This window comes from Syntrophobotulus glycolicus DSM 8271, assembly GCF_000190635.1.
GTDB classification, from domain to species: domain Bacteria; phylum Bacillota; class Desulfitobacteriia; order Desulfitobacteriales; family Syntrophobotulaceae; genus Syntrophobotulus; species Syntrophobotulus glycolicus.
Map to the genome: position 1 here is coordinate 1,784,621 of NC_015172.1, position 57,671 is coordinate 1,842,291.

At 44.9% G+C, this 57,671-nt stretch carries 53 protein-coding genes, 1 tRNA gene and 1 riboswitch (2 of these 55 running past the window's edge); of the genes, 13 read left to right on the top strand and 41 right to left on the bottom strand.

Features of this window, described 5'->3' with window-relative positions:
• Positions 1-302: the 5' end (the start) of a methionine gamma-lyase family protein gene (locus SGLY_RS08760; protein WP_041445272.1), read on the bottom strand. The gene continues 961 nt to the left of window position 1, outside the view; the window shows 302 of its 1,263 coding nt (coding positions 1-302); it begins with the start codon at positions 300-302; its stop codon lies off the left edge, out of view.
• Positions 303-477: 175 nt separating this feature from the next.
• Positions 478-1,371, bottom strand: a complete 894-nt coding sequence (locus SGLY_RS08765; RefSeq protein WP_013624928.1) for an AAA family ATPase — start codon at positions 1,369-1,371, stop codon at positions 478-480.
• A gap of 98 nt (positions 1,372-1,469) precedes the next feature.
• Here SGLY_RS08765 and SGLY_RS08770 point away from each other — a divergent pair, with 98 nt between their 5' ends.
• Positions 1,470-2,678 carry a DUF401 family protein gene (locus SGLY_RS08770; protein WP_013624929.1) on the top strand — a complete coding sequence of 403 codons (1,209 nt, stop codon included), beginning with the start codon at positions 1,470-1,472 and terminating at the stop codon, positions 2,676-2,678.
• A gap of 114 nt (positions 2,679-2,792) precedes the next feature.
• Here the strand turns inward: SGLY_RS08770 and hfq are convergent, their stop codons facing one another.
• The 22 genes from hfq to trxB all read right to left on the bottom strand — a co-directional run bounded on the left by hfq (position 2,793) and on the right by trxB (position 29,306).
• Entirely contained in the window at positions 2,793-3,044 is a 252-nt protein-coding gene (gene hfq, locus SGLY_RS08775) for an RNA chaperone Hfq (protein WP_013624930.1), read from the bottom strand.
• Positions 3,045-3,079: 35 nt separating this feature from the next.
• Positions 3,080-4,027 carry a tRNA (adenosine(37)-N6)-dimethylallyltransferase MiaA gene (gene miaA, locus SGLY_RS08780; RefSeq protein WP_013624931.1) on the bottom strand — a complete coding sequence of 316 codons (948 nt, stop codon included), beginning with the start codon at positions 4,025-4,027 and terminating at the stop codon, positions 3,080-3,082.
• 14 nt (positions 4,028-4,041) lie between these two features.
• Positions 4,042-4,863 carry a class I SAM-dependent methyltransferase gene (locus tag SGLY_RS08785; protein ID WP_013624932.1) on the bottom strand — a complete coding sequence of 274 codons (822 nt, stop codon included), beginning with the start codon at positions 4,861-4,863 and terminating at the stop codon, positions 4,042-4,044.
• Positions 4,864-6,855, bottom strand: a complete 1,992-nt coding sequence (gene mutL / locus SGLY_RS08790) for a DNA mismatch repair endonuclease MutL (RefSeq protein WP_013624933.1) — start codon at positions 6,853-6,855, stop codon at positions 4,864-4,866. It lies immediately after the preceding gene.
• Positions 6,839-8,194 carry a histone deacetylase family protein gene (locus SGLY_RS08795; protein WP_013624934.1) on the bottom strand — a complete coding sequence of 452 codons (1,356 nt, stop codon included), beginning with the start codon at positions 8,192-8,194 and terminating at the stop codon, positions 6,839-6,841. Before SGLY_RS08795 ends, mutL begins: the two co-directional genes overlap by 17 nt.
• A complete protein-coding gene (locus SGLY_RS08800) occupies positions 8,187-9,872 on the bottom strand; it encodes a hydantoinase/oxoprolinase family protein (protein WP_013624935.1) in 1,686 nt (561 codons plus the stop codon). Before SGLY_RS08800 ends, SGLY_RS08795 begins: the two co-directional genes overlap by 8 nt.
• Before the next feature lie 35 nt (positions 9,873-9,907).
• Positions 9,908-12,469 carry a DNA mismatch repair protein MutS gene (gene mutS / locus SGLY_RS08805; RefSeq protein ID WP_013624936.1) on the bottom strand — a complete coding sequence of 854 codons (2,562 nt, stop codon included), beginning with the start codon at positions 12,467-12,469 and terminating at the stop codon, positions 9,908-9,910.
• Positions 12,470-12,685: 216 nt separating this feature from the next.
• The gene (locus SGLY_RS18265; protein WP_013624937.1) at positions 12,686-13,333 is read right to left on the bottom strand and encodes a CBO0543 family protein; all 648 of its coding nucleotides are present in this window, start codon (positions 13,331-13,333) and stop codon (positions 12,686-12,688) included.
• Positions 13,334-13,471: 138 nt separating this feature from the next.
• The gene (locus tag SGLY_RS08815; RefSeq protein ID WP_013624938.1) at positions 13,472-13,918 is read right to left on the bottom strand and encodes a YlbF/YmcA family competence regulator; all 447 of its coding nucleotides are present in this window, start codon (positions 13,916-13,918) and stop codon (positions 13,472-13,474) included.
• 91 nt (positions 13,919-14,009) lie between these two features.
• Complete coding sequence (miaB, locus tag SGLY_RS08820; RefSeq protein ID WP_013624939.1) at positions 14,010-15,338, bottom strand: tRNA (N6-isopentenyl adenosine(37)-C2)-methylthiotransferase MiaB; 1,329 nt, start codon at positions 15,336-15,338, stop codon at positions 14,010-14,012.
• 123 nt (positions 15,339-15,461) lie between these two features.
• Positions 15,462-16,298, bottom strand: coding sequence for a DegV family protein (locus tag SGLY_RS08825; RefSeq protein ID WP_013624940.1), 837 nt, complete (start codon positions 16,296-16,298; stop codon positions 15,462-15,464).
• 61 nt (positions 16,299-16,359) lie between these two features.
• Positions 16,360-17,439 carry a P-loop NTPase gene (locus SGLY_RS08830; protein WP_013624941.1) on the bottom strand — a complete coding sequence of 360 codons (1,080 nt, stop codon included), beginning with the start codon at positions 17,437-17,439 and terminating at the stop codon, positions 16,360-16,362.
• Positions 17,440-17,566: 127 nt separating this feature from the next.
• Positions 17,567-19,294: a pyruvate kinase gene (gene pyk / locus SGLY_RS08835; protein ID WP_013624942.1), complete on the bottom strand. Its 1,728-nt coding sequence runs from the start codon at positions 19,292-19,294 to the stop codon at positions 17,567-17,569.
• A gap of 28 nt (positions 19,295-19,322) precedes the next feature.
• Complete coding sequence (gap, locus tag SGLY_RS08840; protein WP_013624943.1) at positions 19,323-20,336, bottom strand: type I glyceraldehyde-3-phosphate dehydrogenase; 1,014 nt, start codon at positions 20,334-20,336, stop codon at positions 19,323-19,325.
• A gap of 126 nt (positions 20,337-20,462) precedes the next feature.
• A complete protein-coding gene (locus tag SGLY_RS08845) occupies positions 20,463-21,689 on the bottom strand; it encodes a bifunctional cobalt-precorrin-7 (C(5))-methyltransferase/cobalt-precorrin-6B (C(15))-methyltransferase (RefSeq protein ID WP_013624944.1) in 1,227 nt (408 codons plus the stop codon).
• 50 nt (positions 21,690-21,739) lie between these two features.
• Entirely contained in the window at positions 21,740-22,492 is a 753-nt protein-coding gene (larB, locus tag SGLY_RS08850) for a nickel pincer cofactor biosynthesis protein LarB (RefSeq protein WP_013624945.1), read from the bottom strand.
• On the bottom strand, positions 22,489-23,496 hold the full coding sequence (locus SGLY_RS08855) for a M20/M25/M40 family metallo-hydrolase (protein WP_013624946.1): 1,008 nt from the start codon (positions 23,494-23,496) through the stop codon (positions 22,489-22,491). Before SGLY_RS08855 ends, larB begins: the two co-directional genes overlap by 4 nt.
• The gene (locus SGLY_RS08860; RefSeq protein ID WP_013624947.1) at positions 23,475-24,521 is read right to left on the bottom strand and encodes a M42 family metallopeptidase; all 1,047 of its coding nucleotides are present in this window, start codon (positions 24,519-24,521) and stop codon (positions 23,475-23,477) included. The genes SGLY_RS08855 and SGLY_RS08860 overlap by 22 nt, the downstream gene beginning before the upstream one ends.
• Positions 24,512-25,570, bottom strand: a complete 1,059-nt coding sequence (locus SGLY_RS08865) for a M20/M25/M40 family metallo-hydrolase (RefSeq protein WP_013624948.1) — start codon at positions 25,568-25,570, stop codon at positions 24,512-24,514. Before SGLY_RS08865 ends, SGLY_RS08860 begins: the two co-directional genes overlap by 10 nt.
• A gap of 70 nt (positions 25,571-25,640) precedes the next feature.
• Positions 25,641-27,587, bottom strand: coding sequence for a penicillin-binding protein (locus SGLY_RS08870; protein WP_013624949.1), 1,947 nt, complete (start codon positions 27,585-27,587; stop codon positions 25,641-25,643).
• A gap of 220 nt (positions 27,588-27,807) precedes the next feature.
• The gene (locus SGLY_RS08875) at positions 27,808-28,377 is read right to left on the bottom strand and encodes a rhomboid family intramembrane serine protease (RefSeq protein ID WP_013624951.1); all 570 of its coding nucleotides are present in this window, start codon (positions 28,375-28,377) and stop codon (positions 27,808-27,810) included.
• An 11-nt stretch (positions 28,378-28,388) separates the two neighbouring features.
• Complete coding sequence (gene trxB / locus SGLY_RS08880) at positions 28,389-29,306, bottom strand: thioredoxin-disulfide reductase (RefSeq protein ID WP_013624952.1); 918 nt, start codon at positions 29,304-29,306, stop codon at positions 28,389-28,391.
• A gap of 148 nt (positions 29,307-29,454) precedes the next feature.
• Here trxB and SGLY_RS08885 point away from each other — a divergent pair, with 148 nt between their 5' ends.
• Positions 29,455-32,169, top strand: coding sequence for a UPF0182 family membrane protein (locus SGLY_RS08885; protein WP_013624953.1), 2,715 nt, complete (start codon positions 29,455-29,457; stop codon positions 32,167-32,169).
• Between the two features lie 76 nt (positions 32,170-32,245).
• On the opposite strand, the gene SGLY_RS08890 is transcribed toward SGLY_RS08885, so the two are convergent.
• The 4 genes from SGLY_RS08890 to SGLY_RS08905 form a co-directional block, all read right to left on the bottom strand.
• Positions 32,246-32,824 (bottom strand): ANTAR domain-containing response regulator, encoded by a 579-nt coding sequence (locus tag SGLY_RS08890; RefSeq protein WP_013624954.1) that lies wholly within the window; start codon positions 32,822-32,824, stop codon positions 32,246-32,248.
• A 246-nt stretch (positions 32,825-33,070) separates the two neighbouring features.
• On the bottom strand, positions 33,071-33,625 hold the full coding sequence (locus tag SGLY_RS08895) for a hypothetical protein (protein WP_013624955.1): 555 nt from the start codon (positions 33,623-33,625) through the stop codon (positions 33,071-33,073).
• A 114-nt stretch (positions 33,626-33,739) separates the two neighbouring features.
• The gene (locus tag SGLY_RS08900; RefSeq protein ID WP_013624956.1) at positions 33,740-34,465 is read right to left on the bottom strand and encodes an ATP-binding protein; all 726 of its coding nucleotides are present in this window, start codon (positions 34,463-34,465) and stop codon (positions 33,740-33,742) included.
• A 65-nt stretch (positions 34,466-34,530) separates the two neighbouring features.
• Positions 34,531-35,283, bottom strand: a complete 753-nt coding sequence (locus SGLY_RS08905) for a DnaD domain-containing protein (RefSeq protein WP_148228109.1) — start codon at positions 35,281-35,283, stop codon at positions 34,531-34,533.
• 176 nt (positions 35,284-35,459) lie between these two features.
• Between SGLY_RS08905 and SGLY_RS08910 the strand changes: the two genes are divergently transcribed.
• On the top strand, positions 35,460-36,050 hold the full coding sequence (locus tag SGLY_RS08910; protein ID WP_013624958.1) for an HD domain-containing protein: 591 nt from the start codon (positions 35,460-35,462) through the stop codon (positions 36,048-36,050).
• Between the two features lies 1 nt (position 36,051).
• Here the strand turns inward: SGLY_RS08910 and SGLY_RS08915 are convergent, their stop codons facing one another.
• From SGLY_RS08915 to SGLY_RS08925, 3 genes are all read right to left on the bottom strand, one after another.
• Positions 36,052-37,716 (bottom strand): MBL fold metallo-hydrolase, encoded by a 1,665-nt coding sequence (locus SGLY_RS08915; protein WP_013624959.1) that lies wholly within the window; start codon positions 37,714-37,716, stop codon positions 36,052-36,054.
• 98 nt (positions 37,717-37,814) lie between these two features.
• Positions 37,815-38,453: a response regulator gene (locus SGLY_RS08920; protein ID WP_013624960.1), complete on the bottom strand. Its 639-nt coding sequence runs from the start codon at positions 38,451-38,453 to the stop codon at positions 37,815-37,817.
• Positions 38,446-39,588 carry a sensor histidine kinase gene (locus tag SGLY_RS08925; RefSeq protein ID WP_013624961.1) on the bottom strand — a complete coding sequence of 381 codons (1,143 nt, stop codon included), beginning with the start codon at positions 39,586-39,588 and terminating at the stop codon, positions 38,446-38,448. Before SGLY_RS08925 ends, SGLY_RS08920 begins: the two co-directional genes overlap by 8 nt.
• A gap of 132 nt (positions 39,589-39,720) precedes the next feature.
• On the opposite strand from SGLY_RS08925, the gene SGLY_RS08930 reads away from it, so the two are divergent.
• The 7 genes from SGLY_RS08930 to SGLY_RS08960 all read left to right on the top strand — a co-directional run bounded on the left by SGLY_RS08930 (position 39,721) and on the right by SGLY_RS08960 (position 45,037).
• A tRNA-Pro gene (locus tag SGLY_RS08930) sits at positions 39,721-39,797 on the top strand.
• 91 nt (positions 39,798-39,888) lie between these two features.
• Positions 39,889-40,413: a GNAT family N-acetyltransferase gene (locus SGLY_RS08935; RefSeq protein ID WP_013624962.1), complete on the top strand. Its 525-nt coding sequence runs from the start codon at positions 39,889-39,891 to the stop codon at positions 40,411-40,413.
• A 105-nt stretch (positions 40,414-40,518) separates the two neighbouring features.
• A riboswitch (FMN riboswitch) is annotated at positions 40,519-40,633 on the top strand.
• Between the two features lie 94 nt (positions 40,634-40,727).
• Complete coding sequence (ribD, locus tag SGLY_RS08940) at positions 40,728-41,834, top strand: bifunctional diaminohydroxyphosphoribosylaminopyrimidine deaminase/5-amino-6-(5-phosphoribosylamino)uracil reductase RibD (RefSeq protein WP_041445283.1); 1,107 nt, start codon at positions 40,728-40,730, stop codon at positions 41,832-41,834.
• 19 nt (positions 41,835-41,853) lie between these two features.
• Complete coding sequence (locus tag SGLY_RS08945; protein ID WP_013624964.1) at positions 41,854-42,510, top strand: riboflavin synthase; 657 nt, start codon at positions 41,854-41,856, stop codon at positions 42,508-42,510.
• Positions 42,511-42,524: 14 nt separating this feature from the next.
• The gene (locus tag SGLY_RS08950; protein ID WP_013624965.1) at positions 42,525-43,742 is read left to right on the top strand and encodes a bifunctional 3,4-dihydroxy-2-butanone-4-phosphate synthase/GTP cyclohydrolase II; all 1,218 of its coding nucleotides are present in this window, start codon (positions 42,525-42,527) and stop codon (positions 43,740-43,742) included.
• Positions 43,743-43,790: 48 nt separating this feature from the next.
• Positions 43,791-44,255: a 6,7-dimethyl-8-ribityllumazine synthase gene (gene ribH / locus SGLY_RS08955; protein ID WP_013624966.1), complete on the top strand. Its 465-nt coding sequence runs from the start codon at positions 43,791-43,793 to the stop codon at positions 44,253-44,255.
• A gap of 8 nt (positions 44,256-44,263) precedes the next feature.
• A complete protein-coding gene (locus tag SGLY_RS08960) occupies positions 44,264-45,037 on the top strand; it encodes an alpha/beta fold hydrolase (protein ID WP_041444757.1) in 774 nt (257 codons plus the stop codon).
• Positions 45,038-45,140: 103 nt separating this feature from the next.
• On the opposite strand, the gene SGLY_RS08965 is transcribed toward SGLY_RS08960, so the two are convergent.
• The 7 genes from SGLY_RS08965 to SGLY_RS08995 form a co-directional block, all read right to left on the bottom strand.
• Positions 45,141-45,335 (bottom strand): spore coat protein, encoded by a 195-nt coding sequence (locus SGLY_RS08965; protein ID WP_013624968.1) that lies wholly within the window; start codon positions 45,333-45,335, stop codon positions 45,141-45,143.
• Between the two features lie 18 nt (positions 45,336-45,353).
• A complete protein-coding gene (locus tag SGLY_RS08970; RefSeq protein WP_013624969.1) occupies positions 45,354-45,563 on the bottom strand; it encodes a hypothetical protein in 210 nt (69 codons plus the stop codon).
• 123 nt (positions 45,564-45,686) lie between these two features.
• The gene (locus SGLY_RS08975) at positions 45,687-47,465 is read right to left on the bottom strand and encodes a UbiD family decarboxylase (RefSeq protein ID WP_041444759.1); all 1,779 of its coding nucleotides are present in this window, start codon (positions 47,463-47,465) and stop codon (positions 45,687-45,689) included.
• Positions 47,466-47,604: 139 nt separating this feature from the next.
• Positions 47,605-48,153: a nitroreductase family protein gene (locus SGLY_RS08980; protein ID WP_013624971.1), complete on the bottom strand. Its 549-nt coding sequence runs from the start codon at positions 48,151-48,153 to the stop codon at positions 47,605-47,607.
• Positions 48,154-48,259: 106 nt separating this feature from the next.
• The gene (locus SGLY_RS08985) at positions 48,260-49,045 is read right to left on the bottom strand and encodes a hypothetical protein (RefSeq protein WP_013624972.1); all 786 of its coding nucleotides are present in this window, start codon (positions 49,043-49,045) and stop codon (positions 48,260-48,262) included.
• Positions 49,039-49,734 carry an ABC transporter ATP-binding protein gene (locus SGLY_RS08990; protein WP_013624973.1) on the bottom strand — a complete coding sequence of 232 codons (696 nt, stop codon included), beginning with the start codon at positions 49,732-49,734 and terminating at the stop codon, positions 49,039-49,041. Before SGLY_RS08990 ends, SGLY_RS08985 begins: the two co-directional genes overlap by 7 nt.
• 2 nt (positions 49,735-49,736) lie before the next feature.
• Positions 49,737-50,096 (bottom strand): GntR family transcriptional regulator, encoded by a 360-nt coding sequence (locus SGLY_RS08995; protein WP_013624974.1) that lies wholly within the window; start codon positions 50,094-50,096, stop codon positions 49,737-49,739.
• A gap of 180 nt (positions 50,097-50,276) precedes the next feature.
• Between SGLY_RS08995 and SGLY_RS09000 the strand changes: the two genes are divergently transcribed.
• From SGLY_RS09000 to secF, 3 genes are all read left to right on the top strand, one after another.
• Entirely contained in the window at positions 50,277-50,696 is a 420-nt protein-coding gene (locus SGLY_RS09000; RefSeq protein WP_013624975.1) for a hypothetical protein, read from the top strand.
• 140 nt (positions 50,697-50,836) lie between these two features.
• Complete coding sequence (secD, locus tag SGLY_RS09005) at positions 50,837-52,096, top strand: protein translocase subunit SecD (RefSeq protein ID WP_013624976.1); 1,260 nt, start codon at positions 50,837-50,839, stop codon at positions 52,094-52,096.
• The gene (gene secF, locus SGLY_RS09010; RefSeq protein WP_013624977.1) at positions 52,093-53,019 is read left to right on the top strand and encodes a protein translocase subunit SecF; all 927 of its coding nucleotides are present in this window, start codon (positions 52,093-52,095) and stop codon (positions 53,017-53,019) included. The genes secD and secF overlap by 4 nt, the downstream gene beginning before the upstream one ends.
• Positions 53,020-53,207: 188 nt before the next feature.
• On the opposite strand, the gene SGLY_RS09015 is transcribed toward secF, so the two are convergent.
• The 3 genes in view from SGLY_RS09015 to SGLY_RS09025 are tightly spaced (each overlapping or abutting the next) and all read right to left on the bottom strand, a layout consistent with a single transcriptional unit that may run on beyond the window.
• Positions 53,208-54,944, bottom strand: a complete 1,737-nt coding sequence (locus SGLY_RS09015) for an ABC transporter ATP-binding protein (RefSeq protein ID WP_013624978.1) — start codon at positions 54,942-54,944, stop codon at positions 53,208-53,210.
• Positions 54,938-56,692 (bottom strand): ABC transporter ATP-binding protein, encoded by a 1,755-nt coding sequence (locus tag SGLY_RS09020; protein WP_013624979.1) that lies wholly within the window; start codon positions 56,690-56,692, stop codon positions 54,938-54,940. Before SGLY_RS09020 ends, SGLY_RS09015 begins: the two co-directional genes overlap by 7 nt.
• Positions 56,677-57,671 carry the 3' portion of an ABC transporter substrate-binding protein gene (locus SGLY_RS09025; protein ID WP_013624980.1) on the bottom strand. The gene runs 622 nt beyond the window's last position, so only the last 995 of its 1,617 coding nucleotides appear in the window; its start codon lies beyond the right edge, outside the window; it ends in the stop codon at positions 56,677-56,679. Before SGLY_RS09025 ends, SGLY_RS09020 begins: the two co-directional genes overlap by 16 nt.

Consider the following 57,671-nt stretch of genomic DNA (forward strand, 5'->3'; position numbering starts at 1 on the left):
CCAAAGAGAGCGGAAGAAATCGCATGAGTACCGGAAACAAACTGGTGACGGATCATCGCCTTTTCCGTTCCCATAATATCAGCCACGATATTGTCCAGGTTTTCCCGACCGCTGTCCCCAAGCCCGTAACCGGTTGTACCGGAAAGATGATATGTAGATATTCCGGATTTTTGAAAAGCGGCCAGGACCTTCTGATGATTATTCTGGGACACCAAATCCAGTCCTTTGGTATGATTGCTGAGATAATTCTGGGCCTGATGCAGGGCAAGTTCGATTTTTGACGGAAGATGATTTAAGTTGATCAAGTATTAACCCCCAAATGGTCATGTTGAAAAAATAACCGCATTCCCCGAAAACAGGATTCGACTTAAATCATTATACTAAAAACCTTTCCATATTGCGAAAAAATCATTACAATTTTCAAATTTAATGACAAATAATGAGGAAAAATTTGCTCCTCTCAGGTAGGGGGGCTGATCAGTCCCGGAAATCTTCTTCTTTAATCTGAATCAAATCTTCTCTGGAAGGTTTGGCTTTTTGATACAGCCTGACAGCTTGTTTCCGAATGGTCTTTTCAATAATATTTCTGACCATACGGGCATTCCCGGAATAAGGATGCAAAGAATTTGTGTATTGCACCTTTTTTTTAAAAGTAATCTTCGCTTCGGGGGATAATTCATACTGCCGTTTGCTCAGCATGGATTCACCAATAGCATAGAGTTCTTCTGCCGAATAATCCGGGAAAAAAATATGGATGGGGAAGCGTGAGCGAAGACCAGGGTTGCTTTCAATAAAGAAATCCATCTCATTTTTATAGCCGGCAAGAATGATGACCAGATTATTCTTCTGGTCTTCCATGGCTTTGACCATAGCATCGATCGCTTCCTTGCCAAAGTCCTTTTCCCCTCCCCTGGCTAAAGAATAAGCTTCATCCACAAATAAAATCCCACCTAAAGCTTTTTTAATCTGTTCCCTCGTTTTTTGGGCGGTGTGTCCTATGTATTCCCCCACCAGATCAGCGCGTTCGCATTCCAAAATATGCCCTTTGTTTAATACCCCTATTTCTTTAAACAGCTTACCGACGATTCTGGCCACAGTAGTTTTTCCTGTTCCGGGGTTACCACTGAAAATCATATGAAGGACTGTCGGTTCAGAAGTCAGATTAAGTTTTTCCCGGCATTTTTGAATCTCGATAAAAGCTTGAAGCTCATAGATCAGATTTTTGACTGTACCTAAGCCAATTAAATCATCCAGCTCTGTCAAGATTTCTTTTACTTTCTCGTTTTCCGGCTGGGCATTTGCCGGCCGGATCCGGCTCTGGCCTTTCATCACAGGAGGCAGGTTGTCTCTGAACGTAATTTTTACCGCCATTTAAGCACCCCCATCCTTTTATCTATATGCATAATATTAAAGAAGGTGTATGATTAGAAATATTAGTCTGAGAATATAAAGCAGGAGAGGAAAAAGAAATGACAACCTTGAAATTACTGCTTGTTTTTGTCTTGATGATGATCCTTCTTTGGCGGAAGAAGCCTCTGGCCCAAGTAGTTATTGCTTCTTCCGTGCTTTTGGCTTTACTCTGCGGAACCGGCCCGGCTGTTTTTTTTCAGATGGTCTGGAAAGCAACTTATAGTCAGACCACATTAGAATTGATCGCTGTTTTGGCCAGTATTATGATTTTGGAACGACTGCTCAGAAAACAGGGATATTTGGATCGTATGCTGAAAGCGCTTTCGGGTCTTTTTCGGGACCGGAGAATTGTCATGGCGATGATTCCAGCCTTTATCGGTCTGATGCCCAGTGCCGGAGGAGCCTTATTTTCAGCCCCTTTGGTCGAGGAAGCTGCAGGCAAATCCGTGCCGGCAGAGGAAAAAGCTTTTGTTAATTTCTATTACAGGCACATCTGGGAGTATTTCCTCCCGATTTACCCCGGTGTGCTCCTGGCCTCTTCAATCACTCAGATCCCTCTTTCCAAACTGATTCCCGCTTTGGCACCTTTCGGCATCCTGATCATCTTAATCGGCTTACCCTTTCTGTTTTCGATCAAACCTTCAGAAATACCGGCGTCCTCTTCAAGCGATAAAGAAGAACGCGGTAAACTCATTAAAGATGTGATCTTCAGTACCCTTCCCGTTATTGGGGTCGTTGCCCTGGTTTTGGCCTCGGTGAATGCAATTTTGGCTGTACTCCTGGTTGTCGGCTTTTTGGTTTTCAAGCACCGCTATACGCCCGGCCAATTGATTGCCGTAGTTCGGGAAGCCGTCGTCATCAAGACCTTAGTCATCATTTGGGGGATTATGCTGTTTAAAGAGGTTATGACCGCAACCGGATCAATCAATGATTTGCCGGTACTGATTGGCCAGCTGCCTATTCCTCAAATTGCCGTTTTGGGCATGGTCAGTTTTCTAATTGCTTATCTGACCGGTCAAACCGGTTTTTATGTCGGCATCGCTTTCCCTATTGTCGTTGGGGCTGCAGGCGGGCAGGTCAGCCTTCCCCTGGCGGTCTTTGTTTTTGTTGCCGGATCGGCTGGTACCATGCTTAGTCCCATGCATCTCTGTCTCTCTCTGACCATCGATTATTTTAAAACAAATCTGACCAAAGTCTGGCCGAAGCTTATTGTTTTAGAGACCATTTTAGTCGGTGTGGCTCTGATCAATTACTTGATTCCGCGTTAAAGCCAAACTGTTTCCTAAATAGAGAAAAGAACGCAACGAAATTTTCATTCGCTGCGTTCTCTTTTTCTTTCACCAGGAATCGCGGCCATTCATTACGGCCGAGGGGTCTAGGGTCTATTCTGCCGAAGTGCCCCCGGCAGCATTCATATTCATATTTATAGAGCGCAAAGGCATTATGGTCGAAATGGCATGCTTATAAACCATCTGCTGTTTGCCTTCAAAATCCAGTACTACGGTAAAATTATCAAAACCCTTGACTAACCCTTTAAGTTGAAATCCGTTTACCAGATAGAGGGTAACCGGAATATTGTCCTTGCGGATCTGATTGAGAAAGGTATCCTGTAAATTAATTGGTGATTTATTCATAATTTTACCTCCATCACCTTTTCTTACTATGGAACTTATTCTACACGAGATAATGCTTCCCTGCAAGTATGGAAAACATCAGAAATTATTTCACTTTTCGAGTATTTGTACGTATCATACCATTTTATTCGCGGATCGCGGCGGAACCAGGTGAATTGTCTTTTGGCAAAGTGCCTGGTGTCTCTTTGGAACAAGCGGAGCATCTCCTCGTATTTGGTCAGACCCCTCAAATACTGTATCACGTGCCGGTAGCCAATACTCTGCAGGGATTTTGTTTGATAAGGGTATTTTCTCAGCAGTCCCTCGACTTCCTGGATCAATCCTGCTTCAAGCATGCTTTCACAACGGAGATTAATCCTGTCATAAATGACCTGGCGGGGAGCATCCAGCCCCAGATAAATGACGGTCTGGTCAAGTGCAGGGTATTTGGTTTCCAGGTAATCTCTCTGTTCCGAGAGAGGCTTGCCGGTTATTTCGGATACCTCCAAAGCCCGCACAACCCTGGCCGTATCATTCGGGTGCAATCTCCTTGCTGTCGAAGGGTCTATTTCCGCCAATTTCCCATGCAGGGCCAAACTGCCATGATTTCTGACGAAGGTAAGCCACTTCGTTTTGATCTTGTCCGAACCTTCTAACGGAAAGGAATAGTCGTCAGTCAAAGAACGAATGTAAAGGCCGGTCCCGCCGACAATAATCGGCATTTTCCTCCTGGCTTGGATATCGGCAAGGATGACCCGGGCCAGAGATTGAAAAACCGCGGTTGTGAAGGGTTTATCCGGTTCCAGGATATTGATTAAGTGATGCCGGATTTCCCCAAGTTCTCCAAGCGAAGGTTTGGCAGAACCAATATCCAACTCTTGATAGACTTGGATCGAATCGCCGTTGATGATCTCACCATTTAATTTGCGGGCCAATTCCATGCCCAGGTCGCTTTTGCCGACTGCCGTCGGTCCGACGATAATGATCAGGGGCCCTTTGAGCATGTTCATTCCTCATTTTATTTAAGATTGATTTCACCATAGTGAAAAGAGCTGTATTTACCAGAGGGTACTATTGTAAAGCCTAATCTGTCAAATTCCCCGCTACCCTTGCGTTCCTTAAGCAGCACTTTTCTTCTGGCTACCCGGCATGCCTGCTCAACCGCTTCCAGCCTCAGTCCGGTCGAATCTGACCAGAGCTTCAGAGGCTTTATGGAGGCTGAGGAATCAACCGTACTGTTAAACATAGGATCAAAATAGACGATATCATAGGAACGATCTTTTAAGCTCCTCAAATAGTCCAAATGGTCACTATGGAAAAGCATGATCTTCTCTGTTCCCCTGATTAGCTCAGACCAAGCTCTTTCTTTCAGGGCATTTTTTAGTTTAGGCGGGCGCAAGCTGCTCATTTCCGTTATTCCCTCCCTGACTAAAGCATAGATCAGCGGAGAGGATTCCAAGGCGGTTACCTGACCACTTTGTCCTGCTGCCCAGGAGGCAAGCAAAGTATCTGAGCCTAATCCCATTGTCGCATCCAGAAAACAATCGCCTTTCCTTATTTCGGCAGCTTCCAGAAAACGGTCGGCTTCTCCTTTGAGAAGGTTGATCATCCTCAGTAAAGCCATGCTGGGATGGAAGAAAAAAGAGGTCCCACCCTCCTCCAGGGAAATTCTTTTTTTGTAAATTTTCAGCACAGGGCCGGAAAGGGTCTGATTTTTCTCCGCCAAAATCAGCCGGAGATCAGAATGCTCTTTCAGCCAGCGGACAATCTCGGGTTCCCCGTCAGCGGGAATTGTCGATTGATAGTAAATCAATTGCTGTCCATGATCAGCGGAGAGCATTTAAGCATAATTCCTTTTGAATTTTTTGGTCAGCTCTTCCTGGGTAATTTCGATGATGACCGGTCGACCGTGCGGACAGGTGTAGGGATTTTCCGCCCGGCTTAGATTAAAAAGCAGAGCCTGCATATCAGGAATACTTAAATAGTCATTCCCTTTGATCGAATTCCGGCACGCGGCTGTAAAGATCCATTTTTCAATAATGTTTTCCAGGGATACAGTGGTTCTGTCTTTCATCAGCTCATCAATAAAAGATAGAAAGATTTCTTCAGGCTTATCCAGGTTTTTAATCAGAGGCACCCCTCTCAAAAGATAGGTCCGGTCCCCGAATTGCTCAAGAATAAACCCGCTTTTTCTAAAAAGTTCAAAATTACTCAGCACAATTTGCTCTTCGTGTACGGAGAGGGTTAACGTGATGGGTAAAAGCAGCAGTTGGGAATCCGGGGTGTCTTTTTGAAAGGAACGGTAAAGCTTTTCAACCGTGATTCGTTCATGGGCGGCATGCTGATCGATGATATACAGTGATTGATCATCAGTTGCCAAAATATAAGTGCCCATGATTTGACCCAGCGCTCTCAAATTTCCTAAAGGATTTACGCTGTTTAAATCATTGAAATGATCAGTATGATTAATCTTATCCTTTATATCACTGGGATCATTCGCAATATGATTGATATTCGTATCAATAGCATTTGTATTAATCTCAGTGAGATCATTGATATTCTTTCCGGTAATCGCCTCCTGATGATTTATCCCTCTAGGATTCGACTCAATTTCATTTTGCTTTGACTGTCTGAACAAGTCAGACAGAGTTTCCACCGTTTCCATCGGTTGCTCCGTATGCCTGGAAGACGTATTTGATTTAGAACGAAAATCAAAATCTTTGTTCCGGGCATATACGGTCTGGCTTTCCTTCAAACTATCGGAGATCTCATTCAAAAACAGTGAAGTTTCTTTTGCTTGCCCAAAAGCGGGTGGGTGGAGATCTATGCGTTCTATTTTTCTTCCGTCCAGAACGGCTTTATTGAGCTGAGCGGTAAGAAAGGTCATGAGTTCGTTTTCTTGCTTGAATTTAATTTCCATTTTTGAGGGGTGAACATTCACATCATATAAAGAAGGGCTAAGCTCAATGTTCAAAACAACAATCGGATAAGTATTATGGGGAATCAGGGTATGAAAAGAATTTTTAACCGCTTGGCGCAGCTGTTTGGACCGGATGATCCGCCCATTAATCATCAATACCTGATAGTTGCCGTTATTCCTGGTGAGATCAGGCATGCTCAGATACCCGGAAACGGCATAATGTTCATTGCAAAAAGAGACCGGAACAAGCTTTTGGGCAATCTGACTGCCCATCACAGAAGCAATGACGTGCCGCAGGGAACCATCCCCCGGAGACATAAACACGGTATGCTTGGCATGTTTAAGGATAAAACGAACAGCGGGCTTGGTTAACGCCAGTTTGGAGACCATATCCGAAATCAGTCCGAATTCTGTCCCCTGGGACTTCAGAAATTTATATCTGGCCGGGGTAGTATAAAACAAGTCTCTGATGGTGACTGTTGTTCCTTTCGGACAGCCTGTTTCCTCAAAATTCTTAACTTCGCTGTTTTCTATAGATAATCTCGCACCCAAAGCGGAATCAGCAGTTCTTGAGACTATTTCCATACGGGAAACTGAGGCAATGCTGGGTAAAGCTTCTCCGCGGAAGCCGAGAGTAGCCAGGGTGTCTAAATCTTCAATATGACTTATTTTGCTTGTCGCGTGAGGAAGGACAGCAGTTTGCAATTCTTCAGGAGCTATCCCCGATCCATCGTCCCTGACCCTGATCAGGGCTGTGCCATTGCCTTCAACGGTAATTTCAATATGTTCAGCTCCGGCGTCAAGAGAATTTTCCACCAATTCCTTAACTACGGACAAAGGGCGTTCAACGACTTCTCCGGCCGCTATTTGGTTGATGCAGAGCTGATTCAGAATTTTAATCCTTTTTTGCATGCAGGTTCACTTCCTTACCTGAATTCCAGAAGCGTATCTCATTGTCTTCCTGATCCTGAAAAAGAATATTCCGGACAGCCGGCAGGTTATCCTTTTTCAGCAAATGCTCCAATACATCATATCCCGCCTGCCGGCACTGTGGACAGACCCCAAAGGGCAGTCTGATCAGATGCCCTGTTTCGGCAGTCATATGATTGAGGGAAATCATGAAAACCGTGCCGCCGCAGTGTCCGCATTTGCGGATATAATCCTTTCTGAATTCCTGGAAACAGTTCGTATCATAATAGATATGATTCTCCAGGCAGATCCATTTTCCGCCCGGCAAAAAATCCCCGCTTGCATAAGTCCAGTTCGGGGCGGCAGATTCCTGCTCTTGTCTGAGGTCTGACAAATAAGATTTGAACGTCTCTCCCCCAATGATCTTCCGTCTGCTTTTCTGGGGTTCGACTACTCCGGAATAATCTTCACCCGCCAGAGCCAAAAAGATAGCCAGGTTAACATAGGGCAAGGCTCCCTGAATGGAATACCCCCCTTCCAGTACCGCCAGGTCTGGCTTGAGGAGCTCTGTGATTTTCGCATAGCCTTGTGCCGTAACATTCATTGAGGCTAACGGATCAGTAAAATGATTATCCTGACCGGCAGAATTAATGATAAAGTCAGGCTTAAACTCCTCCAGGCGCGGTAATATCCAATTTTCCACAGTATAAAGCATGCCCTCGTCACCAACTCCGGGAGGCAAAGGAATATTCAGCTGGGTACCCCAGGCATTTGGCCCGCCTTTTTCCGCGGCAAAGCCTGAACCAGGATAAAGGGTGCGGCCATCCTGATGGATGGATATACATAGAACGTTGGGATCATCGCGAAAGATATCCTGGGTTCCGTCCCCGTGGTGGACATCAGTATCGATGATCGCGACTTTTTTGATCCCGTGATAGGTCCGCAGGTAGTTCACAACGATGGCCTCGTTATTTAGAGTGCAAAAACCCCGGTTGCCCCATACCGTAGAAAAAGAATGATGACCGGGCGGCCGGACTAAGGCAAACCCGTTCTTCAGCTCCCGGTTCATCATAGCCCGGGCCAGGACAATAGAGCTGCCGACAGCGATGAGGTGAGGTTCAAGCTCTCGATGTTTATCCGGATCGGGGTATAAAGCCTGGGTGCGGAGGACATCATGAAGACTGCCCAGCTCCGGCGAATATTGCTTAACCTGGGGAAGGTCGAGCACACCTTCCTCAAACAGCTGTTCCTGAGTATAAAGCAGCCTTTCCTCCCTTTCCGGGTGAGTTGGCCCCAGGGACCAGTCAAAAGCCGGGAAAAAGATGATTCCTGTTTTAGACATTGCTTACCCTCCCTCGGACTCCGGGATGAACATGCACTGCTCCTCTGACGATCTGGCCAATGGTCCGCTGGTTTTCTACCAAGGGAAAATAGTCAAGCGGCTCTGATTCTAAATTTTCCGCATCGATACCCATTTGCGCAGCTTGTTGGGAAGCGAGTTGATTTAAGAAATCTTCTATTTCCTTATGGGGCTTGAGGGAACCGCTCCAATTCCCCTGTTCCCCCGTTTCTTCTATTCCGTACCGGCCGAGGGACGTGTCCAAATTCAGAGTCCAGGAAAAAGTAGATTTGGCCATTGCCGCGCCAAGAGCATTGGAGACATCGGAACAAGGAACCGGCGATGTCTCCATCTTCAGTCTTTGAGCCAGGTAATCAGCAAGCCCGAAACTCCCTCCCCCGCTCAGGTGAACCCTAAAGTTCATATTGTGGTGAGGGTGCAGCACTTCCCATACCTTATAGGCCGGTTCTTCCCGCCATTCCTTCAGGAGCTGCTCAATGGCTTCTGCAATTGTTTCAACGACTTCCCCTATAATCTTTTCAGCCATTTTCTTGGCCAGCCGGGAGATCAGAATAGGGTCTTCCCGGTCAGAGGCAGGCAAAAGCCCGGCCATGGCGATGACAGCCTGCTCGTAGTTGCCGAATTTTGTGAGACGGAGACAGCGCAAGGCATCTGTGGGGGTCGGTTCTGGTCCTCCAATGCACCTGGCCGGTCCATGACGGAAAGGCTCAATACGAATTTTCCCCTTCCGCACTGTGATGGCCGAGTCTCCTCCGATAGGCAGGGACCTGACCGCCAGGGATCTGATTGATGTGAAATAGGGGCCTATTTGGGCCCCTTTGGCACTGCGTAAAGGGGCGTCGGATAAGACCAGGCCGATATCTGTTGTCGTTCCCCCAATATCCACAACCACATAGCTTTGCTCCGGGTTGTCCTGCTGGGCCATCGCACCAAGGATACTGGCGGCCGGCCCCGAATAGATCGAGTCGACCGGTCTGATTTTCTCAATCGGCAGGACTCCGCCATCTGCTTTCAGGACCCTGATTACAGAGGTGTACCCCCTGCATTCCAGGGCGAATTTTAATTGTGAAGCAAAATCATCAAAGATAGTTTGGGATGCCAAATGAAGGTAAGCAGTCAAACTGCGGCGATAAAAATTTGGCTGTCCCCACTGGCTGCCGGTCATGATTTCCACATGAGGCAGCTCCTTTTTCAGGTACTCAGCTAACTGAAGCTCATGAATATGATTACGATGAGAGAATTTACCGGCGATGGCAACCAGCGGCTGTTTTTCCTGTCTCAATTGTTCAACCAGTCCGGCCCATTCCCCCCGGTCCGGCGGCCGGACTTCCCGCCCGCGAAAATCAAGCTCACCCGTCAGGACATGAAATTCCACAGGCCAGGGTAAAGCACTGAGCTTCATGCCGGTACCGGGAAAAAGAACCAGGTGGACTCCGGGGGTGCGTTTTTGGAGAACAGCATTTGTGACCAGGGTTGTACTGACTGTAATTTCGTTGATTTCAGAACAGTCTGTTTCCAAAGTATCAATGGCATTGAGAAGTGTTTGCAGCAAATCATCCGGTTCGGTCATTACTTTACAACATCTTAAAAGAGAACAATCCTCTAAAAGTACGGCATCCGTAAAGGTACCTCCCACATCAATTCCAATTTTACGGCCCATCAATCAGACTTCCTTCCATACGGCGAGTATTGAAACTACAAAACTTTCGACGACCGGATTCTGCTGACCAAATCATAGAGATAATCCATAGCCTGTTTGGGGGTCATCCGATCAAGGTCAATTTCTTCAACCTCTTTAAGGAGCGGGTGGACCTCCTCCTGATCAAATAAGCTGGGCTGGAGAACCTCCACTCTTGTGGCTTTATCGGGATATGTTTCACCGGAAAGACTTTCCAGCTCGCGTAAAATGCTCTCGGCCCTTTTCAGGAGATCCAAGGGCAATCCGGCAATTTTGGCGACATGCAGGCCATAGCTCCGGTCTGCTTTGCCGGGCAGGATTTTATGCAGAAATAGAATGTCCGATCCCTTTTCCCGGACAGCGACGTGCAGGTTGAATACTGCGGGAAACATGGTTTCAAGAGCGGTCAATTCGTGGTAATGCGTGGCGAATAGCGTCAGGGGCTGGGCTGTCGGGTTGCCTGCGAGATATTCAACAATCGCCCAGGCCAGACTTAAGCCATCATAGGTTGCCGTTCCGCGCCCCACTTCATCCAGGATGATCAGGCTGCGGGATGCTGCATTTTGCAGAATAAAGGCAACCTCATTCATTTCAACCATGAAGGTACTCTGACCGGAGGCCAGGTTATCGGAGGCACCGACTCTGGTATAGATACAATCCCGCAAAGCGATTGCGGCTTTCTGAGCGGGAACAAAAGACCCGACCTGGCTCAGCAGAACAATGAGCGCTACCTGTCTCATATAGGTTGATTTGCCTCCCATATTGGGGCCTGTAATTAAGGCCAGGCTTTTTGAGGAGGTTAACAGAGTGTCATTGGGAACAAATAAATCGTTGCAAACCTGTTCAACAACAGGATGTCTGCCTTCAACAATATGAATCGTCCCTTCGTTGTTGATTTCCGGACGGACATAATGATGGCGGACAGCAGCTTCAGCCAAAGATAAAAAAACATCTATCTCGCCGATGGCCTGAGCGGCATTAAGAATTGGCGGAGTGTGGGATAAAACCTCGTCTTTCAGTTCCGTATATACGGCGTATTCCAGATCAAAAAGCTTCTCCTGAGCGTTGAGAACCTGTTGCTCGTATTCTTTAAGCTCCGGTGTAATATAGCGTTCGCAATTGGCCAGGGTCTGTTTTCGGATATAATCTTCCGGGACCAAATGGGAATTGGCATTGGTGATTTCGATGTAATAGCCAAAAACTTTATTATAACCTATTTTTAAAGACTTAATCTTCGTTTTTTCTCTTTCCTGATTTTCCAGGCGGGCGATCCAATCTCTGCCGCCTGAGGCAACGGCCCGGAGACGGTCGATTTCCGGAATGTAACCGTTGTTGATGATATTGCCCTCATGCAATGTCACCGGAGCATCAGGATTAATGGCTTTTAGGAGTTTGGCGGAAAGATCATCCAGGCCGGAGATTGGTTCGAGATATTTTGTTAATGTCAGGACTTGATGTTGATGAATAATCTTTCGTACTTCCGGAAGACAAGCCAGGGTAGCGGCCAAAGCCAGCATATCTCTGGGGCTGGCTTTCCCATAGGAAAGCCTGGCTGTCAGTCTTTCCAGGTCATAGACATGACTTAAGCATTTGAACAGCTCCTGCCGGGCAAACGTATTTTTGGTCAGCTCTTCAACCGTATCCAGGCGAGCCTCAATTTGCTCCTTATTCAAGAGGGGCTGCTGGATCCAATGCCTGAGCATTCTTGCCCCAAAAGCAGTTTTGGTAAGATTCAGTACGTCAAAAATCGTACCCCTTTCATCACCAAAACGGGAGCTTTCAACCAATTCAAGGTTCTTTCTGGTCCAGCGGTCAAGTACCATGACTTCCGATTGCCGGCAGCTTTTTAATTCGATCACATTTTGCAGGCTGGAATCAGGAATATTCTTTTTAATATAGTTCCATAAAGCACCGGCTGCTCTGGCTGATACCGGCATCTGTTCCAGCAAGCCGGTATAATTGTGAAACCGTTCCCGGAAACCGGCCAGGGATGAAAAAATTGTCTTATCTGCAGCATTGCTATAATAGCCGTCTAAAGCCTTGCTCATGGAGACAGCAAATTCTTTGGGCAAGATAATCTCAGCGGGATTGATCCGATTCAGCTCATTTAATAAGGTTTGTTGACTGGGTGTCTGAAACAAGCGAAAATCCCCTGTCGTCAGATCTAAATAGGCCAGTCCCCAATCTTTTTCTTTGTAAATAGCCGCCAGGTAATTATTCTTATGCTCTGCGGCAACGGTATCCACAGTTCCTGGTGAAACGATGCGCACGATATCGCGCTTTACAATGCCCTTGCTCTGTTGCGGATCTTCTGTCTGTTCGCAAATAGCCACTTTAAAACCGGCGGCAATCAGCTTCTGAATATAATTTTCCGCTGAATGGTGAGGAACGCCGCACATGGGAATCCTGCTGCCACTTCCTCCCTCACGGGAGGTTAGGGCTATTTCCAGAACAGGCGCGGCTGTTAAGGCATCATCTGCAAACATTTCATAAAAATCCCCAAGCCTGAAAAATAAAATGCAGTCCGGAACCTTGGCCTTAATGCTTTCGTATTGTTTAAGCATAGGAGTTGTTGCCATTTTTTTCTCCAAATGTTTATTTTCCATCTAAAATAATAATAGCTTAAAAATGCTGAAAATTGTATAGTTATTGTCGAAAATAGTTTTCCAAATCCAAAACGAAAAGGGCAACACCTTTCAAGCTTACGGAAAGAGCCCCATGAAACCGGCCTGCTCATGGGGCTGTATTTATCTTTCTGCTAAACCTTATCTTCATCTGCCTGCCATGATATCTTTTTAATATTTTGCTGGTACTTGAAATAAAAAGAGAACTCCTACACAGAAGATGAAAGCGAGAAACCAGGCAATATACGGTTTCTTTTGGTGAATAACCAGTAATGGGAACAAAATACAATCAAACACTACCGAACAAATAAAATTCCAGCCGTGGAAATGCTGCATGAAATTATATTTAAGCCCAAGGTATTCCAGCCCTGAGAAAAGAAGGACCCAAAATGAAACAAACCTTATTTTCTTAAATAGGCCTGAGCGGGGATAATTGGGCAGGAAAAGCAGAACTGTACAGGGATAAATAATCAGAGCCACAATTAATGTTGTGATGGTACCGGGCATCATTTTGGCTGTGTATTGCCAAAGCGGCTTAACGGAAAACAGATAAAGATAAATAAAATCACCGGAAATAAAGAACAAGATTGTAGGATAATAAGTTTTCCAATTTCTCCAGGCACCCCAGCGGTAACAAGCGATCAGAAAAATGAATGCCAGTACTACAATCATAAGATTTCCCTCAAATCCCCCAAAACAGGTCTTTTTATCACAAATATTTATATAATTAATTCTATATTTGGGTCTATTTTCCTGCATGGGAGATAAAAAATAATATAAGATATTTATGCAACGGAACAAATTATTTTGTATAGACATTCTGCCCGCCAGTTTCTATTATAGAAACAAAAAACGCTGACAAGAAAATTTCTTGCCAGCAGTCAAAGGACCTTATCTCTCTTTTCAGGAGCTCAATTGTATTTTTCAGGTTATCTTAAATCTATTCAAGGGCCTTTTTCACATATTATTGTTTTGGGAAATAAACTTATCACATTCGGTATTCCCATCCTTATCTTTACATGTAGCATGAGCGGGACAAGTGATACAGGCATCTTCTTCAGGATCAGCGGTATCAAATTGCAAGGCTCCCGTTAAAATATTGTTGATTTCCTGCAAGAGGGCGGTAAATTTGTTATGGGCCGCCATGTAGTTGAGTAAAACAGGATGATTTTCCACCTTGGCTTCAATAAATTCAATTGAACGCTGATCTTGTTCGGACAGCTCTTTTCCCTCTTCCAGATCTTTTTGTACTCGTTGGTAAACTTTCTGCCAACGTTCATTCAGGTTATTGGCAACCTTATCCTCGCGGATTTTTTTCTCTGCTTCCCGTACTTCAATGGCCTCCGGACTGTTATGAATTGCTTCAGCCAGCTCGGATGCTTTTAAATATAATTCTGAGTTCATTTGCTGTAACACCTCCAAAATTAATTAATTTGCCAAGGTAACCGGTTTCTCCTGATCACAAGCAGGTCAATATATATTCTGAATATATATTTTATACCAACTCTCCCCATAAAGTCCATGAGTTTACGGATTGTATCCTAACTAGGACCAAGGTTCCGGCCAGATCGAGGTGGCCGGGGAAGACGACCACTTCATTCCCTCTTGTCCGGCCTGTCAGCATTTCAGGGTTATTCTTGCTGGGGCCTTCAACCAACACTTCGTATTCCTTCCCGGTCATTTGCTCGCGCCAGCTCAGGCTCCGGGCATTTTGAATGCTCATTAAGCGCTGAAGCCTTCGCTTCTTAACATCAAGCGGGATCTGCTCCTCATATGAGGCAGCGGCTGTACCGGATCGTTTGGAATACATAAAAGTGAAGGCCTGGGAAAAATGCACCTTTTGAACCAGATCGATGGTTTGTTCGAAATCCTCCTCGGTCTCCCCGGGAAATCCGACAATGATATCCGTTGTAAGCCTGACTTCCGGGATCATTCCCAAAATTGCTTTTATGCGCTCCAGATAATATTCCCTGGTATAATTCCGGTTCATTGCCCGCAAAATAGTGTTGCTTCCGGCCTGGAAAGGCAGATGAATGTGTTCACATATCTTTTGACCTTCCGCAATGGTTTTGATTAAAAGATCACTAAGATCTTTAGGGTGAGAAGTAATAAAACGAATTCTGTCCAGATTCGGCAATTGATCAACTTCCTGCAAAAGGTTGGAGAAATCATAAGCAAAGCCGTCTCTGAGTCCGTAGGAATTCACGTTTTGACCGAGTAAAGTGACCTCTTTGCAGCCGCCTTGGACCAAGACCCCGATTTCTTCGCAGATGTCTTCTTTCGGTCTGCTCCGTTCCTCTCCTCGGACAAAAGGAACAATACAATAAGCGCAGTAATTATTACAACCGTACATGATATTGACATTTGCCTTTAATTTTCCGTATTCAGCGGTGGAGATTTCCCGGTCTCCGTTCTTCTGGGCCTCCTGAGAAACACAGATGATTTTGCTGTTTTCGGAAGCTGATTTCAACAATTGGGCAAAATTACCGATATCATTTGTCCCGGTCCAGATATCGACATGAGCCGCTCTTTTGCTGAGCTTTTCCGCCGTACCCGGTTGTTGGACCATACACCCGCATACCGCAATTTTAAGAGAAGGCTTTTTTTCTTTATAGTTTTTCAGCTGACCTATTTTACCGATAATTTTGTTTTCCGCACTTTCCCGGACACAACAGGTATTAATAATAATCAGATCTGCCTGTTCAAGCTCTGTCGTTTTTTCATAACCCTGCTGCCGGGCAACAGAAGAGAATGTTTCGGCGTCTCTTTCCGACATCTGGCAGCCATAGGATAAAGTGAGATATTTTTTTTTATTCCCTTGCATGGCCAATGATCATCCTCATTTTATGTTGTCATTATCTAATATGCCATAAATTTTCTAATGTATAACACAATCCGGGAAAGCAATGATTGACGGTGCTCTTAATTTCCCTTCCTCTGTACAAACCTATTTTGCCAGGTAACACAGGGCAATGGTGCCGGGGCCGGTATGGCTGCCGACCACACAGCCAATATCGCCGATAAGGAGATCCTGGACCTGAATAGCGGCGCGAATTTCTTCCGCCAAAAATTCTGCTTCTTCGGGACAAGCCGAGTGGGCAATAGCCATAATCTGGTTCTCCGGCTCATCAGCATCATTTTTCATTGTTTCAATGATTTTATGCAGGGCGCTTTTTCTGGTTCTGACTTTGTCAAATACTTCAATCTTGCCGTTTTGCAAATGCAGCAACGGTTTAACATTTAAAAGCCCTCCGACAAAGCCCGCGGCCTTGCTGAGCCGTCCCCCCTTAACCAGATATTCCAGATGGTCGGGAGTAAATAAATAACGCATCTTGTCCCGGACTTGAATAATTTCCGGTTCTGCTTCCTCCCAGCTCTTGTCTTTGACGATTTGCGCCGTATAGATGGCCAGCAGCCCAAACCCGATTGTTGCCCCTAAGCTATCAACAACATGGACCTTATCCGGCTGAGAAGACATTTCCTTGACCATACATGCTGTCTGATAGGTCGAGCTTAATCCCGAAGAGAGATGAATAGCTACAACCTCGTTGCCTTCTTTTAGAACTTGTTCATAGACCTCTAGAATGTCCTGGGGATTGGGCTGCGATGTTTTAGGAACCTCGCTGTAGTGTTTAAAGTCTTGATAAAAACGATCAGGAAAAATATCTATCCCTTCAGCAAATGATTTTCCATCAATAATGACTGGCATGGGAATAATGATAAAATCATCTTTAACCTTCTCGGGGATATCGGAAGAACTGTCGACAACAACCTTCAGCGCCATTTTTTTCCTCCCTGATCTTATGGATATTATACAATCAATTTCAAATTATTTAAAGTAATTATTAAATAAAATTCTTTTTAATTTTATTAATAAACGATCTTATTCCTGTCGGTTTTTCCAGTGTGACCTTATTTCCCAATAATCGATTGGCGATCTGGAAAGCCTGCTGGGAATATTCGGCCGTCGGGTTGGTCAACAGGATAGGTTCCTGGCTCTTTAGAGACTTGGTCACTCTTTTGTCTTCAATGATCCAACCTAAAAGCTCAGGCTTGAGCTTCAGAAACTTTGAAGAAGCCTGATGAAAGATTTCATAGCATTTCATCGCTTCATGTTCAGAATCACATCTGTTAAAAATCAGGTTGGGTTGAATTTCTTGATTCCTGTAGGCCAAGGCTTTCGTGAGTGAATAGGTATCCATCATGGCATGAGGCTCTGTTGTTGTGATCAGGAGTAAATTATCGGCAGATTCTAAAAACTTTAATACAAGTTCCGATATTCCCGCCCCGGTATCAATGATTAAAATATCACATTGATTTTCCAGGCTCACAAAGCCGGAAAAAATCCGGTTAAATTGTAAGGCATTTAAGTTCGTTAAGGATGAGATGCCGCTTGAACCGGGCAGTACTTTAATCCCTCCCGGCCCTTGGGTGAGGATGTCCATGAGAGTACAATCCCCATTGATGACATTTGTGAGATTTTTCGCATTATTGAGTTTGAGCAGAACTTCCACATTCGCCATCCCGACATCCGCATCGAGAACGACTGTTCTCAGTCCCAGCTTGGCAAAAGCTAAAGCCAGGTTAATGGAAAAGGAAGTTTTACCTACTCCTCCTTTCCCGCTGCCAACGGCAATCACCCTTGACTTTCTTTCCCGCTGAATGAGTTTGGGTATCGTGACACTCCAGCTCTGCTGGGCCGGAGTTCGGGATACTGTTTCAGAACAATAATTCTCTAATGCGGGATTTAACCACTTAATTTGCGTACCGATAGGAATGAGGAGCAAGTACCCCTTATGCAGTGCAATGGCCAGTTCAATCCTGTCAGGAAATATCCCCACTATTTCAGATTCATAGATGTCATTATACAATGCAGAATTTGTAGTAAAAGAAAGCCTCTGACCGATCTTAAATTCCAGCTGCATACTATTCCTCCCGGTAGGTAAACTGTTTAACTCAAATTAGGTTTTTCTACATTATAATCCAGTTACCTTCTTAAAATAAAGACAATTAAAAAAAAGAACCCTAAAATAAGGGCTCGGAAAATCATGTTCAGATGATATTGACGATCCCTTCATAGACAACACCGGCATAAGCGTCAACAGTAATCGACTGGCCTTCGCGGATCTTTGACAGGGCGTTCTCAGCACCTACAATGGCCGGGATCCCATACTGCAAAGCCGCGATGGCGGCGTAAGAAGTCAATCCGCCTTCTTCCACGACCAGGGCTCCCGCTTTGGCTAAAAAGGGATTGACCTCAGAATCGGTATAAGAAGCAATCAGAATATCGCCCTGATTAAACTGTTCAATATCCTGTTGTGTACGGGCCGTACCTGAAAGCAATCTTTTGCCGATACCGGTCCCTCTGGCTAAAACATTTCCGACAACCTGAACTTTGATCATATTTGTGGTGCCTGTTTTTCCAACCGGTACTCCGGCTGTCAGGACAACAATATCGCCTGCTTTGACCAAGTCACGGGTTAAAGCGCCTGTTACGGCAATCGTCAGCAGCTCATCAGTTTCATGACTGATTGGAACAAGCATGGTGTGCACTCCCCAATTTAAGGCAAGACTCCTGGCTGTTGCTTCAAAAGGAGTAGCCGCAATAATCAGAGCCTTGGGCCTGAAACGGGAAATCATCCGGGGGGTAATGCCGGAATGGGTCGGAGTAATGATTGCTGTGGCATTTAAATCTGTTGCAATGGTATTGCTGGCATGCCCTATTCCTTCGGCGATATTTTGGATTTTAAATGTGGTATTGTTGCTTTTGAAAAGAATTTGCTCCGTTTGTTTAGCGATCTTATCCATCGTCTTTACCGCTTCTAAAGGATAACTTCCGGCTGCCGTTTCCCCCGAAAGCATGATCCCATCGGCACCGTCCAGAATCGCATTGGCCACATCGCTAGCTTCCGCTCTGGTTGGTCTTGGCTGTCTGATCATAGAATCCAGCATCTGGGTAGCGACGACAACCGGTTTGCCGATCTCATTACAAAGGGCAATAATATTTTTTTGGTGAATGGGAACTTCTTCTACGGGGATCTCTACACCTAAATCTCCTCTGGCGATCATGATGCCGTCAGAGACCTCAAGGATTTCTTCAAGGTTATTTAAGCCTTCCCTGTTTTCGATTTTAGCAATAATCCTTACGTTTGCCCCTGCTTCCTCTACGATTCTCCGGACTTCCAGGATATCGGTGGCTTTCCTGGCAAAGGAAGCGGCAATGAAGTCGATTTCATTTGCCAAACCAAAGATAATATCTTCGACATCTTTAGACGTGAGAGCAGGCAGCTGCACGTTTACTCCGGGAGCGTTAACCCCTTTTTGGGATTTCAAAAAACCGCCATTGCAGACTCTGGTTTCGATTTTTTCTTCCGCAATATGGATAACTTCCAAATCAATCAGGCCGTCATCAACCAGGATATGTGTTCCGGTTTTTACTTCCTGCCAGAGGCTGGCATAGCTGATCGATACCCTTTCAGAAGAACCCAACTCCCGGGAAGTATCCAGGATAAATTTGGCTCCCTTGACCAGCTCAATACCTTTTTCAGGAACGATTCCGGTTCTGATTTCCGGTCCTTTGGTATCCAGGAGGATCGCAAGACTAACGCCTGCTTTGGCTGCTTCTTCCTTGAGAACCTTGATTCTCCGACCGTGCTCTTCATGTGTACCATGCGAGAAGTTCAGCCTGGCCACGTTCATCCCGGCGGATAAGAGTTTTTGGACCATTTCCGGTGATTCACTGGCAGGACCTATTGTGCATATAATCTTTGTTCTCCGCATAAGTTCAACCTGCTTTCAATATTGCTCACTATTCAATGCCCCTGGAAATGATATAGTTGATTAAATCAACCACTCTGTTGGAATAGCCCCATTCATTATCATACCAGGCCAGGACTTTCAGCATCTTGTCCCCCAGAAGCATGGTCGAAAGGCCGTCTACGATAGAGCTGTTCGGGTTGCCGTTATAGTCATGGGAGACCAATGGAAGCTCATTGTAATCGAGAATACCTTTGAGTTTACCGTTAGCGGCTTCCTTAAACCTGGCATTCACTTCTTCTTTGGTTGTTGCCTGAGAAAGATTGCAGACAAAATCAACAAGGGAAACATTGGGGGTCGGCACCCGCACCGCAAGACCGGTAAGCTTTCCTTCCAGTTCGGGTATGACTAACGTGACCGCCTTTGCCGCGCCTGTAGTAGTCGGAATCATGGATTGAAAAGCCGCTCTTGCCCTGCGCAGATCAGAGTGCGGCAAGTCCAAAATTCTCTGGTCATTGGTGACAGAATGTGTCGTTGTCATCATTCCCTGTTCAATTCCGAATTCTTCATGTAAAACTTTGATGACAGGAGCCAGGCAATTTGTGGTGCAGGAGGCGTTGGAAATAATATGATGCTCCTGAGGGTTATATTGATCTTCATTGACCCCCATAACAATCGTGATGTCTTCTTTTTTGGCGGGAGCGGAAATAATAACTTTCTTTGCCCCTGCTTTCAGATGCAGGGCTGCTCCTTCCCGGGAAGTAAAGCGACCGGTGGACTCAATCACAATATCTACGCCCAGTTCTTTCCAAGGCAGGCTTTCAGGAGCTTTTTCGGCTAATATTTTGACCTTGTTTTTTTCTACTTTCATGATGTCATCTTCGACTTCGACAGGATATGGCAAAATGCCGTGGATAGAATCATATTTAAATAAGTGGGCTAATGTTCCTGGGTCTCCAAGGTCATTAATTGCTACGACTTCAATTTCACCTTTTGATTCCAAAGCTGCTCGCAGGGTTAGTCTGCCAATTCTGCCAAATCCATTAATACCAATACGTACTGTCATAATATCCTCCCGAAAATAATATATTCTTCGCTGTCTTCATTATTATTCTGTACAAAGAAAGAGAATCCTCCCTATAATTCCTGGATTTTAAGATTATAGGTATCTTACAGTGCATTTTTAGGTTTTTTACAAAGTGTATCCTGTCGTTTTCTTTTTAGCGGATAAAATAAATACCGGATTCAGAGACTGAGGGAGATGAAAGCCGTTTATCACCTGCCACCGGGCGGCTTGCAAAGAAATAACCTCGATGTCTTCATAGTCCAATGTATAAAGCAATTCTAAGCTCTTGGAGACCTTTTCCAAACTGATCGCCGCGATGACCAGTCTTCCTCCCTCCACTAAAGGCAGCTCTTCCAGAACTTCCTTGAGACGGCCTTTGGTTCCATTAATAATGCAAACATTGACCACCGGGATTTTGGAGAATACTTCGGGGGCTGTCCCGGAAACCAGTTTGAGGTTTGATACGGCAAATTTGCGCATGTTGGCATTGATCAGCTGCTGAGCCTCGGCATTATTCTCAATGGCAAAAACCTTGCCCTGATTGGCGATCGCAGCCGCTTCGATACTGATGCTCCCGGTCCCGGACCCGACATCCAAAACATAATCACATAAGGAAATTTGGGCTTTGGCCAGAATTTGAACCCTGATTTCCGCTTTGGTCATCGGAGCTTCCCCCCGGATAAATTCCTTATCGGGTATCCCGATTCTAAGGCCCATAGGCTGACCGGCATTGTCAGGCGGGTTAGGATGGACAATCAAAGTACAGTCCCGGATCAACTTGGGATACCTGATCAATTTAACGGCATTCATCGTAGCAAAAAATTCTTTGGCGGTACCTAAAGAATTTCCCAGAGAAATATCCGGGTTCATTCCTCTGTCAATAAATAATTGAGCAACGTCCTGAGCAGTGTACTCTTCGCTGATTAAAACAGCTATCGGATCAAACAAGGTTCGCGGAATCGCCGAGATATTTTTACTTTCGAGATCAATATAGACGGCATTGTTCCATGGTATCCCTGCCCGGGCGAACATCATTTGCAGTGTGCTGATTCCCGGATAGACGGTCATTTCTTGATCGGGAAATTCTTCTTTCACCAGTGGAATGAGGCCAAAAAACCCCGGGTCTCCCGAGACAAGCAAACCAATTTCCCGATAATTGCCGATGTTGTTTTTCAGCAGTTCGATGGTTTGAACCGGGCTGCCGGAAAAAATATATTTTGCTTTGGGTTTATGACTGAATACATTGCGGTACTTGGCATTTCCCAGAAGCAGATCACAAGTTTCAACAACTTCTTCAATGATTGGCGGCAGCCAGTGTTTTTCTCCCGGCCCCATTCCTATTATATGTAACATGAAATTGTTTATCCTCCTCTGCTGATGATAACCAAATTGATTCGTTTTTCTTAGCACTGTGGATGATTAATCAAGGAAGCTAAAAAACCGGCTCCAAAGCCATTGTCAATATTCACTACCCCAATACCGGCCGAACAGCTGTTCAGCATGGTCAGAAGAGCAGACAAACCTCCGAAGTTTGCTCCATAACCGACGCTTGTCGGAACAGCAATCACAGGCTTATTCACCAGACCTCCGATGACACTGGGCAAAGCTCCTTCCATACCGGCCACCGCGATAATCACTCTGGCACTGTTCAATTTGTCTGTCTGGGCCAATAAGCGGTGCAGACCGGCAACTCCGGTATCGTAAACCCTCGTAACATCGTTGCCCATGGTCTCAGCAGTGACTGCCGCCTCTTCCGCTACCGGGATATCTGAGGTCCCGGCGGAAATCACCAGAATATGTCCTGTTGATTTTTGCGGACCTTTTTTGATGACAATAGTTTGGGCCAATTCATTATACTCCGCTGTACTGATCTCTGCACAAACAGCCAGGTAGACCTCATGATTTGCTCTTGTGGCCAGAATATTCCCTCGCGAATGTTCATTTAATTTGCGGGCAATAGCCACCACCTGAGCAGTTGTCTTGCCCTGACAGTAGATGACTTCCGAAAAACCGCAGCGGTCCTGACGCTGGATATCTACCTTCGCAAAATCAAGATCAGAATAGTACATTTCCTTTATTTGATTGATCCCGGTTTCTACTGAAAGCAAACCGCTGTTGATTTGTTCCAGCAATACGCGCAATATTTCTTCGTTCATGTTTTTCTTTCACTCGCCTCAGATGTATTCAGCAGGGCATAAAGGAGATCAGCCGCAGCCTGAATGTCATTTTTATCAGCGATTTCTCCCGGAGTATGAATGTGTCTGATGGGAATGCTGATTCCGCCGGTCAGGATGCCTCCATGAGCCAGGTGAATCGGTCCGGAATCGGTGCCCCCCTTATCGAGGATTTCCCACTGAAAGGGAATCTGCTTTTCCCGGGCAATTCCCGCGATCCATTCCCTGATTTCCGGGGAAATGATGATTGAACGGTCCATGACTTTGATCCCGCAGCCCTTGCCTAACGCAATCGTGCAGTTCTTATTTTCCGGAAAATCATCGGCTATTGTGGCATCCAAAACAATAGCCAGATCCGGCTGCAGGACATTGGCGGCGATCTTCGCCCCTCTGGTTCCAACCTCCTCCTGGACCGTAAACACAACATATAAATCATCCCTGGACTGAATCTGTTTGAGAACCTCGACAGCCGCAAAACATCCCGCCCGGTTGTCCAGGGACTTGGCAATCACCCTGTCCTTGCTTTCATTGTATGGTCCGAACAAGACAGCCATTTCTCCAATCAGGTCTTGAGAGCAAGCCTCGATGGCCGGGGAATCGATATAATATTTCTCGAGTTTTTTTTCTCCGTAAATATCGGTTTCCTTAGAAATCATACCATAAACGTCGTTTTCAAACCTGACTCTGGTATGAACCAAATCCCTGGATCTTAGTCCCCCGACAGCCGAATACCGGAGAAAACCTTTTGGATCCACATTGGTAATTATGAGCCCGATTTCATCCATATGGACGGCAACCAGTACCTTTTTCCCCGGACCTTTTTTGTGGACAATCAGATTCCCCAGCCGGTCACAGATGATTTCGTCACAGTGATCTTTGACCAGGGAGATGAGTAACCGGCGAATGCTTTCCTCACGACCGGAAGGGCCGAAGGACTGGGTCAATTTGTTTAACACTGAGTAATCTAAAGTGATTTTTTCGCGCATTCAGATTCCTCCCAGTTATTGTTTTTGATGTTCTGAAGAAATTGATGGATTAAAGCATAACAATTTTCGTAGTCATTTTTATTGATCATTGAGTTAGCCGCATGGATATACCGGCAGGGAATGCTGACGGCCATTGTTCTGATCCCTTCACCGGCCAGATGGATATTGCCCGAGTCGTTGCCGGCTTGTGTTCCCTGCCGGATCTGATAAGGGATAGCATGGTGCTCTGCCGTCTTGATCAAATGGTGAAATAATCCCCGGTCATAAATCGTTGTCTGGTCCATGATGGATAAAGCCGGACCTTTGCCCAGGCTGACAACCCAATCCTCTTCTTCTATACTTAAGAAATCTGCCGCTCCCGTGCTTTCAAGCAACAGGGCCAGATCAGCCTTTACCCAGTTGCTGATCACTTTGGACCCGCGCAAGCCGATCTCTTCCTGAACGGTAAAAACAGCCATAATCGTGCAGTCATAACGATCTTGTAAGATTCGGGCAATAATTGAGCAACCTGCCCTGTCATCCAGAGATTTTGCTGAAATGCTGTCCTCATGATCGAAATAATCAGAGGCAAAGCAGGCATAATCTCCCAGGCTGACGGCTTTTTCAGCATCTTCTTTTGATCCGGCTCCAATGTCGATATAGAGCTGTTCTGAAGTGAAGACCTTTCTGCGTTCATCCATTTTTTGGAGATGAATCGCCTTAATCCCGATCACTCCGTATGTTTTGCGGTTGATCAGAACCGGTTTGGAGATTAAGATCCGTTCATCTATTCCTCCGATCGGTTCGAATTTCAAATAGCCATCGGCAGTGATGTCGGTGATCATAAAACCGACTTCATCCATATGAGCGGACAATAAAATCGTGGGGGCAGATGTTGATGTACCGTTTTTGACAGCAATCAAATTGCCCATTTTATCGACAGACAAGGAATCAACAACATCTTTCAGATAGTCTTGGAGATAATTGCGGACTGCTGTTTCATCACCGGACACCCCGGAAAGAGAACATAATTCTTTTAAAAGCATAAGATTTCCTCCAGGTCTTCAGGTAGATTGGCAATCAGTTGGGCCAGCAAAATTCCGCAGGAAACGATATCCGATAAGGAAATCGTCTCAATGGAGGAGTGCATGTAACGCAGAGGAACGCTCAGCAGCGCAGTCGGTATTCCTGCTCCGGTCAGCTGGATGACCCGGGCATCCGTGCCTGTTGCCCGGGGTGTCGGATCAAGCTGAACCGGAATTCTATGATCCTTGGCGCAGGTCCGTACATAGCGCAGTAAACCGCTGTGGATATTCGGGCCCAGAGCAATGACCGGCCCTTTACCCAGTGCAACTTTGACCTTATCCTTGCTGTCTGTTGTTTGGGCATGAGTAACATCCAGGATAAAGGCGATATCCGGTTCGATTTGATGGGAACTTACGGCGGCGCCCCGCAATCCGACTTCCTCTTGAACTGTAGCTACGGCATAAACATCATGTGCATGTCTTAGCCTGGTTAATTCCCGTAAGCAAACAGCCATCGCCGTGATGCCTGCCCGGTTATCAAAGGCCTTCCCGCTGGCCAGGCCGTTTAGAAGCCGTAAATTCCTGCCTTCTATCGAAACGATGTCTCCGGGCCGGATCAGTTCCCGGACTTTAGCTGCAGGCAAGCCAAGATCAATCCCCATTCTGGAGCTGGGCACAGCAATATTTCTTTCTGTTTCCCGCAGAAGGGATCTCGGTTCATAACAGATGATTCCTTTGAGATCCCTTCTGCCATGAACGATCACCGTCTGATTCAGCAAGGTTTTATGATCGATTCCGCCAACCGGCGTAAAGGTTAAGATTCCCCTCTCATCCATCCCGGTAATCATCAAGCCTATTTCATCAAAATGAGCCGCCAGCATGATTTTTCCCCGGCCGGCCCCGCCTTTTTTCAGAAAGGTCGTATTCCCCATAGGGTCCCGGGCAGCTTCTGCCGCCAGAGAGGCAAATACGGATTGCAAAGCAGAAAGGCTTTTTTGCTCAAAACCGGATATTGCGCTGCAATCGGCAAGCTTAAATAATATCTCTTCAGCAAAGTTTTCATGATTCATCGGTGTATCCCTTCTCTTACCGTATTGATCAAGTGTGATGCTTTAATAGTATAGTGTTTAACGCCATAGATTATGTTTGGCCACTAAAAACGACTTCCACACAATCACCTTTATTCACGATCTTCCCCGGTTCCGGAAATTGCTTTGTAACGGTTCCGCTTCCCTGGAATTTATAGCGGAGCTCTAATTTGCCCAGTTCTTCTCCGACTTTCCTGATTGTCAAGCCAGTCAGATCCGGTATCATGACTTCCCCGTTTACAGGCTCTCTTTCAGGTGTAACGGTTTTAGGCTGGGGCCTTGTCGCTTCTCCTTCAAGGAAATTATTCACATCACTGGGGGTATCCGAGGAAACTGGTATTCCATAGTATTGCAAAGCACCCTCAAGAATTTTTTTGACATGCGGTCCTGCCATAACCCCGCCCTGGACAAAATCGCCTTTCGGGGTATCTAAAATGGCAAGCACTGCAATCTTCGGATTATCTGCAGGGGCATAAGCAACAAAGGAAGCAATTTTATCTGTTTCGGAATAAGCTAAAGTTACGGGATCGATTTTTTGGGCCGTACCCGTTTTACCGGCGACTTTAATCCCTTCGATCTTGGTGGATGCTCCTGTGCCGTTTTCAACGACATTGACCAGAATATCATTCATTTCCCGGCAGGTTTTTGGAGATAAAATTTTCCGGACAGTTTTCGGTTCGTTTTGTTTGAGGATTTTTCCCTCAGTTGAAAGAACCCGGTCAATTACATAGGGTTGATATAAAGTACCGCCGTTGGCAACGGAAGAAATCGCTGTCAACAATTGAACCGGGGTAACCAGATTTGCCTGGCCAAAAGCCATGGTGGAAAGCTCCAGATCCTTGACTCTGCTCTGATCAATCAATAAACCTTGTTCTTCCCCGCTTAAATCCACTTTCGTTTTCGTACCGAACCCAAAAGATTTCAAATAGGTATAGAAGGTCTCTTTGCCTATTTTCTGTCCGGCCAAGGCAAGAACCACATTAGAAGATAATCTCATCCCATCCGAAAATGTAATCAGACCGTGAGGTTTGCGGTCTGAATCCCAATTGGTAATGGTACGGGATCCTACATTCAGGTATCCGGGATCGTCAAACTTCTCTTCAGGGGAGATAATATTCTCTTCCAGACCAATTGATCCTGTAATAATTTTAAAGGTGGAACCCGGCTCATAGATCATACTGACACCAAGGTTTTTTCTGTCTTCATTTTTAGTGTTTCGATAATCGTTGGGATCAAAGGTCGGCCTTGAACCCATACCAAGAATTTTACCGGTCATGGGGTCCATGGCAAGTATTGTCGTCCGTTTAGGGCTGTACTCTCCCACGATGCCGTCCAGTTCCTGCTCAAGAAGATATTGAATCGTGGAATCTATGGTCAGGACAATATTGTTTCCTCTGTTTTCATCGTCTAAAACATTGAGAAGGTCTTGATCGGCTGTCTTTTCCACACCCTCAATCCCATGACCGGTGGCATCGACAATGCCTAATACTGATGAAGCCGTATTTCCCATCGGATAGACCCTTTTATAGGAATCAGAAAAATTGATCCCCGGAAAACCCAATTGTTTAATTTTCTGGGCATGATCTAAATCAATATTTTTTGTTAAAACGATGTAATAGCTGTCTTTATGCAGCAATGCCAGAATTTCATCACTTGATTTTCCAAGCAGCGGCGCCAGCTGGGCGGCAATCGTATCCTTGGTCAGGCCGTCTTTCCGTTTAGGCAGAAGCTCATTCATGTTTTTGGTGTCGGCATAGACATCTTTTGTTTCTATGCTTTTGGCCAAAATATTATGCTGAAAATCATATATTGTTCCTCTTTCAATAATCGGTTCCTGAAGATTTGATTTCATATCCAGACCTTTGGCTCTCAACTCATCCGCATGGATCACCTGCAGTAAAAAGAGTTTACCGATGATCAGCAAAAAGACAGTGAAGACAAAAATATAGATGAGCGTTTCTCTGGTAAATTTTGTTTTATTGTTCGTTTTTTTCACCAAACAAATAACCTTTCCCTATTGATGTGAAAAATCTTTCCAAATACAATTATAGCGAGTTTCTTTCCCAAATTAAATAGTATTCGTACGGCTTGCCTGATAAATATAAGCCCACGTCAATCCTAACTATCGATGGCAGATAATAAAACCACCTTGCTAAGATCTCTCGTGAGCTCATTCATATTCTCTCCTATATTGGTTAAACAATTCGATGAAATAAATGTCATCTCTGTTGACGATAAATGATTCCGATAATCAAGCCGGTCAGCATTCCCCCGATATGGGCGTAATTATCAATTCCCGTGGTGATTAAACCAAAAAGGATATTGAATCCGATCACAAAAAGAAGATTGGCAATTAATCCGCTGCGCCACATTCCGGCATTTTTCCAGCCGTAAGAAACCAAGGCTCCCAGCAAGCCAAAGATTGCCCCTGAGGCTCCGGCTGAGATTGCTTCACTGAATAAATAGCTGGCGGTTGCTCCGCCGATGCCGCTCAGCAAATAAAGCAGTGCAAACTTCAAGTGACCGAAGACGGCCTCCGATATTTGGCCGACAGCAATTAAGGCATAGGAATTCAATAATAGATGGACAATGCCAATGTGAATAAAAATAGAAGTCAATAAACGCCAATATTGACCTAAATCGATTAATTGGTTCACCTTGGCGCCGAAAATCACCAGCACGACTTGGTTTGTTGTGCCGCCCGCCAGAGTCATCACAAGAAAGACGAGGATGTTCATAATCAGGAAAGTATTGGTTACAATACTCTTAGTACGATTTTTATTGATCATCTTGCTGTTCCCTATTTAAATTTGCGAGAAATATATTTTTCTGCCTCAACGGCGGCCAGGGCTCCGTCTCCGACAGCGGTTGCGACCTGGCGCAAAGGAGTATTTCTGATATCGCCCGCTGCAAATACGCCATCGACATTGCTGCGCAGGAATTCATCAGTCATCATATAACCTGTGTCATTGGTTGTAAAGTACTTCCTGGCAAACTGAGAATTTGGTTGAGAGCCGATGTAAATAAATACGCCGTCCACATTGATCTCTTGGAGTTCTTCATTTTTGAGGTTACGGACCACAATCTTTTCTACTTTATCCGTCCCTTCGATTGATTGAATCACCGAGTCCAGGATAAAAGATATTTTGGGATTATTTCGGGCATGCTCAAGTGCCGTATGGGCAGCGTTAAATTCATCTCTGCGGTGAATAATTGTGACTTTGGAAGCAAATTTAGTCAGGTAGACCCCTTCTTCCAGAGCGGCATTGCCTCCTCCGACTACCGCTACCTGCTTTTCTTTATAAAACGCCCCATCGCAGGTTGCGCAATAGGAGACCCCCCGACCATGAAATTTTTCCTCCCCCGGCACACCAAGAAAACGCGGTTTTGATCCCGCACAAATGATGATCGCCTTTGCTTCATAGACCTGCTTATCTGTAATCACCTTTTTGGTGTCTCCTGTGAAATCAAAGCCGGTCGCCGCTTCGAAAAGGAATTCCGCTCCTTGATTAAGGGCCTGACGATGGAACGTATTCATCAGCTCATAGCCGGAGATTCCATCGGGAAACCCGGGATAGTTGTCTATTTTTTCCGTTAAGGCGGCCTGTCCACCGGGCATCATCGATTCAAGAACGGCTGTCTTCAAACCGCCCCTTGCCCCATAAATTGCTGCTGTCAAGCCTGCCGGCCCGCTCCCTACAATGAGAAGGTCATACATCAGTATCTCTCCTTTAGCATAAGATCTCTTATTATTTTTTAGTCTGAAAGGGTTTTCTCCATCTAAAAAGAATAATATTATCATAATTCTTTAGAGATATATTTTACATTAATCTATTTAATGTGCAAATACAAGGAGGATCATAAATTTGAAAGTAGTTTTACGAATATTTATCCTACTGGCCCTGTTTTTGGGAATACTTAAAGCGGCGAGCGGCTTTTACGAGGACTGGCTGTGGTTCTCCGATTTAGGATATGCCGATTTATTTTGGACTCCCGTGTTAAGCAAAGCAGTGATTCAGATCATCAATGGGACAATTCTTTTCATTCTTTTATCGATCACGCTTCTTTCAAGCAGGCATGCCATACTGACTTACTATAACGAAAATTTGCGGAAACGCCTGCGTCTGGTCGAAGATATGGGCACTCCATCCTTCTATTTGAATTCAAAACAAATCACTGTTTTTCTCTTAGTTTTAGCCGCAATCATCAGTTTTATTATCAGCTTTATTGTTGGTTTTACCGGCTGGCTGGATGTCCTGGCCTTTATCAATTCCTCGGACTTTTATTTAACCGATCCCATTTTTGGCAAAGACTTCAGTTTTTTTGTTTTCAGACTGCCTTTCCTGGTAACCATCTATAACGCGTTCTTTCCGCCTTTAGTGCTCCTGACCATAGCAACCGCTTCTTTCTACTTTTTGACCAAAGTGTTCAGGATTCATTCCTTCAAATTTTGGAAAAGAAATTCTGTATCGGTAAATCCCACGGCCCGGAAACATATGGCCATCCTTCTGACCGTTCTTTTTACCCTGAAAGCTTTCGGTTATTATATCAGTATTTACAGTCTGGTTTATTCCCAGGAAGGTCACGTGATCGGTGCCGGGTATACCGATATCCATGTCACTGTCCCCGTTCTTAAAATCCTCATCGGGATCTGTTTATTATGCTCGCTTTTATCCGTACTGGCTTATTTCCTGAAAGACGCCCGCTTTCTTTCTGTTCCGGTGCCGTTGGTCGTCGTCTTGTCCCTCGTTTTATATGGAATTCTTCCTTCGGCATTTCAGTCTTTTCTGGTCGTGCCCAATGAGCTGGAAAAGGAGGCCCCTTATTTAGCGAATGAAATCCAAATGACACGATATGGTTATGGTTTGGATAAAATCGAAGAAAGAGATTATGCCGGGAATGCCGAGGTGACAGCAGACGGTTTGAAAGGAGAGGCGGAAACCCTGGCAAACATCCGAATCAACGATACCCGTCCTCTGCTCAAGGCGTATACCCAAGAACAGGGAATCCGGCTGTATTATAAATATAATGACATCGATGTCGATAGGTACAAGATCAATGGACAGAACAGACAAATCATGCTTTCTTTACGGGAAATTTCCACTGCTGATCTGGATGAGAAAGCCCAGACTTTTGTAAACACAAGGTTCAAATATACCCACGGGTTCGGACTGACGGCTTCTTTTGCCAATGAGGTGACGTCAAAGGGGCTTCCGGCTTTCGCTGTCCAAAACATTCCGCCTCAAACCGATTTTACCCCGTTGAGTCTGGAAGAACCCCGAATTTATTACGGTGAACTGACCAATAACTGGGTTGTGGTCAATACTCTGGTTAAGGAATTTGATTATCCCCAGGGAAGTGAAAATGCCGAGAATAATTACGCAGGCCGAACCGGTATAACCTTTACCCCCTTCAATAAACTGATGCTCTCCCTCTCTCAGACTACGGCCAGATTCTATCTGGCCCAGGAAATAACATCCCAAAGCAGAATTCTGCTTCACCGCAATATTGTGGAACGAGTCAATAAACTGATGCCTTTTATCAAGTATGACGGGGATCCCTATGCGGTGATTGACAATGGCAGGATTAAATGGTTCATTGATGGCTATACCACCGCCAGAACGATCCCCTATTCCACATCCAGCAGTGACCAGAATATCAATTATATCCGCAATTCGGTCAAAGTCATCGTTGATGCTTATGACGGTACGGTCGATTTTTATTCTGTTGATCAAGAAGATCCGGTGCTTGCCACTTACAAAAAAATCTTTCCGGGGGTCTTTAAAGATCTGGCCGATATGCCGTCCTCTTTAAAAGCCCATTTGCGTTATCCGGAAACGATGTTTAAGATGCAGTGCCAGATGCTGAATCATTTTCATATGACAAACCCGAGAGTATTTTATAACAAAGAGGATGCCTGGGATCTGGCCAAAGAAGTGTCCAACACCCAAACGGAGAGTGTCGATCCTTACTATGTCATCATGAAGCTCCCCGACGAGAGCAAAGCGGAGTTCATATTGATGCAGCCTTTTACCCCCGCTTCAAGCGAAACCAATGTTCGCAATAATATGATTTCGTGGCTGGCGGCCAGATCGGATGGTGATTATTATGGAAAACTGGTCCTTTACAAGCTCCCTAAAACCATTCAAATTGACGGTCCGTTTCAGGTGGAATCCAGAATCGACCAAGACCCCGAGATTTCTAAACAACTGGCCCTCTGGAATCAAAAAGGCTCCAGTGTGATTAGAGGAAATCTGCTGGCCCTTCCCTTTGCCGGTAATTTCCTGTTTATCGAACCTGTTTATCTGCAATCCAATACCAGTGGAAGCATTCCAGAGATGAAAAGAATTGTTGCCGTACTGGGTGACAAAGTCGTGATGGAAGAAACGCTGGATAAGGCAATTCAGGGTGTCTTAGGCGAGACTGAACCGGTAACGACGGTTGAACCTAAAAATGAGTCTGTCCCGGAAACCACTTCGCCCAGCCAGGATCTGGATACCATCAAGCAGCAGCTTGACCAAATACGAACCATTTTAGACCAGCTGGAAAAACAGTTGGATACGGCAAATCAGACTGAGTAAGAGCCTAAGAATCTCTTTCAGACAATGCTTGCGCTCAATCAGAAAACTCTGAGAATAGACCAAAATTCTCAGAGTTTCATTTTTCTTCGGTAGGCAGCCATAAACCCTTAACGATGCTTACGGCAACAGAGCGAATGGACTTGCGGGTGGTCATGGCCTGCTTTCTGATCAAGGCATAGGCCGCTTCTTCTTCCAAGCCCAACGGAATCAGTTTTAAGATGGCTTGATATAATATTTTCCTTGTTGTCACTTCATCATTGAGTTTTCTGATTTCGTCCCTGTGCATGAGTTCCGTATGATATCTGTGCTCGGCCTGAACGACCCCTGCAATGATGTCTACAGCCCGAATGGGCGCTGTAATGATTTGATGGACGCCTGTCTTGACGGCATACTGAAGACTGTTTTGATCTTTCTGCTCTAAAACAAGAATGACCGGACAAAGATTGGCTTGAATCAGGTTTTGCACCAGATCCAAAGCTGAAATCCCCTGAATGTCCCAACTGCAGATGATCAGATTAGGTTCAAGCCTTTGGGCAATGCGCAGGGCTTCAATCCCGTTTTCCGTTTTGGATATGGTCTGATAATTAACAAGCGGCAGTACAGGATTGATCTCCTGAATTAATTTTTCTTTTAAAACCAGAAACGCTCTATTCATAGATATCTCCAAAAAGATCATAATGACACAATTTACAATTCAATTATATTATTATACTATCTGATCTGATAAAACAAAAGAAGCATCATACATAAAAATTTCTGATTATGCAATGCTTCTTTGTTTTATCATCATATGGTTTTTTCGGCCTCTGAATATACGCGTATTTTGCTGTCAATATCAAGAGGATGACTTTGCTCTTTCCCCTGTCCTGTTTTCTATTTTATTGGTTTTTGAGATTAATGCTCATTTTATCGAAGAATCAACATTAAACAGAGTTTTGGCTTCGGTGTTTTGAGTGACGGCCCCGGCAGGATTGGAGCTGATACTGATGATCAATTCATGCTGGCCTGCGGTTGCGCTTTTGCCTTTGGCGTCTCCAAGCGCTTTAACATTCTCAAAGGTAACTTTGGCGGTCTTCCCTGGCTCTAAAGTAGGAATATTCCCTAATTTGCTGGCTTTTTTGTCTTTTTGATCTGTTAAAGATAGATCAAATTTTATGGGAATATTTGTCATGGTTTTGTTTGTTGTGTTTTGGATAATTGCGGATACTCCGAACTTATCCGCTTTAAGCACCTGTTGCCCTTTAAAGACCTCGCTGCCGTATGTAACATCGCGAAGTTCCATGTTGGGCTGAAAGTCAAGGCTCACTATTTTTAATTCAGGTTCAATCTTTTCCGCTACCGCATCTGCCTGACTGACTTTCCAGATGCTTATTCCAACAGTTCCCGCAAAGGCAACTAAAAGAACCAGGGCACCATAAAGGACATATCTGCGTTTTAGAGTAACAAATGTTGTCATACTTATTCGCCTCCACATTTTTATCTTTATAAAAAAACTATGCATGTCCTGAAATGACCATGCATAGTTTTGGCAAATTCTTATAAATTATTTTTTATCCAATTGCAATGAAATTTATTTTCCTTCTCTTTTTTGATATTTTTGGTAGCGGATATCTGTTTCTATCGTTAATTTGAAGACCCGGCACATTTGCAGCAATCTGGAACATGTCCTGTCTCCTAAATAGACTTCAATATCTCCGAAGTCCAAATTACTGGTGATCACTGTCGGCAATTGTTCATTCATACGGTAATTCAGAATGGAATAAATCCTGTTTTTTGTCCACTCCGTATAGTTATGAGCCCCAAGGTCATCCAGGATCAGAACGGGAACCGTTCTGGCAATATCAAGCAGGTCAATTTCACTCGCCGTGTTTTTGGAAAAAGAAGCCCTCAACTCATCAAGCATGTCGGGAACGACCAGGAACAGCAGGTTAATCCGGTTGGCGACCAGATTATTGGCAATCGCGGCCGCCAGAAATGTTTTTCCGGAACCGACCGGACCGGTGAGCAACAGACCGGTTTCATTTTTATGATTAAGCAGGTTTCCGGCGAAAGCCCTGGCTGCCTGCAAAGCCTTCTCAGCATGATGCAAGTGGATTTTTTCCGGATCATTGGGATCCTGATAATAGTCCAGATTAAATTGTCGGAAATCGCAGCCCAGGAGATCCTTAGATAAACGGGCGTATTTAAAAGAATTATCCAATCTTTTTTGCAGCATGCAGGTGCAAGGGATTGCGGTGTCTCCCTCCACAACAATTCCCCTATCCAAACATTTTGCACATTGATAGAAATCCGTCAATTTGAAACAACTCCTTAACCATGGTTCCTTTACCAATCTGAAAACCGCGATGTCAGGGAACCGCTTTAGAGATAAATATTGTCATACTTGCTTTTATTCTTCCCAGTATTCTTTTTACCTGCCGGCCGCTCTGTTTTATTTTTGCTCTGCTTGGATTGAAAATACTCGTCCTCAGCCTGAACCTCAGGCAAGGTTTTCAACCCCTTTTTTTCCCACTCCCGCAATATCGAGTCCAGATATCTGAAATTCCTGATCCCGGCACTCACGCCCCTCCGAAGAGCCTCAATAATCAACTCTTGAGAAAAAGAGGCCGTCAGCCATTTTTCAATATGTTCACACTCAAAACCGGTCAAAGGCCGGCCTATTTCATGTTCAAACACTGTGGTGATTTTTTGCATGCTCAAATCAGTTTCTTTGTTAATTTGGACCTTTGCCCCTTTTTTCTCAGCAAGCTGTTTAAACTTGTTAATTCCCCATATTTCAAACAGCTGGTCAATCAGCCCTTCAAAATCATATTTTGTATGTTTTGCCGTACTGTTTTTTACTCTCACAACGAGGTTCATCTGCGCCAAGTGCTCAATCATACTTTCGATTTCAGCAACGGGGGTATTCATTTTTCTGCTGATATTCCCGATCAGCTCCAGATCTCCGGGTTGATGGTCTTTCTCCGCCAGCAGGTGGATAATCAGCATCATTTCCCCGGGCGTAATACCCAGTTCAAAATAATGATCCAATAAATATTCCGGTACGGATATTCCGCCTGAAAAGGTAAACGACTGGAGAAAGCCGCCATAAAACTTTTTATCCAAAAAAACCACCTCATAAATATATTAGCTCATCTTCGCAAAAAAAGAGAACTATAATCAGAAATATTCTAAAAGAAACGTAATAATAATTTTTTTATCGAACAACATCGATATTCTTTCCATTTACAGGGAGGTTTTTTCAGGAGCTTTAGCGTATTTTTATGTTTAAAAAGAAGGTGGTGTCTGGAATGGATCTTAATCAGGATATCATGAAATTAATCATGAATTCAGGAGCACATCCCGCGCTTGGCTGGAAACACTGCCAAAGGGTTTTTTATCTGGCGAAAGAATTGGCCCAACAATACACCCTTGACGAAGAGATCCTGTATCTTGCCTGTATGCTGCATGACATCGGAAAATACCCCGGTTATGCCCTGCCAAACATTGATCATGTCCTTAGATCGAAAGGAATTGCCTCAAATATCCTGAAAAAATATTCTTATGAACAGAGCAAGCTCAACAAAGTTCTGGATGCAATCGAATCCCACATGTATTATTCAGAGCCGCAGGGAACGGAAGAAGCCATCTATCTTCGTGATGCCAATATCTTAGACAGTATCGGCAATATCGGCATAATGAAGATCTTTTCTTTGATCGGTCATGATGAATTGATTGAGACTCCCGAAGAAGCCATTGCCCGTGTCCAGACATTTGCAGATGCCCTGCCCAAAAAGGTTTCGACCAAAAACGGGAAAAGAATAGCCTTAAAAAGACGGGAGGAAATGATGCGCTTTTTGGGCGGAATCAGAAAACAGACCTCCGAGTATGCCTGGGTATAGTTTATTTTATCGAGTCAAGCATATTCGATATTTCTTTGAGGGTTTCGATCAATACCTCATAGCTTTCTTCATTTCTTTTCTTATCCATCGCAATTCTGAGCTTTCTTCTGAGCCCGGAATAAAGCTGGTTGGCTCTTGCAACGAGGACTTTTTTCTTCACGGGGGCTTTTCTGGCGACAAAAGGCTTCAGTTTTTCATCTTCAATTTCAGACAGTCTTTCTTCCATCACTTTAAGCCACGGTTTGTCCGGCTTAACGCAAATAATTTGGCCGTCTTTAAACTCAATGCTTTCTCCCAATTCCGGAATGAGCGGTTGTTTATTCAATTTTTCTTGCAGTAATAAAGAAAATCCATCTAAAGATTCTCGTTCCCCATGCACCAGAATAATCTCTTCAGCGTCTTTTCCGGCGTATTCCACCCAGTCCAGGAGCTCACGTTGATCGGCATGTGAAGAAAAACCCATGAGCTGCACAATATTCGCTTTTACGGTGATCGTTTCCCCGTGGATGGTCACCTCTTCCGCACCGTCGACAAGTCTTCGGCCTAAAGTTCCTTCCGCCTGATAACCGACGAAAATGACGGTTGTATTTTCTTTCCACAGGTTATGTTTCAAGTGATGTTTGATCCTGCCGGCGTCAGCCATGCCGCTGGCCGAGATAATGATCGCCCTTTCCTGCAAATTATTCAGCCTGATGGAATCATCTGTGGTCACACTAAAATGAAGATTTTTCATGACTAAAGGATTATTGCCCTGATCGATTTTCTCTGTCGTTTCATCATCAAAGACATCCGGATGCCTGTTGAAAATCTTTGTTGCGGCCACAGCCAGGGGGCTGTCAACATAAATCGGGATAACAGGGATCATTTTCTTGTCCTGAAGGTCTTTGAGGTAATACAGGAGATCCTGAGTCCTCTCAACAGCAAATGCCGGGATGATGATATGATCTCCCCGGGCAAAGGCATCTTGAATAATCTGGGCAAACCTTTCCAGGCGCTGCGGTTTTTCCGTATGCATCCGGTCACCATAAGTGGTTTCCATAATGACAACATCTGCCCCGCCGACCTTGCTGGGATTTTCAATATAGGGTTGATCAGACGAACCGATATCACCGGAAAACAAGATTTTTTTAACCCCATCACCCTCGGTGATTTTCAGCATGACATACGAGGAACCTAAAATATGTCCGGCGTCATAAAATTCAAACTCCGCACCGTCCCCTAAGACCACATTCTGGTGATACGGAACAGATAAAAAGGAGTTAAGGGCAGCCAAGCCCTGTTCGGCAGTATAAATTGGGGCAAGAGGAAGCAAGCCAGCCCGAACTCTCTTTCTGTTTTTCCTTTCGATTTCCATTTCCTGAATATGACCGCTGTCCGGCAGCATGACTTCACAAAAGGCTTTCGTGGCCGGTGTGGCATAGACTTTCCCATTATAGCCGCTTTTGATGAGCTTCGGAATAAGTCCGGAATGATCAATATGGGCATGGGTCAGAATTACTGCATCAATGGACAGAGGATCAAAGGGAAAGTCACCATAGTTTAATTCCTTGATAATTTTGGACCCCTGAAACATCCCGCAATCAATCAAAATACGGAAGCCGGAAGCTTCCACTAAATAACAAGATCCGGTAACCGTGCCTGACGCTCCAAAAAAATTGATTTTCATATCTTCCTCCATAAATGTTTATGGGTTTGTCGGCCTGAATTGTTTTATTCTTTTTCTTATCTAGCCTGATATTATATTATGTTTCCTGCTTGATCCTGTCATTCCAAATGAACAAGATTAAGTTTGACCGCTTTGATTGCGGCCTGAGTCCGGTCTTCAACCTCAAGCTTTCGAAAAATATTGGATAAATGGTTTTTAACGGTTTTTTCACTGATATATAGAGAAATACCGATTTCTTTATTTGATGATCCCCTGGCCACGGCCCGCAAAATTTCCATTTCCCGTTTGCTTAAACCAAAGCTGTTTTTATTTTTGGACGGAGTAGAAATCTGGCCGAGCAATTTGCCGGTTACGGAGGGAGCCAAGATGGGTTCCCCGGAGTAGACCTTACGAATAGAATTGACGAGAGTTTTGGGAAAAACATCTTTTAAAAGATAGCCGGCTACCCCGGTTTGCAGAACCTGAAAGACTTTCTCGTCGGAATCATCCACAGTCAGGACGATAATGCCGATTTCAGGACGTTCCCGGCGAATGACCCTGCATGCCTCCAGCCCATTCATTCCAGGCATATTTAAATCCATAAGCAGGATATCAAAGGTTAAGCTGCGGGCAATATTAATCGCCCCTTGCCCATCCCCTACTTCTGTTACAACCTGAATTCCCGGTTCAAATTCTAAGATGCGCCGCAATCCTTCCCTGAGTAAAGGATGGTCATCAGCGATCACCACTTTAATCATTTTCCCGCCCCCCTTTGCTGTGATACGGTATGACGAAAGAATACTGGGTACCATTACCGGCAGAGGATAGAATAGACAACTGTCCCGAATACATTTCAACTCGTTCTCTCATGCCAACCAATCCGAAATGTTCCCCCGGATCTTTCCAAAAGTCATCCGGACTAAATCCTATTCCATCATCAATGATTTTGGCGTCAAGCCTGTCCCGTAAAAAACCAAGAGAAACTTTACACATAGTGGAAGAGGCGTGCTTAGCCACATTTGTCATGCCTTCCTGAATAATTCTGAATATCGGGATAGATAAAGAATGATTAAAATTTTTCGAATCTCCCGTCAACTCAAGTTTTGCCTGAATCCCATACATCTTCTCATATTTAATCATATAATTCCTGACCGTTTCAATAAAATCAGTATCCTCCATATCAATTGGCCGTAAATCAAAAATAATGCGCCTCATGTCTTTCAGATTGGAACGGACTAAATGATTTAAATCCTGAATCTCTTTTTTTACCTTTTCCTGATCGATCTCCAATAGTTTTTCGGCAATTTCCAAACGCAAAATAATATTGGCAAGGTTTTGCGCAGGCCCGTCATGAACTTCTCTGGCGATTCTCTTGCGCTCTTCATCCTGAACCTTAATAATCCGCAAAGCGATTTCTTTGCGAACATCATTGTGATATAGAGTGTTCATATCAGAAATCCCCTGTTTTAACAGGGAAATGGCAAGGCTGACTTGATTCATCAGATTATCGGCCCGTTCAACCGTATGATCAAGATTCTTAAGAGAACGCTCCAATTCATCTCTGCGGTGTCTTAATTGGAGTTCCTTTTCCTGGATCAATTGAAGATCGATCTGGGAATTTTTTGCTTCAATATACACTTCCATCATTTGCTTTTCCGTATATCTCTTGTAATTGAGGCTGGTTTCCATAAGAACCTGTCTGAGCTGCTTTTCTTTTTTCTGCTGAGCGTCAACATTTTTAATTGTTTCCGAAATTTCCACTTTTAAATAGTCCAATTCTTTGTTTAAATGTTGAAACTCCAGCCTTGTGGTTTCCGCAATATTAAATATTTCTTCTTTTCCATTCTCAACTGCTTTTAGGGTTGCTTCGAAAGCCGCGTTTAACCGTTCCATTTCCGACACTCCGAACAATTATTCTGAATTCCCAATAGTAATTCGACACTATTTTGCTTTTTCCTACTATACTGAAAAAATTGATCCTCTTGACATAGAATAACCTGTTTGCTATGATTTATTTTGACTTGACGGGGCGTAGCGCAGTTTGGTAGCGTGCTTGGTTCGGGACCAAGAGGTCGCGTGTTCGAATCACGTCGCCCCGACCATTGAATTACAGTTCATTTGGAAGAGGAGAAGTTTGACTTTGTCAAACTTCATTTTCATATTTGATAAAGTATCCGGAAAGGTGCTGAGATCATGCTGAAAGGCCGGAAAACAATCATCAGGCCCTTGGAAACTGATGATTTGGATATTCTTTATACCTGGTTTAACGACGGAGAATTTTCTCACTGGCTTACCGGCGGCTGGCCCTTGCGTACTCTTCTGCGCCGGGAGGAGATAGAAAGGGTGATCTATGACGATGATCCGCAAAGATATGCAATCCTGGATATTGCCGATCATTCAATGATCGGCACAATTGGTTTCGGGGAAGTCAATGTCCCTTCCAGGAACGCTTCACTCTATATTGGCATAGGAGAAAAAGACCATTGGAGTAAGGGGTATGGATCTGATGCTTTGCATAGCTTTATTGCTTTTCTGTTCAACTCCTGGAATTTACACCGTCTCACGATAAAAACATGGTCCGGCAACAGCCGGGCTTCTTCCTGCTATCAAAAACTGGGCTTTCAACTGGAAGGCCGGCTCCGGGACGCTTATTATGTTGACGGCGCATATCAGGATGAGTTGGTCTTTGGTCTGCTCAAGGAAGAATGCAAGTTTTAATTTTTTCACGGTCTCCTTTTGACTTTTTTGCCCGGACGAAGTTTTTGATTAATATTGATAATATTGTACAATTGCAGTAAAATATAAATAATTGAATTAGACAATTTTAGTTTCTGGGGACAGGTGCAATTCCTTACCGGCGGTAAAGCCCGCAAGCCGCAAGGCCGATTCGTTGAAATTACGAAGCCGACAGTTAAAGTCTGGATGGGAAGAAACGTTTTCTGATGTCGTTGAACATTGGATTAATTGTTTTTGCGTCGAAAAATCCCTCGGAATTTAAAATTTCCGAGTTTTTTTATTTAAGGGTGATTAAAATGCAAACCGGTTTTTCTGATCAAGATAAGTTTTATATGCAAAGAGCGCTTGATCTTGCTGAGATGGCCGAGGGCCGGACCAGCCCCAATCCCATGGTAGGCTGCCTGATCGTGAAAGATGGTCTGATTATCGGCGAAGGATACCATCAAAAGGCCGGTACTCCTCATGCTGAAGTCCACGCTTTGACCGCGGCCGGAAAGAGAGCCTCCGGAGCGGATGTCTATGTGACGTTGGAACCCTGCTCTCACTTTGGCCGGACTCCTCCCTGCTGTGACGCTTTGATTCAGGCTGGGGTGAAGCGGGTATTTGTCGCTCTTGTTGATCCCAATCCTCTTGTCCGGGGAAAAGGAATTCAAAAAATGCGGGCTGCCGGAATTGAAGTATTTACGGGATTACTGGAAAATGAAGCGGCTAAATTGAACGAACCCTTTGTGAAAGCCATGAAAACAAACCTGCCTTTTGTTTTGTATAAATCCGCAAGCACCGCTGACGGCAAGACAGCCTCCTGCACCGGTGATTCCCGGTGGATCACCAATGACCTCTCCCGTAAATATGTTCATGAGCTGCGCAACAGCTATGATGTCATTATGGTTGGCAGTAAGACCATTCTCCAAGACAATCCTCAATTAACCTGCCGGATAGCCGGAGGACGTCACCCGGTAAGACTTATTGTCGATGGCACCCTTTCCATCCCAGAAGAAGCCAGGCTTCTCTCTCTTTCCGAAGGGTCGACAATTATTGCAACTACCCGGGCGGCATCTCCGAAAAAAATAGATAAATTAAAAAAGATCAGGAACAATATTGAGGTATGGGTTTATTCCGAAGAAAGGTACGTACCGCTGAAAACGTTAATGCAGGATATTTTAGAAAAGGGTTATCAGAGTGTTTTACTGGAAGGCGGCGGTACTTTAGCCGGACAGATGATTGCGGAAAAGCTTGTTGATAAGGTGAATTTATTTATTGCCCCCAAGATCATCGGGCAAAGCAGCTTCTCCCCCATTTCCGGGTTTTGTATAAATTCGATGGCCGATGCCGTTATGATCAGGGAGATGGAAATGAAAGAATTTGCCGGAGATATTCTGCTTTCCGGTTATTTAAAACAATAAAGCACGGAGGAACACGAAGATGTTCACTGGCCTGATTGAAGAACTTGGTTCGATAGAAAACATTGAAATTGGCGGAGAATCAGCAGCCTTAACCGTTAACGCAACTAAAGTGCTGGAAGGTACAGTTCCGGGGGACAGCATCGCGGTCAATGGGGTTTGTCTGACTGTGACCAGGATGGGCAACAAGCTGTTTACGGTTGATGTCATGGCTGAGACCCTTCAGAAAACCGGCCTGCAAGAACTGAAACCCATGTCCAGGGTCAATTTGGAAAGAGCCTTAAGACTGAGTTCCCGGTTAGGCGGTCATCTGGTCAGCGGACACGTTGACGGTGTCGGGACGGTGCGGTCCGTCAAACAGGTCGGTATCGCTAAAGTCTATTCGATTCAGACAACTCCGGCAATCATGCATTATTTAATCCCCAAGGGCTCGGTGGCTGTGGACGGAATATCCCTCACAGTAGTCGAAACAGGTACGGATTACTTCACGATTTCGATTATCCCCCATACTTTCCAAAACACAACTCTCTATGATAAAAAAGCAGGCTCCAGGGTTAACCTGGAAACCGATTTGATCGGAAAATATGTCGCCAAGTTTCTTAAAACCGATGAACCGCCGGACCAGAGGGGCTCTCAAGGGATCACACTTGAACAGCTCTCCAGGTTTGGCTTTATTTAAAGGAGTGATATATTGTGGCAACCGAAAGAACTCTTTTTGACACGATTGAAGAGGCTATCGAGGAAATCAGGGATGGTAAAATGATCATTGTGGTGGATGATGAGGATCGCGAGAATGAAGGCGACCTTGTGATGGCAGCCGAAAAAGCCACACCAGAGGCAATAAACTTTATGGCTACTTATGGACGCGGCTTGATCTGCGCTCCTCTGACGAGACAACGCATGCATGAACTGAAACTGGATCCTATGGTGGAGGAAAATACTGATCCTCACGGAACCGCTTTCACCGTCAGTGTGGACGCTTCGACCAGCACAACCGGAATCTCAGCGTTTGAACGAGCGGCTACGATCCGGGCGCTTGTCGATTACAGGACAAACCCCGCGGATTTGCGCCGCCCCGGCCATATTTTCCCTTTGCAAGCCAAAGAAGGGGGTGTTCTGGTCCGCACCGGTCATACTGAAGGTTCCGTAGATCTGGCCCGTTTAGCGGGCTTACAGCCTGCCGGTGTCTTATGTGAAATCATGAATGATGACGGAACGATGGCCAGAATTCCTGACTTGATGGTTTTTAAAGAAAAGCACAAGCTGAAAATGATTTCCATCAAGGAGTTAATTCAATACCGCCGCCGTACAGAAAAGCTGATTGAGATGACTGAGATAATTAACTTCCCTACAGATTTCGGGATATTCAAAGCGACTGGGTACCGCAGTATTTTGGATAATAAGGAGCACCTTGCTTTAATTAAGGGGGATATCTCCGACGGCAAGCCGGTCCTGGTCAGGGTACATTCCGAATGCCTGACAGGTGATGTATTCTTCTCTCAAAGATGCGACTGCCGCGATCAGTTATCTGCGGCCTTAACGCAAATTGAACGTGAAGGGCGCGGTGTCCTGCTCTACATGCGCCAGGAAGGAAGAGGAATCGGCTTGCTGAATAAGCTCAAAGCTTACAAACTTCAGGAAGAAGGCAAAGATACCGTAGAAGCCAATATCGCTCTTGGCTTCCCTGCCGATCTGCGGGACTATGGTGTCGGGGCCCAGATTCTGGCCGATCTGGGAATTACCCAAATCAGGCTGATGACCAATAATCCCAAAAAAATCATTGGGCTTGAAGGTTATGGAATTCAGGTTGTGGAACGGGTTCCCATCGAAATGTCTGTGAAACCGGAGAATAAAAAGTATTTATTCACCAAAAAAGCGAAAATGGGACACTATTTAACCAAAGTTCAATAGGATATTTTTCAGAAAACCTGCTCAAAATCACATGAAGGAGAGAAAAAAATGATCATACATGAAGGTCATCTTTTAGCGAAGGATTTAAAATTTGCCATTGTTGCCGGACGGTTCAATGAGTTTATTACCAGCAAGCTGATTGGCGGGGCCCTGGATGCCTTGAAAAGGCATGGCGCCGACGAAGGAAACATTGAGATGGTTTGGGTGCCGGGAGCATTTGAAATCCCTTTACTTGCGAAAAAAATAGCGGAAACAAAACGTTTTGATGCCGTCATCTGCCTGGGAGCGGTAATCAGAGGAGCTACTCCCCATTTTGAATATGTCAGCAGTGAAGTCAGCAAAGGTGTTGCTCATGTCGGACTGGAAACCGGTATCCCCGTTATTTTCGGGGTACTGACGACCGATACCATTGAACAGGCGATAGAAAGGGCCGGAACCAAAGCCGGTAATAAAGGCTTTGACGCCGCTGTCACAGCTATTGAAACCGCGGACCTGATCAGGAACCTGAAATAGAAAAAAGCATGTCGTTCATTCAACTTAATGGGATAAATCTCAATGTGGAAATCCGGGGCGAAGGCCCTCCCCTGATCTTCATTCATGGCTTGGGCTGTGACCATACGCAATGGAACCAGGAAGCGGCCAGATTGTCCTCGGCTTTTCAAACGATCGTTTTTGATTGCCGGGGACATGGTAAATCCGATAAACCGGTTTATTATTCGCTCCATGATCATATTCAGGATGTTCTTGCTTTAACGGACTATTTTGCTTTGCATGACATTATCCTTTACGGGTCGTCCATGGGAAGCTATATCGCCCAAGGCACGGCAATCGCCCAATCTCAAAGGATCCATAAGCTTATTCTGGTCGCGCCGAAATCAAATGGGCTGACCTCCTCCACCCAGTGGTTATTTCAGGAGCACGCCGGAGAACTGAAAACGATGGACAAACAAGAGAAACGAATGTTTTTTTATCGACATATGGTTTACGATCCCCAGCTGCTGGTTGAACACCCGGACTTGCTCAAAAGCACCCTGACCCCTAAGCAAAAACTGGCTGCTAATAAAGCCCTGGCAGGATTTGATTTCAGAAAAGGATTGCCTGGGATCACAGCGCGGACTCTCGTGATCAGCGGCAAATATGACGGCTTAAATCCTCCTGCCGAGGGACAAATATGCGCTTCGTTAATTCCCGATTCAACCTTTGTCGAGATGCAGTATTCCGGTCATTTGCCCATGTATGAGGAACCCGATCTATATAGAAGTGTGATTGACCGTTTTCTTTTCCAAACAAAATGAAAAAACTTCTGTATGCAGAAACTGACCAAGCCGGTTCTTTCCAAAAAGAGACCGGCTTGGTCAGTTTCTCTGATGATTATTTCATGGTTATTTATGTTTTAGCCTAGGATATTCCGCCTCTTTTTTCGATCAGACGGCTGACTTTACTGTGAACCTTCCCTGCTTCATTAGCCAGCTTAAAATACTTATCCCGAAGATGCTCATCCGCCACTCTGGTAGCCAGTGTGATATAGCCTGAGGCAGCCGCGGCAACATCCTTTTCATAATCATAAAGCATATCTACATCAGTGTATTTCATCAAAATAAAGCTCCTTTCTTAAGACAGATCTGCCAAATGACTTCTCAAGTAACGGGTAACGCCGTCCAAGGCATCAGATTGTTCCTGGAAAAAGCTTCTTACATCTTTGTCATTGGCCAATTCGCTGTATAAACGGCACTTTTTCATGGAAACTTCACTTTCAAGAATAGAACGCACGATCGTACCTTCATCAAATACTCTTTTCATTTCAGTCCTGTTTGTTTCCATTGTAAAACCTCCCTTTAGCAGTATTTACACCTTTAAGGTTTGACAAAAATACAATTTTTATGCATTGTATTGCTTCTTTCTGCTAAAGGTATTGAACCGGCAAATGAGTAGAATTATCTTCCTTTAGAGTTTTATCCCGTATTGACTCCATCTCTGATCAACTAAACGAACGGTTTTTTCATCAGGGGTAACGACACCGGGATAAAATGGCTTCATTCTGGCATCAATGATGACCGGTCCGTGGAAGACCACCCGGTTGTCTTTGATTTCCTGTTGAGCGTAAAGATCATTTCCGGGAGAAAATCGTGTGAATACCTCCCATAAAAAAGCAGTTTGGTCCTTGATCGTTTGGACATGATCGACAATGATGATGAAAGGCCACTTCTGCAATTCCGCAGAGAATTCCGGGATGTTTGTGCTCTCCAGAATCCGTCGGGGAAGTTGTTCATCCCTTGTATAATCCCCGCCTGAAATAAGCAAGCAGCCCGGACAGAAAGAGGTTATTTCACTGATTCCCGGCAAGCCTTCCCCCTCAAATCTTTCCGGAAGCTCCCTGATGGGATGACCCAGGCCCAGCATCACTGCTTTACTGCCTTGATTAAACTTCCTGCCCGTATAATCCAGGGTATCCATTGGCGTATCACTGATGATGAATAAATCCGACTCCGGTCGGAATCTTCGCAGTACTTCCGGCAGCAGGGTGCGGAAATTCCGCAAATCTGTCCGGACATTAGTTAAAATCAAGAATTTAGTCAAGCTCAGCTGACCTTCCCCTAAGATCCGGAAAGCATGAATCAGGGCTTCTTTATCATAACTCTCACGGATGACGGCAGATGTCAGAGCATGAAAGCCTGTTTCGGCATATGTCCACAGGGACTCCACTCCCGGCATGACTAGAGGGAACAAAGGCGCCAATAAGGATTGCAGGTACTCTCCGATAAAATAGTCCTCCTGTCTCGGCTTCCCGACAACGGTTGCCGGATAAACAGCATTCTTGCGGTGGCGAATCGACTTGATATGGAAAACCGGAAAATCATGGGTCACCGAATAATAACCGTAGTGGTCGCCAAAAGGCCCTTCCGGTCGGCGGATTTTCGGTGCGACAGTTCCCGAAACGGCAAATTCAGCTTCCGCAATCAAGGGATGAGGACTAGTTCCCCGGGCGGTCAAATCAATTTTTTTCTGCATTAAAAAAGAAGCAAACAGCAATTCCGGCACATTCTCCGGCAGCGGAGCAATAGCGGAAAGGATTAACGCCGGCGGTCCGCCGATAAATAAAGTGACAGGCAGCTCCCGGTTTTTTTGTTCGGCCAGGTGATAATGAAAGCCCCCTCCCTTTTGGATTTGCCAGTGGATACCGGTCTGGTCAGGCGCATAGGTCTGAATCCGGTACATCCCCAGATTGTGTGATCTATTTTCCGGGTTCTCTGTATAAATCAAAGGCAAGGTGACAAAAGGACCTCCGTCATCCGGCCAGCTTGTCAGGACAGGCAGGGCGGTAATATCCGGAGGGTTCATACTTGTCTGGGCTACCGGGGCATTGGCTAACGGAACCTTTTTTGTCCCTATTTTTGTGAGCTTAAACAAGAGATTCCTTTGCTCCCACAATACTTTTGGGGACAAAGACATCAGCTGATCGACGGACTGTACGGCTTCCCGGACGATTTTTTCCGGCTCTTGCCCTACAGCCAGATCGACCCTTGCTCTGGTGCCAAATAAATTTGTGACAACAGGGAACTTACTCCCTTTAACTTTCTGAAAAAAAAGCACCGGCCCTTCATTTTCTATCACTCTTCGATGAATTTCGGCCAGCTCCAGATGAGGATCAACCTCTACATCAATTTCCTGAACCTGGTTGTGCCTTTTTAAAGCAGCGATAAATTCCCTCAGATTATTATGCAAAGACGACACCCCTTAATATCTCATTTACCTGAATAACAAATCAGGATGATGATCTGATCTATAGGCTCAGATCATCATCCATCTATAAGTATATACAATAATTTAAGATTAAAAAGGAAAACTTTTTGCCTCTTTGACTTTATTTGATATAATGAACAACATTCATTTTCCTTTTAGGCGCCTGCTGATGCTCAAGCACTTTGTAGCCAAATACCGCACCGTAATAAGGCTCATAGCCTTCAGGGATCTTTAGGGCTTTGACCTCTTCCCGGGCAAAGTAAAATCTGAGCAGACCGAGCCAAACTGACCCTATATTTAAGCTTTCTGCGGCGATAAGCATATTTTGAATAGCCGCGGCACAATCCGCCGGCCAGGCCAGGGCATCTTTCCTCCCGGATACGACGATCAAGGTCGGAGCACCATAAGTTACCTTGAAATCAGTTTTGGATGCCATCTTTTGAATCCAGTCCACCTCGGATTCAAGCATTGACTCTCTGGTTTTCAGGTTAATATCCTGTAGCAATTCTTTATTCTGGATAACCGTGAAATGCCATGGCTGCTGATTATGAGCCGAGGGAGCAAATATTCCTGCTTCAATGATCGTATTCAAGATATCTTCATTGATTTGCTCCGGTTTGTATTTGCGAACGCTTCTCCTGTTTTTGATCGCCTTTACAACTTCATTCATCAGACCTTCTCCTGACTTTATAAATTCCAAAAGTATTGAGTACCGTATTGAAAAATTTATGAGTATGGGGAGTTGCTGTAATCAAATCAAATCGGTCTATGAATTATTAGTGTTCAATTCTTTTCTCCATCAGCCAGGAAGTACCCATCAGCAATCCGATAAACATCAGAATATCAAAAAATAATGAACTTAAAGAATAATTTATTCCCAAAATATGATAGGTATGAATCGGTATCTTCTCCATTTGCAAACCGATATTCCCAATAATGACAACAGAAAGAATAAATACCCCTATACCAATTGGTACCGCGAATCTTTTCTTGTGGGAAAATGATTTTGAGGTTGCGATACAAAAGAAAAACAACATATAAATCTCCAGGATCAAAAAGGTCAGATAGCCTACAGCGACAATACTTTTGAATTGATTAAGGGAAAGATGATTTAAAATCAAATTAATAACAGACTGATTGAAATTACCGATAATGAAGACTGCAGCGAAAATACTGAATCCGACCAACGTCAGACAAACAATTGCGGCGCAAATCGTGGCAATCAATTTGGAGAGGATCTTTTTCCATGATATGATCGGAATCATCAGTTCAAGCACCGACTGTTTCCCCGAAAGGTCTCGTTCAAAACGATAGATACTTTCGAAAAACGGATACATACTCAAAATTAATGTGGCAGTGAAAAACAGTATAACTGAGCAGACAAATAAAAACGAGAGTTGCTGTCCGCTATTTTGATTGATTATCTCCGACAAATTGTTATTCCATAAGTAGAGCTTCATGAGCAAGATCAATACAAATGCTAAGAATAGATAGCCGATAAGGAAATATCTTGAGGCTTTCCATTTTTTCAATAATTCATATTTTGTGAGTTTTATCAGCATACAAAGACCTCCCTGTAAACCTCGTCAAGAGTCATGTTTTTTTCGTTTCTGATATCTTCAGTCACTCCCGAGAATTCTATTTTTCCTTCTTTAAGAAAATACGCCTCGTCCAGAATGCCCTCGATTTCATTGATCAAATGACTGGTAATCAGAATCGCGTTCTCGGGATGGAATCCTTTCAGGATAGCGCCCAAAATTTGTTCCCTGGCAACCGGGTCTACTCCGTTTAACGGCTCATCAAGGATGGTAAGCCGGGCGTCTCTGGCCAGGGTTAAAGCCAGAGCAAGTTTCTCCTTCATTCCTTTGGATAACTCTTTTACTCTCATTTTTTGGTCTAAATTCATAAAATTCAAGATCTCATCAAATTTGTTCTCATTAAAATCCATGAAAAAATCAGAATAGACCTTCTTGGCTTCACTGATTTTCATCCAGGCATATAGAAAATCACTGTCTGGAAGATAAGCAACAATTTCCTTGGTCCCCTGCCCAATTATCCTGTTGCAGATTTTTATCTTCCCTGTCGAGGGTCTGATTAGTCCGGCTATGATTTTTAAAAAAGTTGTTTTTCCGCTTCCGTTCGGGCCCAGAAGTCCAACGATCTTTCCCTGTTCAATGTTTAGATTGATTTCTTCCAAGGCCTGCTTTTTAAAATATTTTTTGCCGACAGATTCAGCAATCAGTATCTCCATCTTTAATCCTCCCAAGCTTTGTTCAGGTATTCAACGATCTCTTCTTTACGCATCCCCAGTTCTTTCATTTCAGCCGCAAATCTTCTGGCATATTTTTGAGCCAGTGTATCTTTCAGTTTCTCCAAAATTTCTTTTCCTTCAACGATAAAAGTACCAACCCCCCTTTGGGAGTAAGTGATCCCTTCTCTTTCCAGCTCCAGAAAAACGCGCTGAATCGTATTTGGATTGACCTTTAAGCTTTCAGAGTACTCTCGGACAGACATCATTTTGTCTCCGCCTTTGAGCCTTCCGGAAACGATGTCCGCTTTGATCTTTTGCATGATTTGCAGATATATTGGTGTGCTTTCTCTAAAAACAATCACATAATGACATCTCCAATCTCTTTAAATGCGTTTTAGTGTACTATTATCATAGTACACTAAAACGTGTAAGTCAATTCCTTTGATTACGCAAATTTTTTTTTATTATGACACATCCCGCCATTTGTATTATAATGTTCATATTCTATCCAGCGAGAAAAATACCAGCAAGGAGAGATCCACATGCCAATCAAACTCAATAACAAACTGCTGTTGATCTGTCTGCTCCTGTGCTCCTTGCTTTTCACAGGCAATTTTGGTCTTTTTACGTCCCCCGGATACTTTGATGCAATTACCTTTGATACAGTTGCTCTTGATCCGTTCTCTTTCTCCGGAGAAAGCAGCCATTCAATAAATGACAAAATGAATAGCGGTTATTTTGGTTATCTGTTTTCCACGAATACACTAATCAGCTTTTCCAGCCTTTCAATGAAGCAGCTGCGCTGGCTGGGTGCCAAATCCGGCTGGGGTCTTATTGCGGCATTCATTGCCGCTCTAATGGCCTGTTTACTCTATTATTCAAGGCTCTCGGCAGAAACCTATACCATTTTGTGTTCCAGTATACTGGTTATCTTCCTTCATAAAAAAGACGGGATGAAATGACACGATCGGACATGATAAAGGACAGGGACGATTAAATGTCTCACGGCGGACAAGTAAAGGCTTGGTCCGCGGCAGTTTATCCGTCTGGGCCGCCTTACTGAGAACAAAGCGGACAGGACGGTTATTATTGGAGGAATATTATGGATTCTAAACGAGTATTTTTTATCGTCGTTTTATTAACGGCCGCTTTGTTTTACGTTTCGATCATGGGCCTGCAAATAGGGAGTTTAGAAATTAAAGGCGCAAGCCAGATGCGTTACGGGATAGATATACGCGGTGGAGTTGAAGCGACCTATGAGCCAAAGGGGCTGGGACGGGCACCGACGGACACTGAGCTGGAAGCGGCCAGAAGCATTATTGAAACCCGTATGGATGCCAAAAACATCACTGACCGGGATGTAACAATAGATAAAACCAACGGCAAAATTATTGTCCGGTTTCCCTGGAAATCTGACGAAGCAGATTTTGATCCCCAAAAGTCCGTATCTGAGCTTGGTGAAACAGCAAAGTTAACCTTTAGAGAGCCCAGCGGTAAAATTGTCCTGGAAGGTACAGATGTGGTAAAAAGCTCCGCCCAATTGAATCAGACGGATGGAAAACCGGTTGTCGTGCTGGAGCTGTCTACGGGTGGGGCTGCCAAATTTTCAGAGGCTACGGCCAAGCTGATTGGTCAGCAGATCTCCATCTATATGGATGAAACCCTCATTTCTGCCCCCACTGTACAAACACAGATCACCGGCGGCAATGCGGAGATCACGAACATGGCAAGCCTGGAGTCCGCGTCCGAGCTTTCCAATAAAATCAATTCCGGTTCCCTGCCCTTTTCACTCGAAGCAAAAAACTGCAACATTATCAGTCCGACACTCGGCAGCAATGCCCTCGCCGTTATGGTTACGGCAGGTAAGGTGGCCTTTATGCTGGTTTGCTTGTATATGCTCCTGTATTACCGTTTACCCGGTCTGGTTGCCTGTATCGCTTTGACATTACAAGTAACCGGCCAGCTCCTGGCATTATCGATCCCGCAGTTTACCCTGACTCTTCCCGGTATTGCCGGTGTGATTCTGTCCATCGGCATGGGGGTGGATGCCAATATTATTGTATCTGAACGGGTTAAAGAGGAGCTAAACACAGGCAAAACTGTGCGCAGGGCCATTGAAATAGGCTTTGATAAGGCTTTTTCCTCCGTTTTTGACGGCAATATTACCGTGATTATCATTGCCATTATCTTGATCATTTTGGGCTCCGGTTCCATGCTTTCTTTTGGTTATACACTTTTATGCGGTGTAATCATGAACTTTATCGCCGGGGTCACGGCATCACGCCTGATGATCCGCTCGCTTAGCAATTTCAAGGTATTTCGCAAACCGCAGTTGTTTGGAGCAAGGGGGGTCGCAAAATGATCAGATTCTATAAACGCAGGTATATCTACTTTACGATTTCGATTTGTTTCGTTTTATTGGGGATAGTCGCCGCTTTTATCAATGGAATTCAGCTTGATATCCAGTTTAAAGGAGGGACTATTCTCAAATATACCTATTCCGATACCATTGATGCTGATCAAGCCAATAAATTTGTTGAACAGGCAGTTGGAAGAACAACAAACTGTCAGTTGCAGTCAAATATGGCGAAGAATGAACAAATCCTTATTGTCAGCCTTGGCAGCAAGGAAGCACTTTCTTCACAGGAACAGGAAGCTGTCACTTCCGCGCTCACCACGGCATATCCCAATGCCAATCTGGCCTTGTCGGAATCATTGACGGTTGAGCCGTTCATTGGCAAACATTTCTTTACCAACGGTATGCTTGCCATTGGTCTATCCTTTTTGTTGATTTTGATTTATGTCGGACTGCGGTTCAGAAATATCGGAGGCCTTTCCGCGGGTGTTATGGCAATCATCGCCTTGTTCCATGACGTATTTATTGTCACGGCGGCTTTTGTCATCTTTAAAATTCCATTAAATGATTCGTTTATCGCAGCAATACTGACCATCATCGGTTTTTCCATCAATGATACGATTGTGATTTACGACCGCATCAGGGAAAATGAACGTCTGTTCAGCAAAAAAGTTCCTAAGGAAGAACTGGTTGACACCAGTATCAACCAGTCAATGATGCGCTCAGTCAATACCAATATTGCCGTCTTTGTCAGCATCACCGTAATTTATATTTTTGCCCAGATTTATGATATCGGGTCGATCAGGGACTTTGCGCTGCCCATGATGTTTGGTACGGTTTCCGGCTGCTACTCAACCATTTGTATTGCGGGACCGCTGTGGACCATGTGGCAGAACCGTAAGAAAACCAGGCTCTCTAAAACGGCATAAACTGAAAATAAATGCTCCCCTTGCGTACCAGCTCATATAGCTGGCTACTCAAGGGGAGCATTTTTATTCTTTTGGCGTCCAGGAGGTTTCATGAATCGTCTAAGTTCCGTAACATAGACAACATCATCTTCTTTTTCACATTAAGGAATCAAAGATAAAATGATCTGGTTTTCTTGAAGGATCACATATTATCGGATAGACCAACTACTGATTTTCTGCGATTTTTTCCACAGATCGATATACAGCCCATCCGAATTTAGCAAATCCTGGTGGCTGCCTATCTGATGGATCTTCCCATCGATTCCCAGTACGATGATTTGATGAGCGTTCTTGATGGCAGCCAGCTTGTGGGCGACTACAAATACCGTTTTTTCCCGTACAAGTGCATTGATTGCCTGTTGGATCAGTTTTTCATTTTCAGGGTCTATATTTGCTGTCACTTCATCCAACAGAACAATAGGGGCATCTTTAAGCAAAGACCTTGCAATGGCAATACGCTGCCGTTCACCGCCGGACAAGGTGCTTCCCGCTTCGCCAATAACCGTATCATATCCATTCTTTAAGCGTACAATAAATTCGTGACAATGGGCTTTCTGCGCAGCCGCTATTACTTCCTGATGTGTGGTGTGAGGATTGCCGAAACGGATATTGCTTTCGATCGTATCGTGGAACAGATAGGCCTTCTGAAATACCACGCTGATATTCTCCAGCACCCGGTTGCATTTCATGTTCCTGACGTCAACTCCACCAATTTCAATACTGCCTTGGCCTACGTCCCAGAATCGTGCAATTAAATTGAGCATAGTACTCTTTCCGCTTCCTGACGGGCCCACGATGGCCGTCATCGTATGCTCCGGGGCATGAAAGCTTACATCGGATAAAACTTGCTTTTGGCCATAAGCAAAAGACACATTTTTGAAAACGATATCAAAGCTGGTCAGTCGGATGTCCTCTCCGTCCTCATCCATAAGAGGATAATCCATAATGCCCTCCATCCTGTCCAGGCAGGCATTCATCAAGCGGAGAATCCCGGAGGACAGGCCGATAAGCTCCATTGGAGCATAAAAAGTGAAAAGCATGACCACAAAGAGAAGCATCGATGACAGCGTCATACTGGCTCCGATATAGAAAAATACCACAGTTCCCAGAATCAGGGCGGTACCTAGATGAAAACAACACAAATATAGCCCGATGAGCGGTGCAACCTTCATTTCGAAGTCATAGGATACTACTTCCAGCCTTTTCAGGACACGCTCCAAGCGGGAGCCTTGTTTACCCGCAAGTCGAAAGGCCTTAATGACATGAATGCCCTGCAAATATTCCAGCATAACCGAAGAAGTTTCGGCATGAGCCTGCTGCCGCATGGCTGAATTCTTACTATACATCTTCTGTATGGCTTTAGCCGGCAGCCACGCGGCAGGATAAAAGATGGATGCCATAAGCGCAACATGCCAATCAATAAAGAACAAAAAGACTGTGATCAGAATCGCGCTTACAAAGCCGCTAATCATTTTTGAAAGGAAATTGATCGATGTATTTTCAATAAAAACCAGGTCAGCATTTAAAACGGAGGATATGTTACCCGCATCCGTGTCACTGTAAAAGCCCATCGAAAGATGCAGGAGCTTTTCGCCCAACCTTAATCTTTTGTCGCTGATCATTTCATATCCCACGCCGCTTTGAAAGATATATTCCAACAGCTTGAACAAATACCGCAGTAACGCCGCTCCGGAAAGGAATAGAAACAGGTAAGCGATCCGTGCAGTGTCAATCGTCCCTTCCGTAATCCATTTAAGCGCCAGATAAACGGCGAACAAGGATGAGGATGCCATCGTGCTTTCCAAAAAGCTCATCACAAAAGATAAAATCAGCCTTCCTCTGTATTTACCTGAAATCCGCAGGATTCTGCCGATAATGTTCAGCATAGGTGTTCCTCCCCGCCCAGAGTCCAGCTTTCTGTATAGGTATAAGCATGATAAATCATCTTATATTCAGAACTGCTGTTCAGCAGCTCCTGATGATTGCCACAGGCGCAAATCCGCCCATCTTTCATAACCAGAATCTGATCAAAGCCCATCACTGTACGAATGCGATGCGCAATGACAAGCAGCGTTTTATCTCTCGTAAGCTCACCAATAGCTTCCTGTATCTGCTCCTCGCTGTCCGGGTCAATGCTGGCGGTAGCCTCGTCCAAGACAAGAATGGGCGCATCTTTGAGGATTGCCCGCGCGATGCAAATTCGCTGCCGCTCACCGCCCGATAAACGGTTTCCGGCGTCGCCGGCAAGGGTATGATAGCCATCCGGTGTTTTTAGGATAAAATCGTGGCAGCGCGCTAACTTTGCCGCCCGCTGAATCTCAGCGTCTGTAGCTTCTGGTTTACCGGCCCGTATGTTGTCGGCGATTGAAAGATTCAATAGGAAAGCATCCTGAAACACAAAGCTGATTTTTTCCATGAGCTGCGATGTTGGAAGTCTCCGAACATCTACACCGCCTATGCTGATTGTACCGCCGGAGACGTCCCAGAACCTGCAGATCAGCTTGGCAATCGTGCTTTTTCCGCTGCCGGACGGCCCGATCAGAGCAGTGGATTGCCCTTCCTTCGCAACAAAGGAGACGCCTTTTACGACATCGGTCGCACCATCATAGGAGAAATTCACATCCAGAAAAGAAATGGTGTTATCCTGCACTTCTTGTTTCCTATCCGTATCCCGCATCTCTTCTTCGGACAAAATAGAGTGGATGTTCTGCTCCGCACCCACAACCAGTATCAGACCGTCCGCAAACTCTGTCAGCTTGATCAGCGGAGCGGTAAACCCCATCGACATCATCAGGAACAAAATCAGCTCCGACAGGGAAAGACTGCCCCTGCCATAGAAAAGCAATCCAACAGGCAATACAGTTACCAGCGTTGCCTGGATGAATACATAATAAGCTGTCATAAAAGGCCAGGATGATCGATACCATTCCAGCACATAACGGCGATACCCCTCAATTGCTTCGCGGAAGCGGGAAAAGGAACTTTGGGACTGGTTGAATGCCTTAATTTCCTTCATACCGTTGACAAATTCTACAACTACAGCGTTCATCTTGTCCACTGCGGTGTAATATTTTTTCATTTTCTCTTTTGAACCGTTCATCATCAGGCCGTAAAAAAGCACAGCCAAGGGGATAAATCCCAGCATCGCCAGAGTCAGACGCCAATCAATAAAGGAAAGATACACCAGCACGGCAGCCGGAACAACGGCGCTGGAGATCGTTTCCGGGATGTTGTGCGCAAGAAACCGTTCCAGTTCTTCCACATCATTTTCCATCACCTTTTTCACGACGCCTGATTCCTGTTCAAGCACATATCCCAAGGGCAGCCGCGTCAGCTTATTTGCAAGCTGAACCCGCACATTCCGCAGGATTCGGTAAGCTCCGCGGTGAGAAAGGCGGGTGGAGGTCAAAAACAATACCGTTTTGCATATCAGGCAGACTCCAAGGAGAGCAGCGAAGAGCATCAAATAGGTCAAGTCCGGAGATGGCCTGAGAATCGCTATGATGAACTGTTGAATCAGGAAGTACGGAAGCAGGCCTGCCGCCACGCTTGCGATTGCGCACAAAATGGATGCGCCCAGTTGAGTCTTGTATTCACCGGCCATTTGGAACAATCTCTTTATACTTTGGACCATGAAATCCCCCTATTGAGTACAATGCGCGTCACATCCAATGTAAAGGGCCTGTCGTCAAAGGTGATTCCGGAAATAACCTCCGGGTTATAGATTGCCATTTCCTTAGCGTAGGAAACCGGTACATTGACTGCTTCTTTGTGAAGCGTGGTAAGCACATAGCGGTAATCCTCCTGTATGACGGCCGCATCCACCGTTTGCATCATATTGGCGATATGACTGTCAATTTCGGTTTTTTGCGAAAGTCCCTGCTGTGAGGTTTTATCCAGCCCATCGTCCATCATGGCCGTCAGGAATACATGAGGGTCTTGCGGGAAGCCGTAGGTGTCGTTTACAGATAAATCAAATTCACCCAGTGTGCCTTTCTCAAACCAGGTCATCGTTTCATAACCCTGTATAGAAAGGTCTATGCCGATTTCAGCCAATTGGCCTTTCAACGCCATCAGGATCTGTTCATCAACAGGTTTTTCGCTTTGGTAAATGGCCTGTAAATGCAAAGTTTGCCCTTCCTTTATGCGGATACCCTGAGCATTGGTTTTCGTCCAACCGGAGGTTTCCAATAATGAGATTGCCTGCTTAGGGTTGTAATCGTATGAGTTCAGTTCCACATCGCAGTTCGGTGTTTCTTTGGTGAACAGGGTATCCGCTTTCAATTCCTCACCGTGAAGAACCGTGGCGATAATCTGTTCTTTGTCGATCCCATGCTGGATTGCCTTACGCACATTGTGGTCGCTGAGTACAGCCCCGGAAGCATTGAGCAGAATATTGCGCGTGATGTAGAGGTTATCGGAGAAAATAGTTTCGAGCCTTGAATTGCTCTCAAGCTGTGACAACATGTCATAAGTAATTTGATAAGAACCAAATAATAAATCAATTTCGCCGGACTGAAGCGCCATCATACGGCTGTCGGCGTCCGGAATAATCTTCACGGTAAAGGAATCCGGTCCGGATTCAGCACCGTGCCATGTCGCATTCTTTGTAA

Coding starts and splice junctions, on each gene's coding strand:
- SGLY_RS08795 (WP_013624934.1), bottom strand. CDS start 8,194: ATGTCTAAAACAGGAATCATCTTTTTCCCGGCTTTTGACTGGTCCCTG.
- SGLY_RS08985 (WP_013624972.1), bottom strand. CDS start 49,045: ATGCTGATAAAACTCACAAAATATGAATTATTGAAAAAATGGAAAGCC.
- SGLY_RS08990 (WP_013624973.1), bottom strand. CDS start 49,734: ATGGAGATACTGATTGCTGAATCTGTCGGCAAAAAATATTTTAAAAAG.
- SGLY_RS08825 (WP_013624940.1), bottom strand. CDS start 16,298: ATGGCGCTGAAGGTTGTTGTCGACAGTTCTTCCGATATCCCCGAGAAG.
- SGLY_RS08785 (WP_013624932.1), bottom strand. CDS start 4,863: ATGCTCTCCGCTGATCATGGACAGCAATTGATTTACTATCAATCGACA.
- SGLY_RS08830 (WP_013624941.1), bottom strand. CDS start 17,439: ATGCAGCTGGAATTTAAGATCGGTCAGAGGCTTTCTTTTACTACAAAT.
- mutL (WP_013624933.1), bottom strand. CDS start 6,855: ATGCAAAAAAGGATTAAAATTCTGAATCAGCTCTGCATCAACCAAATA.
- gap (WP_013624943.1), bottom strand. CDS start 20,336: ATGACAGTACGTATTGGTATTAATGGATTTGGCAGAATTGGCAGACTA.
- larB (WP_013624945.1), bottom strand. CDS start 22,492: ATGAACGAAGAAATATTGCGCGTATTGCTGGAACAAATCAACAGCGGT.
- SGLY_RS08875 (WP_013624951.1), bottom strand. CDS start 28,377: ATGATCAATAAAAATCGTACTAAGAGTATTGTAACCAATACTTTCCTG.
- SGLY_RS08915 (WP_013624959.1), bottom strand. CDS start 37,716: ATGAAAATCAATTTTTTTGGAGCGTCAGGCACGGTTACCGGATCTTGT.
- SGLY_RS08895 (WP_013624955.1), bottom strand. CDS start 33,625: ATGACAACATTTGTTACTCTAAAACGCAGATATGTCCTTTATGGTGCC.
- SGLY_RS09000 (WP_013624975.1), top strand. CDS start 50,277: ATGCCAATCAAACTCAATAACAAACTGCTGTTGATCTGTCTGCTCCTG.
- SGLY_RS08770 (WP_013624929.1), top strand. CDS start 1,470: ATGACAACCTTGAAATTACTGCTTGTTTTTGTCTTGATGATGATCCTT.
- SGLY_RS08845 (WP_013624944.1), bottom strand. CDS start 21,689: ATGTTACATATAATAGGAATGGGGCCGGGAGAAAAACACTGGCTGCCG.
- SGLY_RS09020 (WP_013624979.1), bottom strand. CDS start 56,692: ATGGTCCAAAGTATAAAGAGATTGTTCCAAATGGCCGGTGAATACAAG.
- SGLY_RS08860 (WP_013624947.1), bottom strand. CDS start 24,521: ATGCTTTTAAAAGAATTATGTTCTCTTTCCGGGGTGTCCGGTGATGAA.
- mutS (WP_013624936.1), bottom strand. CDS start 12,469: ATGGCAACAACTCCTATGCTTAAACAATACGAAAGCATTAAGGCCAAG.
- SGLY_RS08970 (WP_013624969.1), bottom strand. CDS start 45,563: ATGGAAACAAACAGGACTGAAATGAAAAGAGTATTTGATGAAGGTACG.
- SGLY_RS08935 (WP_013624962.1), top strand. CDS start 39,889: ATGCTGAAAGGCCGGAAAACAATCATCAGGCCCTTGGAAACTGATGAT.
- SGLY_RS09015 (WP_013624978.1), bottom strand. CDS start 54,944: ATGCTGAACATTATCGGCAGAATCCTGCGGATTTCAGGTAAATACAGA.
- SGLY_RS08855 (WP_013624946.1), bottom strand. CDS start 23,496: ATGCGCGAAAAAATCACTTTAGATTACTCAGTGTTAAACAAATTGACC.
- secD (WP_013624976.1), top strand. CDS start 50,837: ATGGATTCTAAACGAGTATTTTTTATCGTCGTTTTATTAACGGCCGCT.
- SGLY_RS08920 (WP_013624960.1), bottom strand. CDS start 38,453: ATGATTAAAGTGGTGATCGCTGATGACCATCCTTTACTCAGGGAAGGA.
- SGLY_RS08945 (WP_013624964.1), top strand. CDS start 41,854: ATGTTCACTGGCCTGATTGAAGAACTTGGTTCGATAGAAAACATTGAA.
- trxB (WP_013624952.1), bottom strand. CDS start 29,306: ATGTATGACCTTCTCATTGTAGGGAGCGGGCCGGCAGGCTTGACAGCA.
- miaB (WP_013624939.1), bottom strand. CDS start 15,338: ATGCAAGGGAATAAAAAAAAATATCTCACTTTATCCTATGGCTGCCAG.
- hfq (WP_013624930.1), bottom strand. CDS start 3,044: ATGAATAAATCACCAATTAATTTACAGGATACCTTTCTCAATCAGATC.
- SGLY_RS08965 (WP_013624968.1), bottom strand. CDS start 45,335: ATGAAATACACTGATGTAGATATGCTTTATGATTATGAAAAGGATGTT.
- SGLY_RS08815 (WP_013624938.1), bottom strand. CDS start 13,918: ATGAACTCAGAATTATATTTAAAAGCATCCGAGCTGGCTGAAGCAATT.
- SGLY_RS08925 (WP_013624961.1), bottom strand. CDS start 39,588: ATGGAACGGTTAAACGCGGCTTTCGAAGCAACCCTAAAAGCAGTTGAG.
- pyk (WP_013624942.1), bottom strand. CDS start 19,294: ATGCGGAGAACAAAGATTATATGCACAATAGGTCCTGCCAGTGAATCA.
- SGLY_RS08910 (WP_013624958.1), top strand. CDS start 35,460: ATGGATCTTAATCAGGATATCATGAAATTAATCATGAATTCAGGAGCA.
- SGLY_RS08890 (WP_013624954.1), bottom strand. CDS start 32,824: ATGAATAGAGCGTTTCTGGTTTTAAAAGAAAAATTAATTCAGGAGATC.
- SGLY_RS08980 (WP_013624971.1), bottom strand. CDS start 48,153: ATGAATGAAGTTGTAAAGGCGATCAAAAACAGGAGAAGCGTTCGCAAA.
- SGLY_RS08960 (WP_041444757.1), top strand. CDS start 44,264: ATGTCGTTCATTCAACTTAATGGGATAAATCTCAATGTGGAAATCCGG.
- SGLY_RS08765 (WP_013624928.1), bottom strand. CDS start 1,371: ATGGCGGTAAAAATTACGTTCAGAGACAACCTGCCTCCTGTGATGAAA.
- SGLY_RS08865 (WP_013624948.1), bottom strand. CDS start 25,570: ATGAATCATGAAAACTTTGCTGAAGAGATATTATTTAAGCTTGCCGAT.
- secF (WP_013624977.1), top strand. CDS start 52,093: ATGATCAGATTCTATAAACGCAGGTATATCTACTTTACGATTTCGATT.
- ribD (WP_041445283.1), top strand. CDS start 40,728: ATGCAAACCGGTTTTTCTGATCAAGATAAGTTTTATATGCAAAGAGCG.
- ribH (WP_013624966.1), top strand. CDS start 43,791: ATGATCATACATGAAGGTCATCTTTTAGCGAAGGATTTAAAATTTGCC.
- SGLY_RS18265 (WP_013624937.1), bottom strand. CDS start 13,333: ATGTCTATACAAAATAATTTGTTCCGTTGCATAAATATCTTATATTAT.
- SGLY_RS08800 (WP_013624935.1), bottom strand. CDS start 9,872: ATGGGCCGTAAAATTGGAATTGATGTGGGAGGTACCTTTACGGATGCC.
- miaA (WP_013624931.1), bottom strand. CDS start 4,027: ATGCTCAAAGGGCCCCTGATCATTATCGTCGGACCGACGGCAGTCGGC.